The organism is Rhizobium sp. AN80A, assembly GCF_030053015.1.
GTDB classification, from domain to species: domain Bacteria; phylum Pseudomonadota; class Alphaproteobacteria; order Rhizobiales; family Rhizobiaceae; genus Rhizobium; species Rhizobium metallidurans.
The window spans coordinates 570122-627792 of sequence record NZ_JASJPX010000002.1; the positions used below are offsets into that span (position 1 = coordinate 570122).

A 57671-nucleotide genomic window follows, 5' to 3' on the forward strand; every position below is an offset into this window, starting at 1 on the left:
CGCGGGCAGAATTGCCATGAGTTCGGCTTCAGTGAAACCAGTCGCGCGATCATCCAACATCGTTGCTCTCCCTTGTCGGATGAACATCCCTTGCGGGCAGTCGTTCCATCGACACGACGTTTCGTCTCCGACCGTACAGACAGGCACGCATTGTTGGTGATTTCGAGCGGTCATCGCGGGGTTGCCGGAGACACCGCCACGGCTTATTCGCGAGGCGACGATCTTCCAGCCAAGTCAGGGGTTTGATCGCCCCTCGCGCATCGCCTCGCAGATTTTCAATAGCAGGGGGAGCTTGGATAGCTGATCCAAATCGACAGACAGCTTTGGCTTCCAGTTCGGGTAACTGTCGCTCGTGCCGGGAATGTTGGTTGGGCGCTTTTCGTCAGTCATGTCGGCCAACCGAACAGCGGCGAGCATCGAGGAGGTCTTGGCGATGAATTCGTGCGCGCTCACGACCAATTCCTCCAACTTTTTGTCGTTGGTGGTCACCGCTGGCGGATCAGCGGGCGGGTGCGTGCCGGTAATGTCCAGCGCGTTCTTGAGATCCTCCCGTTCGTGACGCCGCTCCTCGACATGGGCTTTCGTCACATCCGGGGGGACGATCCCGTGTCGCAGTCGCGCTTGAATATCGGCGCCACGCCACCAGCCAGCCAACGTTTGATGATCATGGGTCGAAATGCACGCGATAGACAGCCGAGGATAGGCGTCGGCGGGCTTGAAGCCGTGCTCTCCACGCTCGTAGGACAAAATTCGGTAGGATAAAACTCCAGCCGCGGCCAGATCTTCCCGAAGGCCGTCGGGGAGCACCCCAAGATCTTCCCCGATGACGATACACCGAAACCTTTTGGAGGTCTCGGCCAGAATTCGCAGCAGTTCATCTCGCGGATAGTCGACGTAAGCGCCCTGATCCGGCGTGCATTCGATCGGCACGAGAAACAGACGTCGGAGCGCCGCGGCGTGATCGATCCTGATGGCTCCCGCGTAGCGCATCGCCGAGGACAGCATGCGCCGAAAAGGCGCCTCGCCTCCTGACGCCATGGCGGCGGGATGAAAGGCCGCCAGATGCCAATCCTGTCCTTGCGTCGCGAACGGGTCAGGGGGGCTTCCGATGGTCGCGTCGGAGATGTAGGCGTCGCGCTCACCCCAGGTGGCCGACCCATCGATCGCCTCGCCGACAGCCAGATCGAGATAGAGGCCAATCCGGAGACCCTCTTGGCGCGCGGCCCGCGCGGCAGTCATCAGTTGCCGATGCGCATGCCATTGCAGCCACATGTGAAAGTCGATTGTTTCGGCGTGTTCCTTGGCGAAAACGGCAGCCTCGGAGCTGGTGGCGCGCTGGTAATGGACCGGCCATGATTTCCATCCCGTACCCCGTCCGAGCCCGCCCATGTGGGACGACAGGGTTTCAAACATGGCGTGCCGTCGAAGACTTTCACCTCCGTCCTCGACGAAAGCGTCGAACTCCCGCCATTCATCCGCCAACTCGCCCCTCGCCGCCTGGAATTTTTTCCATAGATCACGCAACACCTTGATCTTCGTCTCGGCGACGCCGACATAGTCCACGAGGTCGGTTCGTCTTAGCGACTCCAACCTCGCGTCCAGTTCTGGGCTGCTTTCAAAACCCGTTATCTTGTCGGCCGCTATGTACAACGGATTGAGCATTTGCCGGTTCGATGGTTCATAGGGACTGCATCGATCCGGGTCGGCCAGGAACGGCGCATGCAGTGGATTAAGGCCGACGAAGTCAGCACCCTGGGAAGCAGCGATCGTGATCATTTGAACAAGATCGTCGAAGTCGCCCATGCCCCAGTTGCGCGCCGAGCGAAGCTCATAGAGCTGCAGGCTGATCCCCCAGACCCGCTTTCCCTCGAGAAAGCCGGGCAGAAACGACTTGGGAACGATCTTTTCCACCACTTGCCTTGGTGTGGGCTTGGGGGCGGTTTGGCGGGCGGGGTCGGTCTCGACCCCTAACGCGGCCAGAATTTTTCGCTTGGTGGCGTCCGTGATCGGCACCTCCACATTCTCCGGGCTCGGCCTTGTAAGGCTGATCCCGTGTTCTCGCGCAAGCTGGTCAAGATTCGGTTCCATTATTTTTCTTTCTGGAATACGCTCTCGCATCTCAATTGGCCGCCGGACTAATGTTGGCTGTCACGGCCCATGGCCCGAAAATCTCGTCGGTGGCCGCACCACGCGAGAAAATGACTTCGCCAGAGGGTGGTGATGGCGGTGTTCCTGTCTTATCCGAAAGGTTCGCGAGCAGACGTAGCGTTGACCCATTGTTCAGCACCCACTCGGCAACGGTCATGCTCCCATGTCGGTGGTGCCTTCCCACCCCGCCACCGGTCCCCTTGAGCAAGGGAACAATCCGTTGATGCCGCAGCGTGAGAAGTGACCGATAAAGCGCGAGCATTTCCAGCGCTTGTGGTTCGGCGAGCCTGGACCAGTCGAGCCTGGCCATTTCGAACGTCGACATCGCGGTCGGATCGAGAAGCTCATCGGTGTCGAAGCCGGGAAGACGAGACAGCTCCTTTCGGCGTCCCTCCCTCACCTTTCCGTTCAATTCTTCATTGAAATCACAAAAATATGGAAACGGCTCGCGCGCGCCCCATTCCTCGCCCATGAACAGCATAGGGATCTGTGGCGACAACAAATAGAGCGTCGCGATGGCCTTGAGCCGGTCGAGCGGCCGGTATGTGATCATGCGGTCGCCGAGCGCCCGATTCCCAATCTGATCATGATTTTGAATGAAGGAAACGAAGGCGGTCGGTGGTAGGTCGCGTGTCGGCTTGCCGCGATTTCCGCCACGATATGGCATATGTTCGCCTTGAAACACGAAACCCTGCGCGAGCGCCCGCCCGAGCTTGTCAGGCTCATCGGCATAATCCTGATAGTAGCCGAACGTTTCGCCTGTCGCCGCGATGTGCAGCACATGGTGCATATCGTCGTTCCACTGAGCGGTGAATAAGGTGGCGCGTCCAGTCTCGTCGCGCTTTAGGAGATCGCTGTCGTTGTCTTCGTTCTCGACGACGAGGTGAACATGCCGTTTGTCGGCCGCCCACCGAACACGGCGCGCAAGCTCGTGCAAAAGATGTTCCTCGCTGTCGTCCTTGATGGCGTGCACGGCGTCAAGACGCAAACCGTCAAGGCGAAATTCCGTAATCCAGAAAATCGCGTTCTGAATCATGAATTCCCGAACGGCGGCCGAAGCCTCGCCGTCATAATTAAGACCGTTACCCCAGGGCGTCTTGTGATGTTCGGTGAAAAGCGGCGCGTAATTGGGAAGATAGTTCCCGTCCGGCCCGAAGTGGTTGTAGACGACATCCATGAAGATGCAAATGCCGCGTTGGTGAGCGGCATCCACCAGCGCCATCAAATCCTCCGGGCGGCCATAGGTGGCGTCGGGGGCATAGGGGAGGACGCCGTCATAGCCCCAGTTGCAGCGGCCAGGGAAGTCACTGACAGGCATGATTTGAATGGCGGTAACACCAAGGCTCGCCAGATGGTCCAGTCTTTCGATAGCGGCTCGGAACGTCCCCTGCGCGGTGAACGAGCCGATATGGGCCTCGTACAGAACGACTTCCTCCCAAGGCCGGCCCGGCCATGAATTCGTGTTCCATCGGTGGGCCTTCAGGTCGACGAGTTCACTTGGGCCGTGAACGTCGTGGGGCTGATGGCGCGAGGCGGGATCGGGGACCGCCGTTCCGTCCGGTAAAATGAACCTGTAGAGGTCACCGGGTCCCACTTCAGCCACGCGGCATCGATGCCAACCGTCATCATCCCGCTCCATTCGCCAGGGCTCACGGCCGTCGACGCTCAAGAGAACCTTATCCATGAAGGGGGCCCAAAGCCGAAACTCGACGCCGTCGTCAAGAAACCGAGGGCCAAAGGAATAATCCATCACGACATCACCTCGTTATCCAAATACATGTTGAAACCGACGCGGCACTCCCGCCCGACGTTCGACCAAGGTGGGCGACCGGACGTGCCGAGATCCTTGAGACCCGAAAAGACGATCACGTCCTCACCGTCCTTGCCCGGCCGTGGCGCCGGTTCTTGACGGGTGACCGGCCTTCGGGCGACCGACGCGTCTCTCGGCTCCTTCGCTTTCCGCGTGCTCGTGCGAAATGTCCGCATGAAGCTGGATGGCTTGGCGCACACATCCCGGTCGCGCGCGAGTGCTCCGACCTTCAACCCTTCAGCGGCACGTGCCAACGCCGCGCCCTCCCAATCGCCAGGCCGGCTCCGGTGACAAGCGCTGCTGGTGGCGTCATTTCTAGCCTCCAATAATGTAGATGGTCGTCAGGAACCCGTGACATTGATCCGGGTTCCCCGGCCGGGGGCGTTGGCTGGATGAACAAGACCTGATCCGTGATGCGACTGGAGCCGTTGGCGCGGCAGGATTGCGTTGAATGGACGGGCAAGCCCGGTTCCAAGTCGCGGGCCAGCGGCGATTGGAAAGTCAGCGCTTGGAATCCTCCGCGTTGCTGTCATGCAAGTACCTTGGCCACCACGGCGGCCTCCACGAATGCCCGTCGAGCGAGCTCCGGGCTGCCGTGGCGGGCGATGGCGTCCACGCAACGGCGCTTGGCGATCGCGTATTCCGGGTAAGTATTGGATGGCCAGCGGCGAAGAAGCTCCGAGAGTGCCGCGTCGGGCCCGTCTATCCGTTCGCGGAACCCTGTTCCTATCCTCACGAAAACGGGCGTCTCCCAGGTAACGTGGAAGTCCACGTCAATAATCCTTTCCATGAGGGGCTCCTTTCTTGACATCTTTGCCGACAAACCACGCCCGGGCCGCCAAGTTCCTCCACCGGTCGGTTCGTGCGCTAACGGACACGAGCCATCCGGTTGGGAACCCGTGGCGAAAGCCAGGGTTGGGTGGGTGCAACCAAAACACATGGAGATCGAAAATGTTCTATACTGACGGGAAACTGCAATTCCCCGTGCGCGTTGAGACGCCCGACCCGCAATTCGCGCGAGCCTTGCAGCAGGCGATCGGCGGGGTTGAGGGAGAAATTCGCGTCGCCATGCAGTACTTTTTCCAGGCCTGTGGAGCCCGTGGCAATCCAAAGTTCCGCGACCTCTTGATGAACACGGCCGCGGAGGAGCTGGGACATATAGAGATGCTGGCGACCGCCGTCGCGCTCAATTTGGAAGGGGCGCCGGTCTCGGTCAAGGACGAGGTCGCGGCGGACCCGGTGGCGAGCGCGGTGCTCGGCGGCCTCAACATGAAGAACCTGCTGTCGGCTGGGCTTTCCGCGATGCCCGTCGATTCCGACGGCGTCCCGTTCGATATGTCGCACATCTACGCCAGCGGGAACATCGCGGCCGACATGACCGCGAACGTCGCGGCGGAATCCACTGGGCGGGTACTAGCGGTGCGTCTCTTCAATCTGACAAACGACGCGGGCATGAAGGAAATGCTTTCCTACCTCATCGCGCGCGACACGATGCACCAGAACCAGTGGTTGGCCGCGCTCGAGGAGCTTGGTGGTCCCACCGGCGTTTTTCCAATCCCCAACAGCTTTCCCCAAGAAAAGGAACTTCAGGAATTCAGCTACACCTATCTCGGCTTTCAAGCCGACGGCAGCGCCCCGGCCACGGGTCGGTGGTCGGAAGGGCCATCGGTCGATGGCAAGGGAACGTACTCGATGCGATCTCTATCGCCGATGGGCGAGACACCCAATCTTGGATCCGCGAAGCCGAACAGCGGCGCGCAAGCCGAGCAACTTTGATAAAATGGCGGGCTTCGGCCCGCCTCGCCGGATGAGCGATGAAGGATATTTTCCAGCCTTTCTGTCTGCCTGACCGCGCTACCCGCCGCGACTTCCGATGACGCGCGCGAAGCAGGAATTCGCGCGAAAGGTCATCACGTCAAATCTGCTCGAGATGGATGCGGCGAAAGTCGAAGTCGCCAGGGGCGAGCGAACGATGCCACGTTCGCCCAGGATATGCCGCGGAACCACGGCCAAGCAGCGACGCCGCTCTCGGAAGCCGCCAGGAGCGATGCTGTGACCGTCGCGCGATCGCTCGACTTGGAGCATGGAAAAACTCGACGCGTTACGAGCGAGCGACGCCGCTAATCTGGACCTGGCGTGTCTCTCGACGCAAATGATCGCTCATCAGCAGACATTCGAAATGTTCGAGGCGTATCAGAGGGACGGTCCGGAGACGGTTCCTTGAGGAACTCGCCATGCGATGATGCCGGACCCGCGCATGCATTTAGCTCGTGTCCAGGGATTAGCCAACACATAGAGATACTCACGACGTGTCGGCTCGCGCTGTTTGAGCCACCTTTGGGATTTAGTCATGAGGTAATAGTCGCGCGACTTGCCACGGGATTTTTTGCTTCCGCGCTCGTCAACTCCTATTCCTTGATGAACATGAGCGTGGATAACGGCGGCAAATCGGCTTCGATCGAGAATGAACGACCGTGAGCGGGTACGGGTTGGCCCGTGGCATCGCGAGCGTCCATTCCCGATCCACCATAGACCACATCGTCCGTGCTCAGTATCCTACGCCACAAGCCATCCAAGGGCACGCCTATCCTGTAGGCGTGGCGAGGCACGGGAGTAAAGTTCGATACAACGAGGCAAGCGCTGCTCCGCGTCTTATCGTACCGGACCATGGCCAGGACGGATCGCTCGGAATCGTCGGCGACCGCCCACTCGAACCCATCCGAATTCAGATCGCCGTGCTGAAGGCTCGGAAAATGCGAATATACCCGATTCAGGTCCCTTACCAATCGCTGGAGCCCTCGATGACGAGGATCGTCGAGCAGATCCCATTCGACCGAACCCTCGTGGTTCCATTCACTTCGCTGGCCAATCTCGCAACCCATGAACAGCAGCTTTTTGCCTGGATGGCCCCACATGAAAGCGAACAGCGCTCTTAGATTAGCGAGTTTGCCCCATTCGTCGCCCGGCATCTTTCCCAGCATCGAGCCTTTTCCGTGCACCACCTCGTCATGGGAAAACGGCAACACGAACCGCTCGTCATATGCGTAGATCATGCCGAACGTCATGGAACCGTGGTGGTATTTTCGATAGACCGGATCATCCGACATGTAGTGAAGAGTGTCATGCATCCACCCCATGTTCCATTTCATGTCGAAACCCAGGCCTCCGTGGGCGGGCGATCCCGTCACTTTCGGAAAGGCGGTGGATTCCTCGGCAATCATCAACACGTTGGGATGGCGTTCGTGAACGACGCTGTTGAGGTGCTTGAAAAACTCGATCGCTTCCAGGTTCTCTCGACCACCAAACCGGTTGGGGATCCACTCCCCTTCAGGGCGGCTGTAGTCCCGATAAAGCATCGAGGCCACCGCGTCGACGCGCAGACCATCGACATGATACCGTTCCAACCACTCGAGAGCGCTGGCGATCAGGAAGTTTTTCACCTCGGATCGTCCAAGATTGTATATCAGTGTGTTCCAGTCCCGGTGATACCCTTCCCGTGGGTCCTCGTGCTCGTACAGGGCGGTACCGTCGAAGCGGGCCAGTCCCCATACGTCGCTTGGGAAATGGGCCGGAACCCAGTCCAAGATAACGCCAATGTCGCTCTCATGGCATCGGTTGACGAAATATCCAAAGTCCTCGGGCGTGCCGTATCTTCCCGTGGGCGCGAAAAGTCCCAAGGGTTGATATCCCCACGATCCGCCGAACGGATACTCCATGATCGGCATGAGCTCGATATGGGTGAACCCCATCTCCTTGACATACGGCACCAGTCGTTGCGAAAGCTCGAACCAGTCGAGCGACCTTCCGCCGTCGGACATCTCCCTCAGCCAAGACCCTGGATGAACCTCGTAGATCGAGATCGGCCGATCCATGACATCCGTCGTCGCGCGTTTCTCCATCCATGAAGCGTCGCGCCACCTGACAGGTTCCGGCGATGCGACCACGGAAGCGGTGGAAGGGGCGGCCTCGGCACTGCGTGCTACTGGATCGGCTTTCTGGGCTAGCAGGTTGCCGTGACTGTCGACAATCTCGAACTTGTAGCGCTCGCCGACGGTCAAGCCAGGAATGAAGAGTTCCCAAACCCCTGCTTCACGCCTTAGTCTCATTGGATGTCTGCGACCGTCCCAACTGTTGAAATCCCCCACGACGGAGACCCTGCGCGCGTTCGGCGCCCAAACGGCGAAGCGAACGCCCTCGACGCCGTCGACGACAAGCGGGTTGGCGCCAAGCGCCGACGAAAGGCGGTAATGAGTGCCCTGCGATATCAAATGCAGATCGAGATCACCCAATAGCGGTGCGAAGCTATAGGGATCCTCCGTCTCTTGTGAGCCTTGAGGCCAGATAATCCTCAGCCTGTATGATGCTCCGCCCTCCAGGGCCGCCTCGAACAATCCGCCGGCGTCAACCAGCAACGACACCGCCAAGACCGATCCGTCGCCACGATCAAGCAATTCGACCCCTAGCGCTCCAGGAGCAAAGGTACGGATTTTTAACTCGCCGTCCAGCGCCGGGTGAGGTCCTAGAACCGCGAAGGGGTCGCCGTGCCTGCCCTCGACGATCGCGGCGAGTTCGCCTGGATCTAGATCCGATGTCATCACCACCTCGGTCTCCATCATGCGCGATCTCCCCGCGAAGGTGAAACGATTTTCGAAAATCCAAACAGTGGTATTGGCAGCCATTTTGGTCGATTGCGCGCTTCGTAGGCGATTTCATAGGCTGCCTTTTCCAGGAGGAAAATGTCGAGAAGCTCGCCGACTGTTTTCGGATCGCTCGGCAGCTCCGGTGACGCCGAAAGGGCTCGGGTATAGTTTTCAAGGAACGCTTTCTCGGCGGAGCCTCCGAACCGACTGATGACTAGCCGCCGACGCTCGTCGTGATGATCGGACACCGCGTCGTTCTCCAGGGTCGCCGTCGCCACGAGGTAGTCGAGCGAACGCAGCAGGCCCGCCGCGTCCCGCAGTGGGCTTGTCTTGGCGCGACGTTCGGCGAGATTTCGCGCTGGTTCGCCCTCGAAGTCGATGATGACAGCGTCGCCCTCCGACACCAGGATCTGCCCGAGATGGAAATCGCCGTGCGCGCGTGTCAACAACGTTGCCGCGGATTTCTCCGAACGCTGGGCGGCAAGCTCGAGAATCTGCTCCTTGCGAGAGAGTAAGTCGCGAACGCCTTCGTCGACCGCGTCATCGCCAGTGTCGCCCAGTTCCCGCAATTTCGAGAAAGCGTACGCGATCTCACCGGTGACCGCTGTCTTGATGGTATCGACGTCAGTCGACGAGGCGTGTCGTGGCGCGAACGATTGGTCATCGGTCGGTTTGGCCAGGAGCACGTGCAGCTCACCAAGGCGTTGGCCAATCATGGCAACGAAATTGAGGAGCGGGTCTAGCTGGTCGTCGGCAAGATCCAGGCCGGCTTCCGTGGTCGCCACCTCGTCCGCGATCCGCCTCAGATTGGCCAGCATCCAGTTCCACGCGTCGCCTTGATTGCGGATCGCGCCTTGAACCACGACGAGGGTCGACCGTCGACCTTCTCCATCGGTGCGAGCGACCTCGCCAAGAAGGGGCGCGGTATGTTCATAGCCTTGCTCTGTAAGAAAGCGGGTCATCTCGACTTCGGGGTGAATACCCTCGAACACGTGCCTGATGAGCTTGATCATCGCGACGTCGCCCATGATAAGCGAACTATTGGACTGTTCGGCCGAAAGCCACCTGATTTCCATTTCGTCGGTGATCTCGAGGCGGTCAAGATGCTCGGTGCCAATATATTCGATCGTACCGGAACGACCGGTAATCATCGATCTGTTTTTCAGGCCCTCGATTATCCCTCGCCCCATGGATTCCACGGTAAAGCCGTCCGTCAGAAATCCGACACGCCGCCCCTGTCTAATCCTTGCCAAGGCAAGCTGCTGGCCAAGGATGTTGGTCGTTGCGTCGTCCCATTCCACGGCGAGTGGAAGTTGATAGCTCTCGACGTGATCAGGTAGGACGGCTTCCAGCTCGCCGAGCACGACGCCATCGGCGAAGGGGATCGGGGTGGCTGAAACCAGCCTTGCCGATTGAAGCGATTGGTCCTTGGCGCCAAACCAACGCCGTCTGGATAGATATGCTGGAAGGATGTCGCCGCTCAAAACCCGTTCGTGCCGGGGTTCGTCCACGAGCTCCGTGAGGCTTCGGCGTATGACGACCGTGTGAAAATCTGGAAGTTGCTCGGGCGGAGCGGTGCGCCACGCTGGACCGTCCGATTGATCGGTGAGTTGAAACCAGAAAAAGCCATATGGCGGCAGCGTCAGAAGATAGGTGAGCTGTCCAATCGGCGGGAAAGGCGACATGCCCGTCATTTCGACGGGCACTCTTCCCTCGAAGGTCGAGAGGTCGAGCTCGACGGCTTGGGGTACTCTCGACAGATTGGCGACGCACAGGATCACCTCGCCCGCGTATTCACGAAGATAGGCAAGGATGCGCCTGTTGTCCGGCGTCAGAAATCGGAGCGATCCCCTACCGAAGGCGGGGTGCCGGCCGCGCAGCGCCAGCATGCGCCGGGTCCAGTTCAACAACGAGTGCGCGTCGGAGGTCTGGGATTCGACGTTGAGGGCCTCGTAACCGTATTGAGCGTCCGATACTGGCGGAAGGACCAGGCGCGCGGGATTGGCCTTGGAAAAACCGCCATTGCGATCGGGAGACCACTGCATCGGCGTGCGGACGCCGTCACGATCGCCGAGATAGATGTTGTCACCCATCCCGATCTCGTCGCCGTAGTAAAGCACGGGCGTGCCGGGCATCGATAGCAGAAGCGCGTTCATCAGCTCGATCCGTCTGCGATCGCGCTCCATCAGAGGCGCCAGGCGCCGACGGATCCGAGATTTATGCGTGCCCTCTTGTCGGACGCGTAGGTGTCCCAGAGGTAATCGCGTTCCGCGTCCGTCACCATCTCGAGCGTCAATTCGTCATGATTTCTGAGGAAGATCGCCCACTGGCAGGTGTCGGGGATATCCGGCGTTTGCCGCATGATGTCCGTGATCGGGAAACGATCTTCCTTGGCGATGGCCATGTACATGCGCGGCATGAGAGGGAAATGGAACGCCATGTGACACTCGTCGCCCTCTCCGAAATACTCGCGGGTATCCTCGGGCCACTGGTTTGCCTCGGCGAGTAACATGACGCCGGGATGGGTCTCGTCGAGAGCTGCTCGGATGCGCTTCAGGATCGCGTGCGTTTCAGGTAGGTTCTCGTTGTTGGTCCCCTCGCGCTCGACCAGGTAGGGAATGGCATCCAAACGAAAACCGTCTATGCCGGTCTCAAGCCAAAAGCGCATCACTGACAAGAGTTCCTCCATCACGAGAGGATTGTCGAAATTCAGGTCGGGCTGGTGCGAATAGAAGCGGTGCCAATAGTACGCACCGGCCGTCTGATCCCACGTCCAGTTGGACTTTTCGGTATCCAGGAAAATGATGCGGGTCTCGGGAAACTTTTGGTCATTGTCCGACCAGACATAGAAATCGCGCTCCGGACTATCCGGAGGCGCTAGCCTCGCCCTTTGAAACCATGGATGTTGGTCGGAGGTGTGGTTTATGACCAGCTCCATGATCACTCGAATATTGCGTTGATGGGCCGCTGAGACGAATTTGCGGAAATCATCGATCGTCCCGTAATCGGAACTGACGCTGCCGTAGTCCGCGATGTCGTAACCATCGTCTCGTCTGGGTGAGGGAAAGAACGGCAGGAGCCATATGGCGGTCGCACCCAACGCCGCGATGTGATCGAGCTTCTCGAAAAGGCCTTGGAAATCGCCTATTCCGTCACCGTTGGCGTCGTAAAAGGACTTTATATGCAGTTGATAGATGATGGCGTCCTTGTACCACGAAGTGACGTCCGCGGTCTGCGTGGCGCTTGCGCCTATTGACACGTCGTCCATATCAAATCTCTCCTGTTTCGACGCGCCAGATGGCGAACGGCAAATGCGATGGATCGAGCCTGAGCGTCCGCCACTTCCCCGTTAGCGAGAACCGGCCGCCGCTGACCAAGTCTTCCACGTCGATCGTTCCACCGTCGTCCTTGCCCGATTTCCATAGGGGAATTTCAACAGTGCTTTCCTCCACGCCATGCGGGTTCAGGCAGATCCCGATAAGGAGAACGTTATGGCGGCCGGGCGCGGCTTTTTCGAAGAAGATCACATTTGGATTTGATGAGCTGAGAAGCGTGAGCCCAAGATGGGAATGGAGCGCGGAATTATCTCGTCGGATCCGGTTCAACATCGTTATTTCCGCCTTGATGTTGCCGGGGCGGTCATAGTCCCAGGCGCGGATCTCGTATTTCTCGCTGTCGGCGTATTCCTTGCGCTTGACGTCTGGTCGGCCCTCGCAAAGCTCAAATCCGTTGTAAACGCCCCACAGACCGGAAAGCGTGGCGGCCAGGGCGGCGCGAATGACAAACGCTGGCCGCGGGGCGTCTTGGAGAAAGTCCGGATTGATGTCGTGCGTGTTGACGAAAAAGTGGGGCCGAAAGTATTCCCGTGCCTCGGTCTGAGTGATCTCGAGCATGTACTGCTCGAGCTCCCACCGGCTGTCGCGCCATGTAAAATAGGTATACGACTGCGAAAAGCCCACTTTAGCCAGCCGATACATCACCTTGGGTCTGGTGAACGCTTCCGAAAGAAACACAACGTCGGGATGTCGGGCGCGAATGTCACCGATCAGCCATTCCCAGAAGGGAAACGGCTTTGTATGCGGGTTGTCCACGCGAAAGAGCTTGACGCCCTCGTTGACCCATAGTTGGACGATATCTCTCAACTCCTCCCAAAGCGCTGGCAAAGCGTCTCGCGCGTAGAAGTCGACGTTGACAATGTCCTCGTATTTTTTTGGCGGGTTTTCGGCGTAACGGATCGTCCCATCCGGCCGCCATTCAAACCAGCCCGGGTGCTCCTTGAGCCAAGGGTGGTCTGGTGACGCCTGAATTGCAAGATCCAACGCCAGTTCCAGACCCTCCTGCCTGGTCGCCGCGATCAACCGTCGAAAGGAATCGAACCCGCCAAGCCGAGGATGGATCGCATCATGCCCGCCATCCGCCGAGCCAATCGCGTAGGGGCTCCCCGGATCATCTGGCGCGGCCAAAAGACTGTTGTTTCGACCTTTCCGGTTCGTGCTTCCGATCGGATGGATCGGTGGAAAATAAAGGACATCAAATCCCATCGCGCGGATCGCGGGTAATCGAGCGATGACGTCGTCAAAAGTGCCGTGCCGGTTCACGTCTCCACTTTGCGATCGCGGAAACACCTGGTACCAGCTAGCAAACGATGCCTCCACGCGTTCCGCATCTATCAACGAAGGCGTTGACCGCACCCGGAATAATCGCGCGCCGGCTTCAAGCATCAGATCCGATAGACGAGATGACAAAAGCAGCCGCGTCTTCTCGGTCGCGTCCGCGTCATCGAGACTAGCAACGATCCCGAGAAGCCTTTCGCGCAGCGCGGGGTCGCTCGTCCCACCAGTCATCGCGGCGGTGGCTTTACCGACCAGGGTCTCTCCCTCGATCAGTTCCAGGGTGAGATCGAGACCGGCCTGCGCTTTCTTGGAGAGCTCATGGCGATATATGGCGAATGGATTCTTCCAGGCTTCAACGCAAAATTCAAACCGGCCAATCCTGTCCAGTCGAAACGCGCCGACCCATCGATCGTTGCCATCAAGCGCCAACGGTGCCCCCCGCCACGCATCATCGTCCACCGCTCGATACAGCAGGGCCGCCTCTATTCGATCGTGACCGTCGGCGAAAATGTCGGCTTGAACGGAGACCAAATCGCCGACGACCCGCTTGGCGGGAAAACGTCCGCCTTCGACCCTAGGCTCAATGTTTTCTATCGCGATCTGTGCTGATTGGTCTGTTGCCTTCCCCGGCGAGGTAACGATCTCATTCGCGATCACGGCGCTCGCGGCCGCGGGAGCAACGCGACATCGCCGGGCGAAAGCACGCCGCTCGTGGCTTCTTGATCGGGAAAGAATGGCGGGGCGGCCGCCGATATGATGTCAATGGGGTACGAGGAAGGATTGCGAAGATCGCGGTTAATGGCGAGCAATTCCACATGCTTCGCCACGCGAAGATCCGCAGCGTCCGAGAGGGTGATGACGGTCACTCGAGCGGAAGTTTCATGGGCGAAAGGCGCGACCGTTTTTCGCGATGCCATCACCTCGTTGGCGTCTCTAACCGCGGCGGAAATATCGAACCCGCCGCTTGAACGCATCATACGCACGTTTTGGCCCGCGCCTCGGGTCGCGTCTTGTGGCAAGACGGCGCCGAATTCGAATCCCATGGGGATCATGATGCCGTCGCCAAGTCTCGCGGAGAGCCAGAGCGAGCGAAGGGACTTGCGCTGGCGTATCTCTTGGCTATCGGTTCCATGCGCGAGCCTGGTCGCGAACGGTGCTTCGGGAAAGGCGACTTGCATGCCAAGTCGCTGTTGCAAACGGTGTTCCTCTAGAAACCAGCCATCGCGCATGTTCCACCACGCGAGCGAGGAGAACACACCGTCGAAGCCAAGGTCCCGTAACTTTCCGCGAAAGGCGAAATCGGTGCCGGGCGTGTAAACCAGCCGCAACGACTGAGCCGTGCCCGTTGCCGATCGAGCAACGCGATGAAGATCCGCGTCGCTCAATGCATCAAGGCCCATGTAGCGAAATCCGGAGACGCCAAGAGAAGATAGCCGCGACACAACGTCGTTGAGGCCGTCTATATCGGGCGCTTTAACCGAATGCCGCCAAGGCGCGGATGGCGAACGTCGCGGATCGAGCGAACCCGGGCCATCGCCGAGGCTTGATCCGCTCGCGGTGAACGCGACATCCATCATGAGAGCGACGCCCCGCGATCTTGCGGCTTCACACAAAAACGCGGCGCTTTCTTCAACCCCACCCGTAAATCGTAACGCCGGATCGATGGAGTCGTAGTCGACGGAAGCAAAAATGCTTCCTCCCGGATCATGCCTTTGAAAAAATGGACCCGTCAGTACCGCGTTGAAGTTCAATGAGGCGGCATGATCGAACATGGCGAGCCAGCTCATCTCGTCGGGCAGGTCGAGTGGATTGACATAATATATGCGGGGTCTCGAGCTTTCGGCGCGGCTCGGAGGTATCATCGGTGGTGTCTCCACGAGCGGGCGCGTTCAGCGCCAGGTTCCTTGACCAGAGCCATCGAAACTTCCAGACGATGTTCTTGTTCCTGGGGGAGGTTTGGAATTGTCGCGCTCGAAGCGATTCATGGCCTCGCCAAGGCGGTGCGCCCGACAATCGAGGCGAGTGCCCGGGTCGGTTCGACGTGAAGGGTGATTTGCGATGGAAGTGTTCCCGGCCAGGACGAGGCGAGCGTCAAGAGCCGATCCCGCGACGGAGCCCATGCCGTGTGGAAAGACAACAAGTTGGTCGGGGCGGACATTGTTCTTTTGCTGATGGCACTTGGCGACCTAACGATGTTGACCCGAACAAAGAAGTCGGCCGCGAAGCTGGGTGAGGGCCGCGAGACGTCGACCGCGGAGCAGCTGAAGGCTTGGCGACCAGGCTGGCCCGCCGCTTTCCGCCTCTTTACCGAAGCGGTCGGAGCAATTCTCACGTCGCGAATGCCGCCCATTTTTCGGGGGCTTGCACCTGAAGAGAGCCCGCGTCTAGTTGCGGCACAGGCTCTGGGCGTTTCACCAGGTAATGACTTCACGCTTCTCGATCGATTGGGCGGCGACGTTGCCGGAGCGCTTCAGTTGCTGCCGGAAGGTGAGTTGCCGCCTGTCTTTTCGCCCGCCTTCGAGGTGTTTGCACGCGTTCGCTAGGACTCGGACCCTGCGCGCCGCGTGCCTCGTCAGGATAAAGTGTCAGCGGTGGTGCTCATCCACGCGCGATGCCGTTCTTCATCTTGTCGCGCCTGCATGAAGAAGGCCTTGGAGGCGGGGATCGCATCCTCGTGTCGGGCCGCCCGCTCATAAGCCGTGACTGTATCGTCTTCATTGGTCTTCATCGCCTTGAGGATCGCGGTATCGCCAATGAGACCGGCGAGCGCGATTTTACCGGTGGTGAGCATCTGCTTCATATCGCCCTTGGTCGGGGCCTCGATCCCGAGCTCGCGAGCCATCGTGCTCAGCACGCGCAGATGTTCAACGTGGTCCTCCTTGAACCTGGCGATCTGAGTGCTGAATTCTCGATTATCGAGACGCTCGATGCAAGAATCGTAGGCGGCGATCGCATCGTGCTCGAGGTAGATCAGATCCTTTACCAATTCCTCGATACTTGACTCGTGTCCGACCATCGTGACCATCATGCTCTCCTTGTACGTTGGACAATTATGGGGAACGGCGTTCGTTGACCGATGTTCCCGCGATTACGCGACTGTCGTGCGCCGTACAAACGCGGAGGGCGAAGTCACCATGGCTGGCTGACCAACATGCGGTGAGATCTTGTCCCATTGGGTCAGGGACAATGTCGATGGCGCGTAAATGTCTGTCGCTGATCGGCCACCACGTTCACTGTTGGACGCATCGTTCGCGCTTTGCATGACCGTAGACGCCTTTCCCGGGGCGATTGCCGATGATCAATATCGCGAACTTCTCTCAGCCTCTCTTCCCGGCTTGCTCGCCGCGTTGTCGCTCTTCCAGGTCTCCATTTTCAGCCTTCCATTGGTGCCAGGGCCCGATCCCTTGAAATCCAGTGTGAACTTGAGGAACCTGAGCGGGTGACCGTCTGGATAGCCAAGACTGGGCTTGACGGTACTTGCACGAGGCGTGGACGCCGACGGTTATTCCGAGCCGATGCATAGACGGCGCCTGTCAAGACGAAAGCAAGGGGTCGGCCGCGCCTCGAACGTCCGCGACCTCGACGTAGGGAAGCCAGTCAGGATTACCCTTCTCATTCGGCCGGTTAACCCAGATGCCGCGAAAACCTAGCGCGTAGCGGGCTTTCATATCCCAATACATGCCCATGGCCACATGGACAGTCTCGTCCGCGGTCACCCCGATGGCGCGATAGGCATGCTCGAGGAACTTTCTCGAGGGCTTGTAGGCTTGCGCCTGTTGCGCGGTGATAACGTGATCGAATGGGAGGCCGATGCGTTCGACCATGGGGGCGATCAGGTCGTCATCGGAATTCGTCAAGATGGCTAGCTTGTAGCGTTCACCGAGCCGCCGCAGCGCGTCTGGAACGTCCGGGTGCGGTCCATCGTCCTAGGCGAGTTTGCGATACGCTCGAGATCATCATTGTCCAGCTCCACGTGATGCGTTCGGAACGCCGCGAGAAAGCCGGACCGCGGAATATCCTCGTTAGGCCGATGAGGCTTCGCCGCCGTCGTTCGCCTTGCTTCCCTTGAAAAGCTTCGAGGATCTGTCCGGCGTCGACATCCGTTCGATCACCGGCTGCTAGCGTCCTACCCTTCGTCCAGGAGCACTTCGTACCACCGCACGAGAGCCCCGTAGCAATCAAACGTGATGACCTTGGGAGCAGGGCCGATAAATGACGGTTCAGGCGCGTGGTTCAGGTCTGGTGGAACCTGTTCAAGGGAACCGTTTTCCACGGCCATGTCGGCGGTCGCTTCGACGAGATCGAACGACTGCTCCTCGCCCGCCAGTCGTTCGTCCGCTCGCTTTGCGAGCCGCGTATCATGGCTTGTCCGCGGCCACGTGCTCGGCAAGCTCGCCCTTGCTGATGAAGGTGTCCGTCGCTCCCGCCTCGTGATCAGGGTGCGAAACCTCGATTTCGATTTCCTCCGGAAGCTCGAGTGCTTGTTCAGCGTTCATCAAGCCAAGGGGAATTCGATCACCATCCGATGTGACAGCTACCTCGACGATTTTGGAAAGCTTATCCAAGTCCATCTCCTTCGATGTGACAGTTTCAAAAACCAAACCGGCGGAGGATCCGATCAGCGCAGCGCCATCTCGTCCGCTGCCCTTGGACCTTGGCAAACCCGCCGTGTCCCGCCATGAGGCTGGTAGGTGTTGTCTTCAGGCCTATAGGACCGGTAACGCGATGCGCACCAAGTCGCCACGCGCTCCCCCACGGAGGACGATCGCGCGGCTTGGCCTTTCGAGTATTTCGAGACGGGCGCGGTGGTTTCAAGCGGCGGCGAACAGGTTCTGACCTCGCCGCTAAACGAGCGGTAGGAATTCGTCGCGGGATTGAACGAACGATATCGGCTGGCGCACCAATTGAGATGGTCCGCCGACAAGGGCACAGCGCTGGCCGCACGAGACATCGAAGCCGCGACTTCCTGTTCCTCCGGCGCCGTTGTCCCGGCGGTCCGAACAGGTGCCGAGGCGTATGTCGAAAGAACGGCGGGTATCCGCTCGAAGGTTTGGGCGGACCGATCGATCTTGACCGGCGCCGAGGTCCACAAATCCGACCCCTCCATTGTCATCGACGCCGACCTGTCCGAGCCTTCTACGACTGAAGTGACGGACGCTATTCCAAGCGACGCGCCAACCGCGCAGGCCAGTCCGCAAGCGAGAGATGTGATGGTCTTCATGACGTTTTCCAGATGCCAAATTGTTCCGGTGGAGGAAACGCGAAAGAAGACAAACCGTTCAATCGAGTTTGAAATCGTCAAGAAGCGGTCGATCGCGGATAGCGCGAGCTGGCAAACGTTGGCCGGCTCCCGGCCCGCGACGAAGCACTGGCGTTTCGCGGTGTCGTTGTTTGATCTCCTTCGCGCATTACAACGCACGGGCTGATGACAAGAACGGGCCGAGCGATCCTAGCGCCCATCCCTGGGGCATCGGCGGTCCACTTATGTCATCGATGCGGAAGGCTCCGCGCGACATTAGAGCCCGACATGGATGCCTGCCTCTTCCCTCGGACCGCGCCGGCGCGTTTCGGTTGGCTAGCCATTCTTCTCGCGCGCGCCGAGTGGGCGGTTCGAGCGCCCGAGACCCGCTGGCCGGCACGCCGCCGTTGTCCGCGCGCCCGCGAGCCCAAGGGGAGCGTCGTGGGAAACTCCGTTCGTCCATGTTCCGCGAGGAGAACTGTCTTCACATATTGCCCGCGATCCTCTCATGCGGCATGATTGGTGGTATGCTGAACCTTTTTGATCCAGACAATTTCATCGTGCGCGCCGAGGTTCGTATCCTCGACATCGAACCCGAGATCAGCCGTGTTCTCGAGCTGCCGATCAGCCTCAACCTCGCTCAACTGCACGAAGTGCTGCAGGCTGCGTTCGGATGGACTGATAGTCATCTGCATCAGTTCAATATCGGCGGCCTGATTTATGGCGCGCCGGAGTTCGATGAGGATGGTCTGTCCGACAACACGACCTTCGAGGCCACCGAAGTGAGGATGACTGATTTTCATTTTCCCCATGGCGGCAACGAGGACGCGCTGACCTTCCTCTACGAGTATGACTTCGGAGACGGTTGGCGCCACCTCCTTCGCTTGATCCGCGTTCCTCGCGAGGAGGGTGTGAAATATCCCCGCTGCATCGCCGGTAAACGCTCCGGACCTCCAGAGGATGTGGGCGGAACTTCTGGTTATGCCGACTTCCTTGAAGCCTGGCTCGATCCCGAGCACGAGGAACACAAGGATATGCGACGATGGGTCGGTCGCAAATTCCATCCGGAAGCCTGTAATCTCGATGATATCAATAAAGCGATCGTCAAAGCGATGCGTCGATCAAGGGAGGCTATCGCTTCCGTCGAGAAGAGCGTTATTGATCCAGCCAGCGATCAACCAAAAGGTCGAGATACCGGGCTGAAATAGCAATCATCATGGTTTCCCGGCTGAAGGGTCCTTGACGCATAAATGCGTGGGTCCGCTCAGCTTCGTCGCCAGGCGCGTGCCACGCGATCCAGATCAGCACGGGGCATTGGCGACAAAAACATATCGTTAGCCGGGGTAAAACGCCGCGCGCCACCACGTTCGCGTCACCGAGGGCTGGCATATTTGGAGAAGAGGTAATCGTAGCGGCGCGCGGTCGACCGCGCCCAGATCTGGGCTCCGCCAAGGACGATCCGGCGTGACCGTTGATCATGCCGTCGTCGAAGCGGAAACCTGAGCGGATTTAGAGCGGAGGGCCCGAGGCCGAGGATGCCCCGGGCGCTACGTGGAAGGAAGCCTTGCCGCGCATAACCGGGGAGATTTCATGACGGAAGACACACTCGTGACATTCAATGCTGGCTCGTCCTCCTTGAAGATCGGCGTCTTCGAAATGGCGTCGGGCGTGGCGCGTTCAGCGGGGCGGGCGAAGATCGACCTCGAGACCGGCCCTCCCCGGCTGTCTGGCAAGATTGGCGGCCTGGCCTTCGAACGGGAACTTGTTGGCGATCCAAAAGCCGACCTGGGTGATGTCGTCGCGCAGGTGATCGATCATCTGCATGCCGTCTTACCGGGCAAGATCATTGCCGCGGGGCATCGCGTCGTCCATGGCGGCATGACGTTCGACGCTCCGGTTCTGCTTGGTGATCAAGTCGTCACTGACATTGAAGGCTTGATACCGTTCGCGCCACTCCACCAGCCCGCTGCCTTGGGGGTGATCCGCGCCGTGAGGGACAGCCATCCCGCGATCGCGCAAACAGCCTCGTTCGATACGGCCTTCCATGCCTCGCAGAGCGATCTCGTCCGCCGCCTCGCGATCCCGCGGGCGATGCACGACGAAGGCGTTAGGCGATACGGGTTTCACGGCCTTTCCTATGCCTACATCGCCCGCGCGATCGCGCGGATTGATCCGCGAGCCGCGGCGGGTCGCGTCGTGGCATGCCATTTGGGAAGCGGGGCCAGCATTTGCGGCATGATCGGTGGCCGGAGCGTCGATGTCAGCATGGGGTTCTCGGCTCTTGACGGAATTCCGATGGCGACGCGGCCCGGCTGGATTGATCCCGGCGCCTTGCTCCATCTCATGCGAAAAGGCATGATCCAGCCGGAGCGGCTGGAGCGGTTCCTCTACCATGAATGTGGCTTGCTCGGTGTCTCGGGCATCAGCGGCGACACGCGGGTTCTACTCAAGGACCCAAGTCGCGAGGCTGCCGAGGCCATCGACCTTTTCTGCCTGCGTGTGGCGGGCGAGATATCGCGGCAGGTGGCCACGCTCGGCGGACTCGACGCCGTGGTTTTCACCGCAGGGATCGGCGAGAACCAACCCGACATCCGCGGCCGGATCGCGGCGCGGCTGGGCTGGCTGGGCCTTGACTTGGACGACGGCCGCAATGAAGCTAACGACCAGATCATCAGCACGGCGAAGAGCCGGATCACGGTTTTCGTCATCCCCACCGACGAGGAACAGGTCATCGCGAGCGAGGCCCTTTCCGTCGTCTCGCGTCATAGGCTGTGAAGGAGAAGATCGTGAACGATGTCGCCATGAATGTCATCGATGATGCCGAACTTGCCCTGATCGACCGTTATTGGCGGGCAGCCAACTATCTATCGGTCGGGCAGATCTACCTCATGGACAACCCGCTCCTGCGCGAACCGCTGAAGGCGGAACACATCAAACCGCGACTTCTCGGTCACTGGGGCACGACACCCGGGCTGAACTTCATCTACGCGCACCTCAATCGGGTCATCAGGAAGCGCGACCTCGACATTCTGTACGTTTGCGGCCCGGGTCACGGCGGCCCGGGCATGGTTGCGAACACCTATCTCGAGGGCACCTACAGCGAGGTCTACCCAGACATCCCCGAAAGCACGGAAGGTCTGCGGAAGCTGTTCAAGCAGTTCTCCTTCCCCGGCGGCATTCCAAGTCACGTCGCGCCGGAGACACCTGGCTCGATCCACGAGGGCGGCGAACTCGGCTACGCCCTGGTGCATGCCTTCGGAGCGGTATTCGACAATCCGAACCTGATCGCTGCCTGCGTTGTCGGTGATGGTGAAGCGGAAACCGGTCCACTCGCCGCTGCTTGGCACTCGACGAAGTTCCTCAATCCGTCCCGCGACGGCGTCGTGCTGCCAATCCTTCATCTCAATGGCTACAAGATCGCCAACCCCACGATCCTCGCCCGGAGCAGCGACGAAGATCTCACCAGTCTATTTCGAGGTTACGGGTATGAGCCAATCTTCATCGAGGGTGAGGATCCTCATGTCATGCACCGGAAGATGGCGGAGATAATGGAGTATGTCTTCGAAAGGATCCGCGAACTCAAGGACGAGGCTCGCGCCAACGCATCCTCGCCAGGCGTTCCCCGCTGGCCGATGATCGTCCTGAGAAGTCCTAAGGGATGGACGGGCCCGAAGGAGGTCGATGGTAAGAAAGTCGAGGGCTTTTGGCGCGCGCATCAAGTTCCGGTCGCCAATTGCCGGGGCGACGACGGGCATCGAGGGATTCTCGAGGAATGGATGCGGTCGTACGACCCCGACGATCTCTTCGACCACGAAGGACGGATGAAGGAGGAGCTTCGCGCCCTGGCTCCCACGGGAACGAAGAGGATGGGGGCAACGCCGTTCGCCAATGGGGGCCTGCTTCGCAAGGAATTGCTGGCGCGACCCATCAAGGATTTCGCCGTCGAGATTGGCGAGCGCGGCTCTCAACAGGTCCAGACCACGGAGATCTTCGGACATTACCTCAGGGAGGTCGTCAAGCTCAATGCCGGCAACAAGAACTTCCGCGTCTTTGGTCCCGACGAGACCGAAAGCAATCGCCTGGGAAGCGTCTTCGATGAGACACAGCGGGTGTGGATGCAGGCCATCGAGGATTATGACGTGCATCTGTCACGCGATGGCCGGGTGATGGAGGTGTTGTCCGAACATCTTTGCCAGGGGTGGCTGGAAGGCTATCTGCTAACGGGACGACACGGCCTCTTTTCCTGTTACGAGGCTTTCATCCATATTATTGACTCCATGTTCAACCAGCACGCCAAGTGGCTGAAGGTCACACGCGAACTGGAATGGCGGGCGCCGATCTCCTCGCTGAACTACCTTTTGACATCGCACGTGTGGCGGCAGGATCACAATGGTTTCTCACATCAGGATCCGGGCTTCGTTGATCTCGTCGCCAACAAGAAGGCGGACATCGTCCGCATCTATCTGCCGCCGGACGCCAACACGCTCCTGTGGGTCGGCGACCACTGCCTGAAGACCTATGACCGCATCAACGTGATTGTCGCGGGCAAGCAGCCGGAGCCACAATGGCTTTCCATCGAGGAAGCCGAGGCCCATTGCAAGGCAGGCGCCAGCGTCTGGGACTGGGCGAGCTACGAGGAAAACACGATCGCGCCGGATGTGGTCATGGCCTGCGCCGGTGACGTGCCGACGATGGAGACGTTGGCGGCGGTGATGTTGCTGCACGAAGCGATACCTGACCTCAAGATCCGCACCGTCAATGTCGTGGACCTACTCGCGCTGCAAGATCCCGAACAGCACCCCCATGGCATCGATAACGCGGCGTTCGACCGCATCTTCACCAAGGACAAGCCCGTCGTTTTCGCCTACCACGGCTATCCATATCTCATACATCGGCTGACCTATCGCCGGACGAACCACCAGAACTTCCACGTGCGCGGTTTTATCGAGGAAGGCACCACGACGACGCCGTTCGACATGACGGTGCTGAACGAGCTGGACAGGTTCCATCTGGCGCTCGGGGCGATAGCCCGCGTGCCGGGGCTGGCGGAGAAGGTGCCGGATGTCGCGAACCGCCTACGGGAGAAGCTCGCGGAACATCGTGCCCACGTCGAACGGTATGGAGAGGATATGCCGGAGATCAGGAATTGGCGATGGAAGCGCTGACGAGGAACTCGGCGCGATCCAGCATCAACCGGCCACAAGAGCGAACCGGCAATGCAGAGGGGAATAGGTTCAGGTGTCTCTGCGCGCCGAGGCAGCGCGCACCGAAAGGCCTTTCGCGGACAGCGGGAAGCCGCGTTTCACCCCTGTGCCCGCCATGGCGGTCCAGCTCCCTGAAGATTGTCGGGCACGACGTTGACCAGCTTCTCGCGACGCGCGACGTTGCCAGAGCGGATTTGAGCCACATCGTCATAACTGGACCTCACATCGATGGGTCGTCACGCCGATGTTATCTTCTCGTCGCATCAGGGCGATGGCCCTCTCGACGCAAGGCTATCGCCTCCAACGGAGCTTTCAAGGTGATCGCGCTGACAACGGTAGCGCGATCTTCTTGGACGGGTCGGTCGAAACGCTCATCCGAAGCCACTCGCTTGTCATCAGCGAGCGAGAACGGTGATAACACCGCAATAGCTCATCGCCGTCAAAAGCAGAAGCGACGCGGATGCCGCGAGAATGACGCGCCCGCCCGCGCTGGCGACGGTGCGAATGTTCACCGAAAGACCGAGCGCCGCCATTGCAAGGACGGTCAACGCGCTCGATAGCGTTAGCAAGAATGGGATGATCGCGGCTGGTATGAGCCCCATCGAACGAGCGATCACCACAATGATGAAGCCTATGATGAACCACGGAACGAGACCCCGTTGCGAATGGGCGCAATCACCGCGGTCCTTCTGAAGAATTCCAAGGACGAAGATGACCGGCCCCAACATCAGGACGCGCAGCAGCTTGATGAGCGTCCCGGTTTGCACCGCGACTAGGCCCGCGGGCGCGGCTGCCGCAAGAACTTGCGGCACGGCGTAGACCGTCAAGCCGGCCAAGGCGCCGTATTGCGTTACCGTCATGCCCGCATAGAGATAAACTAGCGGAAGGATGAGCACCGAGGCGACGCCCAGAACCGCGGTAAAGGCCAGCGCGGCGGCAACTTCGTCCGAATCCGCTTCGATCACCGGAGCAACCGCAACGATCGCGGAATTGCCACAGATCGAGTTTCCGCAGGCGATCAACAGGGCAAGCCGGCTCGACAATCCGCAAAAGCGGGCAACGAGAAAGCTGGCGCAGATCGAGATGACAACGATCGCCACCACGCAGACGACCAGCGTCGCACCGGCGCTTCGTAGCGTTCCCAAACTCAAGGAAGCGCCCAGAAGCACGATCGCGATCTCGAGCAATGTCTTGGAGCTGAAACCGATGCCCGGCTGCCATGATGTTTTGCCGGGTAAAGCCGTTCGCGTGATGATCCCGATCACGATCGCAAAGACCAGTGCTTCGAGAAGCCCGACCCCGAATACGACATGTTCCAGTCGCTCGAACAGATAGGCGGCCGCAGCCACCGCGATGCAGGCAAGCAAGCCGGGAACGATCTGGCGACCATGGTTGTAACAGTTATGGAGGGTCATCGGGCACCTGGAATTCTAATGATTGCTTGACAGATTTTTCAGCTAATCGCGTCGACTTCCATCGAATATTCTTCTACATTTCATTCGACAAAATAGAATGATTTCCCATGACCTTTGAACAGCTTGCAATTTTCGTCGCGGTGGCGGAACGCGAACATCTGACCAAGGCGGCGGCCTCGATCAATCTCACGCCATCGGCTGTCAGCACCGCGATCAAGAATCTCGAGCACCACTATGGCGTCGAGCTTTTTCACCGCGTCGGCCGCCGCATCGAGCTGACGGAATCGGGACGGATCTTCCTCGGCGAAGCGAAGTCATTGCTCTCGAGAGCGCGCGCGGCCGAGCTCGTGCTCAGCGAACTCGGCGGAATGCGGCGCGGAGCGTTGAGTGTGTTCGCCAGCCAGACGATCGCCAGCTATTGGCTCCCTTCCCGCCTCATGCGGTTCCACGCGTCACACCCGGGCATTGACCTCACTCTGACGATTGGCAACACCCGAACGGTCGCCGACGCGGTCATTTCCGGCGAGGCTGATGTCGGCTTCGTGGAAGGCGACATCGACGAGCCGGCGCTCGCGGCCTCGGTCGTCGCGCAAGACGAACTGGTGGTGGTCGTTAGTGCGTCGCATCCTTGGGCGCGCGGCGGAACACCACCGAACGACGAGCTTGTCGCCGCACCTTGGGTGATGCGCGAGATTGGCTCGGGGACCCGTTCCGTATTCGAGGACGCGCTTGTCGAGATGGGTATAAAGGTCGGGGATTTGACGATCGCGATGGTGCTGCCATCCAACGAGGCGATCTTGTCGGCACTCGAGGACAGCCTGTGCGCCGCCTCCGTTTCCCGTCTCGCCGCTCAGCAACACATCGAGGCCGGCAAACTGATCGAGGTCGATTTTTGCCGGCCGGTCCGTGAATTTCGCCTTCTGAACCACAAGGAGCGGCACAACAGCAGGGCCGCCTCGACTTTGATCGAGATGTGCCGCGTCAAAAAGCTCTAGCTGCCGCTCAAAGCTCAGCCAGCGCCGCGAAGGTCGCGGCGAACGATGCGTCGGCGCGATAAAAGACCGGCGGCTCACCGACCGGCGCGGCAATACTGATTTCCTGACCGCCGGCATACGCCTCGCCGCTCCATACGTGTATCCAGTCAACGCCGTTTGGCAGATAGAGCAATCGTTCTTGCTGTCCGGCTTGCCAGACAGGCGCGACAAGCAGTTCCTTGCCATAAAGGTAGCTGTCCTGGATCGCATAGGTGTCGCGGTCGTCTTCATGATGCAGGAAGAGTGGTCTCTGCACCGGAAGGCCTGTTTCCTCGGCGGCTGCCGACAGTGTGCGGAGATAGGGTGCCAGATGCACGTAGAGGCGCGTCATGCGCGCGAAATGCGCCAACACTTGTGGATCCTGGTCAATCTGGACGTTGTCACGGGGCCGATTTCCCTCATGCGTGCGCATGACCGAGGTGAAGACCGACATCTCCGCCCAACGCATCAACAGTTCAGGGGTCCGTACGTTTCCGAACAAGCTGGTGTACCCCCCGATATCGGAGTGATGGTATGCGTTGCCGAGCAATCCTGACGATAGTGCCGCCGAGATGACGGTCACGAGACCGTCATGGCGCGAAAAGTCAACCGATTGGTCTCCCCCCCATAGCAAAGGGCAATGCGCTTGGACGCCGGTGAAGCCTGCCCGCATGAAGAACAGCGCTTCACCAGTCATTCCACGCGAGGCGACGGCATTGGCATTGACCTCGGCCCAAAGGGTCGGCCACGCATTGTGCATCAGCTTGGCGTCGATGCCATTGTCCAGATTGACATCGATCGGCAGGTATTCGCCAAAATCCGCCATCCAGCCGGATAGACCGAAATCCAGCATCTTCTTGCCGATGACCTCTTCCGCAAACCATTCGGCCGCTTCCGGATTGGTGAAATCGACGACGCCGCAATCGAACTCGCCGAAATCGACCAGGGCTGTCGCGCCTTCCGCGGTCTTGGCAAAATAACCGGCACGTTCAGCCTCCGGGAAGAGCGGACCATCAACGCATAGGTAGGGGTTCACATAGCCCAGAAAGCGGATGCCCGCGTCATTCAGCTCGGCGATCTTCTGGCGTAGACCCGGATAGCGCTCCTCGTTAGCCTGCCAGTCCCAAAACAGTCTTGCGCCGAAGGAGGTCTGCCTAAGCCCGACCCAGTCCTCACACCAGAGGCCGGAGACCTGTACGCCGGCGTCCCGCATCGCCTGCAGCCTGGCGAAGGAGTTGACACCGTCTTTCAGGCCAATGATCGCACCCTTATAGACCCACTCGGGTAGGCGCGGCTGGCGGCCGAAGCGCTGGGAAAGCTGGCGGACGAGCTCTACGAAACTGGGCGCCGCGAAGAGCTCGATCCGTTCGGGGATCGCCCAGGCCTCGATCTCGTGGAAGCTCTTGTGGCGGAAGTCGAAGACCGAATAGGCGGTCGTCTCCACATGCAGTGCGTAGCGTGCCGACGAGACATAGGTCGGCTGCGGGTAGTTGGTATTGAAGTAGTCGCCGCCGGCGCGATCCTTGATGTTGGACTTGAAGGTAATCTCGCTGGTCTTGTCGCGGCCGACGCCCGGCTCGGACGTCCAGAGCGGAAAACGCCTGCCGCGCATGTCGAAATAAGACATCTGCTCGCCGCCACCCCAGACATGCTCGTCATGGTCGGCGGCGACCCGCATCCAGAAGCGGTTGATCAGCGGATCGAGGGCTTGGATTTCGATGGCGCTGTCGGTGAGGGTCAGGACGAGGCGTGGCGGCTGGCCAGCGCGTTCCGACAAGGCGATCCGGCGCCCGTCGATCTCGGCATGCGCCAATCTGCTGCGCTCGATCACATAGTCCTCGATGTCGAAATTGCCGCGATACATGTCCATGCGCTCTTCGCCAATGCCAACGAAAATCGCGGGTGCGCTGCTCGTGTGGTTGAGAACGACGCGCCCGTCGAGGGACACGGTGAAGCCCGAAGCAGTCGCCTCGAGCACGATGCGTTCTCCGGTCCCGCTCGCGTGCCTGAGTTCAGTCGGCGCCGGACGTTCGAGTGTTGAATCGGTAAACATATGATGTCGCTGCATTGCTGTGGCGTGGCTCATCCCTTGATGCCTCCCGAGGTCAGGCCGGACACGACACGCTCCTGGAAGATGACGATCAGGATTGCCACCGGCACGATGCCGACGACGAGCGCGGACGAGATGACCGGCCAGGGAAAGGCGAACTCGCCCTGATAGAGCTGGATACCGACAGGGAGGGTACGGAGCGACGGATTGGAGTTGAATGACAATGCCAGCAGGAACTCGTCCCAGGCGTTGACGAAGGCGAGGATGCCCGCGGTGAAGACGCCGGGCGCGCAAAGGGGAACGACGACCTTGAAAAGGGCGCCAAGCCGGGTGCAGCCGTCGATCATCGCCGCATTTTCGAGATCGCGCGGGATGCCCTCGAAGAAAGAGATCAGCATCAGCGTGCAGATCGGCAGGGACAGCACCGTATAGGGTAGGATCAGTGCAACCCACGTGTTCAAGAGATTGAGCGAGCGCATGATCTCGAAAAGCGGTACGAGCAGGGTCACCAGTGGGAAGGTGGAGACGGCGACAATCAGCGCCAGGATCAGTCCACGGAAACGCAGGTTGAGCCGCGCCAACGCGTATGCGGCTAGAACAGATATGAAGAGCGTGAGCAGCGTCGACAGCAGCGCCACCATGAAGCTGTTGAACAGGAACAGATGCAGCGGCTGGTCGGAGAAAGCCTGCATGTAGTTTGCGAGCGTGGCTTGATGCGGCAGCCAGGTGATCGGTTTCAGCGTCAGTTCGCTCTCCGTCTTCAGCGACGTGAACAAGATCCACAGTGCCGGGAACAGCCCGTTGACGAGCAGGATCGCGGCGGCAATGAAGCGCAGAGGTTTACCGGTCAGGAACGACGCGGGGCTGGGAACGACGACGGCGCTCATGACCTATTCCTTTGTCCTGATGATGCGGAGATAGACCGCGGTGACGACCATCGACAGCGCGAACATGACAACGGCGAGCGCCGATCCGTAGCCGAGGTCGAGGAACGACACGGTGTTCTGGTGGATGTACATGGCAAGCGTCGCCGTCGACGTACCCGGACCACCGCCCGTCATCATGAATGGGATATCGAAAGTCTGCAGCGCGGTAATGGTGCGGAAAATCAGAGCGACGACGATCGAGGGCTTGAGCAGCGGCAGGGTGATCTCGAAGAACTGTCGGATACGCCCTGCCCCATCGACATCGGCCGCCTCATAGAGAGAACGTGGAATGGTCTGAAGGCCAGCAAGGATCATCAGCGCCATGAAGGACGACGTCTTCCACACGATCGTCAGGCAGATTGCGGCGAAAGCCCAGTTCGGGGAATTGAACCAGATGATACTGCCGAAGCCGAGACGCGTGAGCACATCGTTCACTACACCGTATTCCGAGTGGAAGAACCACGCGAAGATCAGACCCGCGAAGGACAGCGGCAGCGCCCAGGGGATGAGCAGCGACAACCGCACCGGCCATTGCATGGCAAAGGGCAGATTGGCGAGAAGCGCAAGTCCGAGGCCGACCAACAGGGCGCCGGGTACCGTGATGATGGTGATCAGCACCGTGTTCCACAGCGTCTGCCAGAACACCGGATCGTCAATCATCGCGCGGTAATTATCGATGCCGACGAACTCCGCCGGCAAGCCGGAAGTTAGCGACAGGTTGAAGAAGCTGGTGTAAACCAGCCGCCCAACGGGATAGACGATGATCAGCGACAGCAGGATGGCTGCGGGCGCCAGCAAGAGAACGGCCAGCGCGCGGTCGCTCAGGTCGAGCCATTTGCTCCACCGCGGCAATTGCTCTTCATCCGCGTCAGTGAGCGGCATGATTGATATACTCACGGCGAGCGCTCCTGCTGTGCGTGTTCATGTCATATCCCTTTCTGTCCGGGCGCGGTCAGCGCGACTGCAACGCTGAAACACGATGCACCGCAGGTCAGCGCATGGTGCGCAAAGGCGGATTATCGCAAGATCCGCTTCAGCCGCGCTTCGATCTGCGAAGCGCCTTCTTCCGGCGTGCTGACACCGGCCAGCACGGCATTGATGGTGGTGCGGATCGTCTCGCTGACCTCGTTGTAGCGAGGGGTGACAGGGCGGGCCTTCGCGGTTTCAACCACCGGCAGAGCGCTGGCGAACCACGGCGCCGCCTTGGTGACGTCGGCATCCTTGTAGAGATCGGCATAGGTCGGCAACAGCGCGCCATTGACCGCCATGAACTTCGAGACTTCAGGGCTGGACAGGAACTCGACAAGCTTCCTTGCCTCTTCCTGATGCGTGGAGTAGGCGGACACGCCGAACTCCCAACCGCCCAGGCAGCTTGCTTGCTCGCCGCCGGTCACTGACGGAAGCGTGGCAACATCGACCTTGCCGACAACGGCCGAATCCTTGCCCTGGAAGCTGGACCAGCCATAGGACCAGTTGATGGCGAACACGACGTTGCCAGCCTGGAATTCCTTGCGAGTGTCATCGGTCGCCACTTCGGAAATGTTCTTCTTGGCGACGCCGTCATCGACGAAGCTCTTCCACAGCGCCAGCGACTTGACCGCGGCATCGTGATCGAAAGTCAGCTTGCCGTTCTCGACGAGCGTCTTGCCCTGGCTCCAGTAAGGCAGGAGGAAAGTGCAGACCGCGCCCTCGATCGCCTTGCCCTGGAATGACAGGCCCTGAAGATCTGGACGCCCTTCACCCTGGGTGATTTTCTTGGCCGCTGCCGTCAATTCATCCCACGTCTTTGGGGGCTGGATGCCGTACTTGTCGAGCAGATCCTTGCGATAGTAGAGGAACATCGCATCGGCGAATGCCGGGATGGCGACCACCTTGCCATCGACGGTATTTGCTTCCGTGTAGGTCGGCAGGAACTTCGACATATCCTTGTCGGAGAAGTCGCTGGTCCAGCCGGCCTTGGCATATTGAGCCGGCCGGATGACATCGAGCATCAGGACGTCGAGATTAGTGTCCTTGGCCGACATAACGGTGTTCAGGTACTGAGCCTGAGCCTCCGACGTGTTGCCGCCAGCCTCGATGGTGACCTTCACCCCTGGCGTCTTGGCTTCGTATTGGTCGAATACCTTGCGCCATACATCGGGATGATGCTGGCTCGACACGAAGATCTTGAGTTCCGTGTCGGCGAAAGCCGGAACGGCCGAGCCCAGAATGCTGGCGCAAAGCGCCAAGCCGATAAGTGGCCTGCTGATCATTTTTTCCTCCCAGTGATCATAAGCGCGGACCTCAATCCTCCGCCGCGCAAAGAGCTTCAGGCGATCGCGCGCTGCGTCGCGGCGTCGAACAGATGAATCCTTGAAGGGTTGACGCCGATCCTGATTTCCTCGCCGGCCTGCGTGCGAACATCAGGCGGCATACGTGCGGTCAAGACGTCGCCGCCCAACTGGAAATGGACCAGTGTGTCGGAGCCGAGCGGCTCGACGACCTGAACCTTCACGGCCAGTTGGACATCGGATACCGCGACCGGCGTGAAATGCTCGGGCCGAATGCCGACGATCACTTCCCGGCCTTCGTCCAGCGTCCCCTGACCTGAACGGACCGCGGCACATGGCAGCTGGTTGCCGTCGGCGAAGACGAGACGGTCGCCCTTGATCGCGGCTTTTGCGAAATTCATCGCCGGAGAACCAACGAAGCCACCGACGAAGACGCTGTTCGGCCGGTTGTAGACTTCATCGGGTGTGCCGACCTGCTCGATATCGCCGCCGCGCAGAATGACGATGCGGTCCGCCAGCGTCATCGCCTCCACCTGATCGTGCGTGACGTAGATGATGGTCGTGCCGATCTGCTGATGCAGACGCTTGATCTCGGTGCGCACCTGTCCGCGAAGTTTGGCATCGAGGTTCGACAGCGGCTCGTCGAACAGAAACACCTGCGGGCGGCGCACGATCGCGCGGCCCATGGCGACACGCTGACGCTGACCACCGGACAATTGCCCCGGCCGGCGATCCAGAAGATGCGAGATGCCGAGGATTTCCGCCGCCTCGTCGATGCGTCGGTTGGAATCGGCAATGTTCGTTCCGCGCACCTTGAGGCTGAAGCCCAGGTTCTCGCGCACGGTCTTGTGCGGATAAAGCGCGTAATCCTGGAAGACCATGGCAATGTCGCGTTCTCGCGGCGGCAGCGCGTTGACGACCCGATCTCCGATACGGATTTCTCCGCCGGAAATGGTCTCGAGCCCGGCCACCATGCGCAGTGTCGTCGATTTTCCGCAGCCGGACGGACCAACGAAAACGACGAACTCGCCATCGGCGATCTCCAGATCGATACCCTTGACGATGCGCAGAGCGCCGTAACTTTTGTCAAGCTTCCTCAGACTTACCGACGCCATGCGTTCCTCCTCCAACCTTGACCAAAATCAAACCAAGGCCACCTCTTGGCAGCGATCATACCGACCGCGATAAGGAAATCAATAGTGTATCAATTTTATTTATGTCGATTAATTTACAACCTAACCTATTGAATTTTAGAGCATCCATTGTTTATGCGGAAATTGCATTTCGTCAGTTTTTCCCAAGCCCTTGGCGGAGCAGGATAATGTCCGACCTTAGCGAAGCCGGCTGACGTAACGTGCCAGTTCATGATCATACCACGTATGCGAGAGCTCGGCCGTCGCACCGTCCTGTGCCTGGCTCATACGCACGACATGGGGTACCGAACTACCCGGTTTCTGCCCAAAGGCCTCGGGCGACCATTCGGGAACGGCACTCATCCCGATCTGATCCTCGGCGCGCGCTATCCACAGTCCGAGCCTGGTCCTGTAGTAGAGATAAAGAGATTCCGACAATTCCTCCGCGGTGACCGTTTCCACATAGGATCCGTCGAGCCAAATCTCCTCCACGGCCACCACCTTGCCGGACAGACGGCGCAAACGACGGATGCGATGCCCTTCGCTCGAGGCGCCGAACGTCGGCAAATACTCGGGTTTTTTCAGTCGGCATACATCCAGTACCTCGGCGGTCGGAAGCCCGCCGCCGCCGACCAGTTCAAGTCGGAACATGGCGTAGACGCTCTTGGGATCGCTGATCGCCCTGATGTAATTGCCCGAGCCTTGAACGCGCTCCAGAAGGCCGCGGCTTTGCAATTCCGCCAGGGTCTTGCGCAACGTTCCAACGGCGATGCCAAGGTTGGCGGCCATCTCGCGCTCGGGGGCAAGCTTCTCGCCATCGATCAACCGCCCCGCCGCGATATCACGAACCAGAAGCTCGGCGATCTGGAGATACATGGGCAGGCTGCCGCGGGCGTTCTTCATTTGCAGGCTTTCCTTGGGCGCGAGACAAAAAATTGATACACCATTGATTTACTAAAAACCTGATGATATTCAAGTGTCATTCGGCAGCTGAGGAGGAATTTCATGACCGTTGTACCGATAACATCAGGCGATCTCGATGCCGCCGAAGTATCATGGTTTTCCGCGCTGTGCTCCGACGATTACGCATATCTCGGCGTTCCTGACGACACTTTGCGCTCGAGCTGGGCGCATTGCTCGTCAATCGTCCAGAAGACGGAAGCACTTGGCTTCCGCAACATCCTGTGCCCCTCGTCCTACCAGGTTGGCCAGGACACACTTAGCTTCGTTGCTGGTTGCGCGCCGATCACGGAGAGGATCAACTTTCTCGCGGCGATCCGCTGCGGCGAAATGCAGCCAATCATGCTGGCTAGAACTGTGGCCACGCTCGACCATATGCTGAAGGGTCGGCTGACGCTAAACGTCATCAGCTCCGACTTCCCTGGCGAGGTCGCCGACAGTGCCTACCGCTATCGCCGCAGCCACGAGGTGGTTGAGATCCTGCGCCAGGCCTGGACGCGCGACACGATCGACCACGACGGAGAAATCTACCAGTTCAAGGGCGTCTCCACTGAACCGGCGAGGCCATATCAACAGAACGGCGGGCCGCTGCTTTATTTCGGCGGCTATTCGCCTGACGCGCTTGAACTGTGCGGCGCCCAGTGCGATGTTTATCTGATGTGGCCCGAGGTCAAGGAGCAGCTTGCCGAGCGCATGCGCGCCGTCCATGCCCGGGCCGAGGCCCATGGCCGCACGCTCGATTACGGCCTGCGCATTCATATGATTGTCCGTGACACCGAAGCCGAAGCCCGCGAGTACGCTGAGCATCTGGTGTCAAAGCTTGATGACGAGTATGGCCAGCTGATCCGCAACCGCGCCCATGACAGCATTTCGCTCGGGGTTTCCCACCAGGCGCGGGCCCGCGAACTCGCCGACAAGTTCGGCTATGTCGAACCCAACATCTGGACCGGGGTCGGCCGCGCGCGTTCTGGCTGCGGCGCCGCTTTGGTGGGGTCCACCGATCAGGTGCTGACCGCACTCGAAGACTATCAGAAAATGGGCATCCGTGCCTTCATCTTCTCGGGCTATCCGCATCTCGACGAGGCCGAGCATTTCGGCACGAAGGTTCTGCCGCAGATGAAGACCTGCTCTCTGCCGGAAGTGCGAGGCAGGGTTCCCGCCGAGACCCCAGCCACTCCGCTTGGAAATGGAAAGCGCCACTGATGGAACGCATCGAACTGAACGCCGACGTTTCGCTGAGCCGGCTCGTCTATGGAATGTGGCGCATCGGCGATGACGCCGACACTTCGCCGGCGCATGTGCGGGCGAAGGTCGAGGCGTGCCTCGCCCAGGGCATAACCACTCTCGATCAGGCCGATATATACGGCGGCTACACCGCGGAAGCTATTCTTGGTGGTGCGTTTCGGGCGTCACCCGGCCTGCGCGACAAGCTGGAGATCGTTACCAAATGCGGCATCGTGGCGCCCGCTGGCCGGCATGCCGCCTCGCGCGTCAAGCACTACGATACCAGCGCCGCCCATATCAGGGCCTCGGTCGAGGCGTCCCTGCGCGACATGGCGACGGACCGGATTGATCTCCTCCTTATCCATCGCCCGGACCCATTCATGGACGCGGACGAAACCGGCGCGACGCTCGATGCACTCGTGAAATCGGGCAAGGTGAAAGCGGTCGGCGTTTCCAATTTCCGGCCCTGGGATTTCGCACTGCTGCAATCGTCGATGAGCACCCCTTTGGTGACCAACCAGATCGAGCTCAGCCTCTCCGCCACCGACGCCTTTACCAACGGCGATCTCGCCTTCCTGCGGGAGCGCAAGCGGCCGGTCATGGCCTGGTCGCCGCTGGGTGGCGGTTCTCTGTTGACCCGGGGTGGTGCGCTCGCCACGAGACTTTCCAAGATCGCGGCCGAACAGGGTGTCGATGTCGCCGCGGTCGCGGTCGCGTGGCTGCTGGCGCACCCGGCTTCGATCCTACCGGTGCTGGGGACCAACAACTTGCGGCGGATCGCGGCAATCTCCGACGCGAATAAAGTGTCAATCGATCGCCAGACCTGGTTCGAGCTCTATTCACTTGCCAATGGACATGAGGTGCCGTGATGACAATCGTCGAAACCGCGAGATCCTTCGAAGAGCATGTGTTCATACCTGATGCCGAGACCACGCGCAGCTACCGCAACGCGCTCGGCGCTTTCCCAACGGGCGTGACCGTTGTGACCGCGAACACCGATGCCGGTCCAATTGGCATGACGGTAAACAGCTTCGCATCGGTCTCACTCGACCCACCGCTGGTGCTCTGGTCGCCAGCCAAGAGTTCGTCGCGCCACGCACTCTTCACGTCCGCCGGACATTTTTCCATTCACGTCCTGAGCGCGGAGCAAACAGCGCTTAGCAGCCGCTTTACGCGGGGCGGCCAAGGCTTCGCGGATCTAGGATGGGAGCATAACGTGGAAGGCGCTCCCATCATCCCTGGAACGCTTGCCCGGTTCGAGTGCGAGCAGCAGTCTGTCTATGATGCTGGCGATCACTCACTGGTCATTGGGCGGGTATTGCGGGTCGGGCTGCGGGATGGCGAGCCGCTTTGCTTCGCACGCGGTGGTTTCGGCCGGTTCGAGCGTCATGCCTAAGAGCTTGATCGGACAAGGCCCGAGGCAAGTTTCATTTCGCCGTGGTATCTGTCGCCCATCACGCGCGGTTTCCAGTTTCGCTCGCTGAGTTACGGGCGGGCAAGCGTGGGCCGCTGTACCAATGTCAAGCCGGACACGATCCGGCGGTTTTTCGCGGGCGGCGGAAAAGCCTTCAGCTCTATCCCATGGGAGATGAGAAGCCCGCCGCCTAACATCTGAAAATTCCGCCGTTATCGATTGCGGTGCGCACCATGGCGGGGTATGGATTCTGCATCGGACCCGAGGGCAAGGGAACTGCATGTCACCATTGAGTAGCGGTTCCAGTGAATTGCAGCCGGGCTCCGTTTCGCGCGCGTCACTCGCGATCATTGGCCTGATGTTCATGGCGCTGCTCTCCGTCCTAGGTTTATGGCTCGGTTCAAGCTACCAGGCGACCGTGAAACGCGCTGACGCCCAGGTAACCGCTGCTTCGAAAATCGTTGCCGCTAACGCGGTCTGGCTCAATTCGCTTGCTCGCGAGACACTACACCGCATAGACGATTCCCTGGGGTCGAACGTGCTCTCCGCAGATGCGGAACGGGTCCACGATCTCAACGCGGCCGTCGCGGACCTCCCGCCGCAGGTGACGGCATACGTGGTCGGCGCCGACGGTCTCACGCTGTTTTCCAACAACCCCAGGACACAAGCGATGGACGTGTCCGATCGCGACTACTTCACACGGCTGAGGAATGGCGCGGACGAATACACATCGGACTTGATCGTCAGTCGCTTGACCGACCGCCAGATTTTCGTCGTCAGCCGGCGGCTCGAACGGAATGGAAACTTTGCTGGTATCGCCGCTATTGCCTTTAACGCGGATGTACTCAGGCCAATCTGGGATGCTGTCGATATCGGACCAAATTCGACGGTGAGCTTGATCAGGCGCGACGGCAAGCTCATCGCGCGCCACCCAGAGCCCCCGGGTCCGGTCGACATGGGTGGGTACGTGCTCTTTACTGACTACATGAGGAAGGCGACTGCTGGTGTCTATCGCTCCTATTCGCCTGTTGACGCCCAAGACCGACTGGTTGGCTACCGTATCATAGAGCGAACACCATTCGTCGCCATCGCGTCGGCCGACATTGGCGTCCTCATGCAACCATTCTGGGACGATGCGAAGATCGCTGCCCTTTTGATATTTTTCGCGGTTATCGGCGCGATCGCGGCCGCGCTCTGGATCCAAAAACTAATCAGAGTAGATGGGTTGCACACTCGTCAGCTCGCGCAAGCGCTGGCAGCGAACCAAACACTGATGCGCGAGATACATCACCGGGTCAAAAACAATTTGCAGACGGTCATGGCACTGCTTCGCCTGGAGGGGTTCGAGCCCGACGTGGTGCGAAGGCTCAATGAGCGTATCTCCGCGATGTCGGCCGTGCATGAACAGATGTATGGCTTCGATCAGTTTAGTGGAGTATCCGCGGTCGAGTTCATCCCGTCCTTCGTGAGCACGCTCGTAAACGTTCATGGGCAGTCCGTGACTGTTTCGTTTGATGTCGAGAACGTGACGATCGCGCCCGACCGAGCCACGCCCTTCGCCCTGCTCGTCAATGAGTTGATCGCGAACAGCATGAAATACGCCTTCGCCGGCCGAGAGGCGGGGTCCATCCGTGTCGGTCTTCGATCCGGGGCCGAGGGTTTCGCCGAACTCTCCGTCGTTGACGACGGGATCGGCTTTGATGGAGACACGGATCCGCCCGGCATGGGCACACGCTTGATCAAGGCTTTCGTTCAACAGCTGGGTGGTGAGTTTCGTTTCGTGAAAGACAATGGAACGAAATTCACGGCGGTGTTGAAGATCGCCGATTGAGCACACCGAAGCGTCCTCCCCACGTCCGTGAGCCACTTTCATTTTGGACACGGCGCGTCGCGCCAACATCCGGCGTTGTCGGGTGAAAGGCCCGTGCGTCGACCCGTTTCCCCATACACGGATCAAAACCACGGGAACTTTCCTCAAGCTCCGGATTTGTCAGACGAACCAAGAGGAGGTCCAAGCATGTTCGTCCGAGACGTTATGACAAGGCAGGTAATGACCGCGGCGCCCGATGCCAGCATCAGGCAGGTTGCGCGGGTGATGTCACAAATCGATTCTGGCGCGGTCCCCATCGTCAACGACAAGGTTCTCGGTATCGTGACTGATCGCGACATCGTAGTGAGGGCGGTGGCCGAGGGGCTCGATCTTGACGGCCCGGTGTCGGAGATCATGACCTCGGGAGTTGAGAGCTGTCTTGAGGATGACGACCTGCGCGAAGCTTCTCGCGGAATGTCTGAGCTGCAGATGCGCCGTCTGTTGGTCTTCGACCGGGCGGGCAATGTATGTGGCATACTTTCGCTCGGGGATATGGCGGTTCTTGATGAGGAACTAGCGGGCGTTACGTTGGAAGAGATTTCGGACGACGAGGACCCGAGATAAGCCGTCGTGTCCCAACGATGTTCGCGACGTGAAGGCCCGTTGTTAACCTCCTGAAAACCCAGTAAGTCGCTGGTCTTTCCACGACCTTCAACCTCTTCACGCCTCGGAGATTCTTGAAAAGCGAACTTGCCGGTCGACCCCGCCTGGCCGCGGTGTGATCTCGGATGCCGAGGGCGCTGACCGAATGATGTGATGTGCACGCGCTTTGGGTTTGGGTCCAAGTCGTATCACTCGGCCAGCCCACGAACTATCGGCCAAGCATGCAAATATCGCAATACTTGCATGTATGTTCGTACGTTACCGCGCTGATGATCCAGCCACCGCGCAAGCTTGATCAGTCACTGATCGATTTGGCGACCAAGCGTGCAGTCGAAGAGATGATTTCAGCGACCACCTTGCGATCGCCTCGCCTATTTCGCGAGCCAGTGCAAAACTCACTTGGTTCCCAAGCGCCGAACCGCGCCAGGGTCTTTCAGCGAAGCCTCACGAGCCGGCGGACATACGGAGCTAGCATTTTCCAGATCGAACGCCATTTATCGTGAAATCGAGGATTTGGAGAGAAGGACGTCATGCGGGACATACAAAGTGACGAGGCCGACCTTAACGCCTCGATCATCGAAATCGAAGCTGTTGAATTTGATCCAGGATCCCCGGGCTGGGCAGCGTTGTACGCCCGGCTTGCTGGTGGCAGCACCTTGAGACTGGAATTTGACGCAAAGGCGTTTGTCACGCTGGAGACCGCCATTAGCGCGGCGCAAAAGCAGATGACCGAGGACCAGGGAGTGCAGTGACGCCCGCAATGAGGGTGTTTATCGCCTTCCGGACGCTTCTCGCGGACCATGCTCAAGAGGAGCCGCGGGCGTGGTCCATGCCGGCGGCTGGCGACCGGCGCTTGCCATCGGCTCGGCTACCAGCGCGCCGATCTCGCCCAGCACTGGATATTCCCTTGAAGAAGCGGGCGACCATCCGTCCGCTGGCGCTCGCGGGGATCGTCTTTGGGTCTGGCCGGTCATCGCGCTGTCCCTCTTTTCGTTGTTGAGGATAATGGTAGCAAGCGCGATGGACTGCTGATCCGCCGTTTTGCCGAGGGTCAGAGGAGAGCATTGGAAGCGTCAGAGGAAGAAGAACTCGTATGCGATCGTCGAGCCATTGTGCGGCCTTTTCACCCGCTGGATTGCCCTCGTCGTTGATCGCAACGCTCTCGACCTGCGGGACGCGGCATGTCTCAGACGGGATTTCCACTCCCTCCGCGAGAACGTGCCCGCGAGGATGAGCGTGATCCCGTAGCGTGACGCGTAACATCAAGAGCGCGGTTAAGTGCCTCTGCTCCCTGAACCTTGGCAACCGCGATCGCCCGCGACACGAGCGCGGGGCGCTATTGCTGACTAAAGAGCATTGACCAGTAAGACGCGTGGATCAGTATCGCGATCGTCAACGGCCTGGAACCACGCGCGAATTTCGACGTTTCACTGCCATTCCAAGGACACCAACGTCGACTGCTTGTCGGCCGCGAATCAGACGGAAGGAACATCATCGTGGGCATCTTTGACGGCATCAAGCAGGCTATCCTTGGCCAAGCGCACGCTGCCCAACAGCGTGGCGGCGGTGCTTCAGTCCCGATCGGGCGGACGACCGCCGCGACAGCGCAGTGTGGTTCATCGGTGTCCGGGGGCAAGCCAACGCCCGCCCCGGTGTCCACCCAACCCACGACACCACCGTCCGGCCAGATCGCATCCCCAGCTCCTTCCCAGGAACAGGCCTCCGCTGGCGCTTCCTCGACCAGTTCCCCCCGGGCCGTCGACATTGTCCCCATCTTGGATGCCGCGGTGACGAAGTCAGGTCAGAAGCTCGACTGGAAGCGTTCGATCGTTGACCTGATGAAGGCTGTGGGAATGGACGCCAGCCTCGACGAGCGTAAGGAACTCGCGCGCGAACTTAGCTACGCCGGCGATGCGCACGACTCCGCGAGAATGAACACCTTCTTGCACAAGGCGCTGATGAAGAAGCTTTCGGAAAATGGTGGAACGGTTCCGGCTGATCTTCTCGACTAATCACCGATCCCCTCATTTCATCCAGCAGGGCGCGAACAGGTGTGTGTCGCATCCGTCCACTGAAAGGAAAAGACCATGATGAGCGGACCAATGAAAGCGCTTCTAGGCGCTATCGTCATCGCGGGGTACCAGAACCGCGATAAGATCGGGGAATTCATTCGAGGCTTGCAGGGCCCACGGTCGGGGGGTGATTACGCCAGTGGACGGGAACCTGGATCCACCACGTCGCAACCCGCCGGTGGGCAGGGAGGCATCTTCACGGGCCCCGGCGGCCTTGGTGATCTTCTTGGCGGACTGACGACTGGCGGAATTCTAAGCGGTGGCCTCGGCGACCTCCTGAAAACGTTCCAACAGAACGGCCATGAGGATAAGGCGAGGAGCTGGGTCGAAACTGGTCCCAACGCGACCATGGACAACGACCAGCTTTCGGAAGCTCTTGGTCCGGAAGTCATCAACGAACTGTCGGCCAAGACAGGATTGTCGCCGCGAGACATCCTCGACCGCCTTAGCCGCGACCTTCCCACCGCTGTCGATAACCTTACTCCCCATGGCAAGGTGCCGGACGCGGGGGACGAATTCCTAGCTTCCGCCAGCGCGCCAACAAACAGCCCCCAGACGCAAACCTAGTCGAAGAACTCAATAGGAGGAGCCGATATGCCAGACTCGAAATCGCCAGCCGTCCAGTCAATGCTGAATGAGCAAGCCAAGCAGCGCGAGAGCGCCCGCGAGGGTCACCTCGACAAGGGTCTCGAGGATACATTCCCCGCCTCGGACCCGGTATCGGCGACGACCACCTCGATCCCGCGGGTCGCACGGATCCAGATGAAGCAGCTCGCGTCGCCGATGACCCATCCTTCGCGACGCAGGGCGATTATCCCTTGGTCGACGCCGCCCTCGCCGCGACAGGCGAGAAATCGAGCGGCTTCGACCACGATGTTCGGCGTGAGGGACTTGATGGCCTCCGTCGCGATGCTGGCCGCGTGGCGGACTCCATGTCAGAGGTCGCGGAAGGCGGTGTTCACCTGGCGAAGTCGCAAGTCCGCGGGATATGGACAGACGTGGAGGCCAGGATCCGCGATCGCCCCCTCACGGCGGTCGGTATCGTGGCTGCCCTTGCTTATTTGTGGGGTGCGACCCGCTAGTGCGCGTAAGCGGCGCAAGGGAGCCTGGCCGGCGCCCGTCGCCGGGATCCACCCGGGTTCCAAAGGCTGCCGAGATTTGGCCGCCTTTGTCCGCGAGAGGCATTTTATCGGGTGGACGCAGCGAGTGTCCGCCCCACGCTTTCTTGAACGCGGGCGGCGGACCCCGGAGGCGCGGCGGCTGGCATGAAAGCGCGGCCGCCGCGTTAACCCGCCGCAACAAAAACAGTGTGTTCGTTTTCACGGCTGCCCGTCGGCACTCAAGCTCTTCTGTGTCCAGATTGTTAGTGATGTGTCGGGATGACGGATTTGGAAGCAGCGATGCATTCGAGCACGTGGATAAGCTTCTCGAACTCTCGCAGTATGTCGAGAAGATCGGTGGTCTCCATCATGGATATTTCGTCAACCGAGCCGCGGACCGTGAAGATGAGAGTGTCGATCCAAATGTGTTTGTCTGGCGGGACGCCTTGGACTGCCGTTGCGTAATAGGTTTCCAACTGCCCGAGAATCCGTTCGATCAGGCAGTGGCGATGATGTCGATCAAGCAATGGCAGCGCGTGGCAGGCATCGTTGATGTCGGCGGCAAGTGTCATGCTGTCCTCCTGGGCGTTTCCCAGATTTATCACAACAACCGAAACGGCTATTGGGACTTAGGTCCGAGTCTTGTCATCAGTCCGGTTCCGTACGGTGTGGGCCGCGCGCCGCGCCACGTCGCGCGCTTGAGTTCGCGGCAAGCGGCGGCTGGCGGTGCGCGACCATGGTTCAAGTTGCCTATCCGCGCCGTGCCTCAATCAGATGGTGAAGACGCCACGATTATCGGTCCGGCCTGGGTTCAGGTGCCCCTACCCGGCCATGAGCTTATATCGATGGACTTAGGTCCCCCGCCTCTATGTCCCCTCAGCGTTGAGGGCGGCATGTTCGACGATGGTTTCCTCGCGCGAGCTACATCGTGCATCAAGACGGGAAAACAGATGCGCTTCGCCCGACGCCCGGCCCGCCCCAAATACTGGTCCAACCAAAGAGGCTCCGCGCTATGAAACCGTAACCGCGTCCATTCATCGATGGCCCAGCCTCACTTATTGGAATTGCGCGTGACCGAGGGCGTTTGATTTGTCGCATTCCCCGGTTTCATTTCACGGTTGTCCCCCGCCGCCCCTTTTTCTCGCGTCAATGAGAACACGTCCATCGGCTTACTTCCGTTACCGGTATCAGGCGACTCGTCGCGGGAACCCAAGCATCTGACTGAACCGGTCTGGTTGGGGGTTTCCCGTCAGGGCAATTCGACGAGCTCAGCCAGAGCACCGGGATTTATGTCTAGTACGCGCCACGCCTACCCCGAATTTTCATGGGTAAGGAACCACATCACTTTATGAGAGCTCAATGTTTGCTTGCCTTGTGGCGGTCGAAGGCTCGGTGGCCTTGGTTTTCATATTGAACCGGGCCGCGCGGAGACGCGCGGTCTTGGCATGACCAGACAAGTTCAGGTCTGATGACATCCTATACATCGATGTCTCGTGTACCACCAAACATGGTCCAGGGTTGATCGACGTATTCGAGCGACACTTTGAGATGAGGCATGCTTGCGGCTCGTCTAGCATCGTTGCTTTTCAGATCACCGCGCACCATCACCTTGACCGGGAAACCAGGTCGCCATGTCCGTCGTCTCATGCCACCTCTCAACTGCTATTCCGGAACGCTTTCCGGGCGGCTGAGTTCCAGGGGGAGATGTCGAGCGGAAGGTGCGGAACGAACTGCTTGAACGGAGGTTCACATCGCACGGACGAAACGCTCGCCACGGTGCGTTCTAGTGGGTAACGCGGCTGAGAAGGTTTCGGGGAATGCAAAAGACCGCCGGCAAGGCTCGCCAGGTGGAGGCGGACGTTCGACGGGCAAAAGGTTGAGCGAGGAAAACAAAGCTCGACAGTGCATCGCGCCCGCGACGGGACCAGCTGGATGAACCGGTCGCGCGTTTCTAGCGGGCGCCATCCAAAGGAAACGGCGAATGTCGCCTACTTGTATAACTCTTGAAAGATAGGATTTCCAATGTCTCAAGGCGATAATCCGAACACCAATCCCATCCATGCCCTTCTCGCGGAGCTTGGCATTGTTGACCCGATTTCCGTTGCCGATGTCCAGGAGCGGCATGCCGAGATTATCGCGGCCTATCAAGACGGCAAATTGACCGACGCCGCCCTCCGCCACAGTCTAGCGCGAGCTTGCGACGAAACCGTCACTGGAACACTCGATACCGAGCCAGATCAACCCAATCGAAACCTGCGGTAACGGGTCACGCGCGTGCCCAATTAGGTCGACACAAGAGCTCGAAATACATTGGCTCGCAGGTGAGAGAGGTCAGGAACATCCACGGCCTTGTTGGGCGCGATCCAGCGCATCATTGGAATGCTCCGAGCCGTGAGCCCTATCCCGTCATGAGGACTGAAGACGGCCACTGTCGGCTCCCACTGGCTCTGTTTCCTGGCGGGAGATGCCTTGCCTCGCGACGGGCGCGGACCGCACTGGACTGGTTGCCTCTACCACCAACGGGACGGTCACCGGCGTAAAAACGCCTAACGCACCGGCCGGGTGGCGCGATCTTTCACTTCCTCCGCCTTGCCTGGATTTCCTCCGACTTGCCGCGGCGCGTTAGACCCGCGCGCGGCCGGTGCGGCTGTTCATGGTTCGCGCGGTCGGCGCCCGCTGGAACCGGAAAGAGAATACTGGACTACCGCCGACGTCCCGCCACCGCATCGGGAAGCGTCAACACTTGAAACAAAGGACACAAATCGCCAAATCAACAGAGTGGGGACAGCTATATGAAGTGGCCAAATGACGAAGCAAGTTTCCGTTCCAAAAAGTTCACTCGATACGTTGGGCGCCATTGCAAGGTTTCGCCGTCAACATCGTTCCAGCCGGGGCTGGCTGCTGGGTAACAGACAAGTTTCATCGGCGGCGATTGCTCGCTTGGAACAGAAATCCCTGGTCAAGGAGGTCGCCTTCAAAGGCGAGCCAACCCTCATCCTCACCGAGGTCGGTAAGCACCTCCTCGCGGAGCACCCACGGGATTAAGATCGGGGCTTTGAACGCCCCTTTTGAATGGCCCGGTGCTTTCCTGTCGTGAGCCTTGGAGCTTCAGATATACCGTGCCGGAGAACGGACAGTCGATGATCACGTCACAAGAAAAAGCCCACGACGTGGAGGCGTGGGCTTTTCTTCTCCGCTGTTGAGGGTTGGCGGAGGGAACGAGATCCTCGAGTTCAAAAGGTCCGTTCGCGATGATAACTTCGCTTAGCATTGAAGGTTCCCCACCAAATAAATTGGCATTTGTCCGCAGCTTGCTTTCGGTGCGTCGATCGACAAATGGATCGCCCACGCCTAACACAATCCGGGGCAGACCATCTGAGCGGTAGGTATCTTCCACCCAGGAGGGTCGCCCTCGCCCACGATGAATGCTACGGATTGCTCGGCTTTCGCGGTTGCTCCCCAGCAAGCATCTCGTCGATGCTAGCACCTTCGCCACTGTCCCCTGATCTCAATGCTCCCCGAGCTACCTTTAGGTCATCCATCATCTTCTCAGCGAAAGCGACAGCTTCCTCATCATTCAAGGCACTATCGGCGGACATGCGGACGCTAACGAGCTCGTTGCCTTCCCCGTGATACTCGACCGTGATCGTGCCCTCGGTCGTTCTTGCTACGTTTATGCCTAACAGGCGCATCTAAAACTTCCTTGATTTGTCGACGCGACGAATAGATCGCTCGCGCACAGGAAAGCTCTCGATGATAATAAGGTTCCATTGCACACGCCAGGCGATCGGGACGACACGCGCTCAAGTTCAAAGAGCGCATTTCAAGGGATGATCTCCTTGCGAGCCTGTCCTCGACGCCGGCGAGGTTTGTTGACTATGCCTTGTTCGCGCCGAAGGAGCATGAACCCGCCGCAAGCGTTACAGTAGGCAGCCAAAGCGGCGGCCTTGATCGGGATATGGCGGCGCTTAAGGGTGGCGGTCGAGGAGCTGGCTAATTCATCGGCCTGGAGCTTCGTCGTCAGGTTCCGTCGAACGGGAAGCAACTCAGCGCACCCAGCTTACAGCCTTGGGGACCGTTAGTCTGGTTGACGACCCCACAGCCGACACCGCGTACGGATGCCATTGCTGCACTAAACCGCGCAAGGGCTGCTTGGGAGCCTTCGCATGATCTACCTTTGGAGGGTAGCCGTGACCGCGGCGAGAGCATCCTTGAGTTGGGTTTGGCTGTAGGGCTTTGCCAGTTTTAGCAGATTTTCGCCTACGCCCGCGGGGAGTTCGGCGTAGCCTGTAGCAAGTACGATTGGTGTACCGGGACATATCTCCGCGGCTCTCGAGGCGAACTCGATTCCGGTCATGTGTGGCATTGCTTGATCGGTTAGAATGACATCCGGTACAAACCCTTCCAAGAGCATCGCGATCGCGTCCACGCCGGACTGCGCCTCAACGACGGTGTGGCCTAGGTCCTCCAACATGAGGGAAGTGTTCATCAAGACGAGCCCGTCGTCATCGACCGCCAGAATATTCAGTGATCTATCGAGCCTTGTCGGCTCCACGGGGTCCGCTTGCTGAACCGGGACCGCCTGCACTTCAACCGCTTTGGCAATGGGCAACCAGAGTTCGGCGCGCGTCCCCTCGCCTTCATGAGAATGCAGAACGAGCGCCCCGCCCGATTGAGCCATAAGTCCATGGACCATTGGCAGCCCTAACCCGGTTCCCTTGCCAATCCCCTTGGTGGTGAAAAACGGAGTGATGGCTTTTTCAAGTGTCGCCGCGTCCATCCCGGACCCTTCGTCCGCCACGGAAAGGCAGACATATTCGCCGGGCTCCAGGTCGCGAACCTGATCACGTTCCACGAGGCGGCGGCTGGCCTCGATCTTTATCACGCCGCCTTTTGGCATCGCGTCTCGAGCGTTTACAACCAGGTTTAGCACCGCCGCCTCCAACTGGTTTGGATCCGATAGGACCGCGGGCAATGAGAGCGGATATGTCGTGGCGATCTCGATCTGTGGCCCGATCGTCCGCTCTAGCAGAACAGCCATTTCCCTGACGAGTTCAGGAACGTCCACCGCTTCCAGGTTTAGATCCTGCTTTCGAGAGAATGCAAGAAGTCTCTGAGTGAGCGCGGCGCCTCGCTTCGCTCCCTGGATAGCGATATCAATGAGTTCTTCGTTTTCCTGTCCAGCCGCCGCGCGCTTCTTCGCGATTTCAAGACTGCCCAGCACCGCCATTAGGAGATTATTGAAGTCGTGCGCGATGCCGCCCGTGAGTTGGCCGACGGCTTCCATCTTCTGGGCTTGAAACAACTCGCGTTGGGCAAGTTGCAGCGCCTCTTCGGCCTCCCGCTTCTCGGTGACGTCCCTGGTGACCTTGGCGAAGCCGAGAAGCTCTCCACTGTCGTCCCGGATGGCATCGATGATCACACTCGCCCAAAAGCGGCTGCCATCCTTTCGGATCCGCCATCCTTCGTTTTCGAAGCGGCCCTCGGTCGAGGCAATGGCGAGTGCCTTCACCGGCAGCCCCGCGACACGGTCTTCATCGGTGTAGAAGCGGGAAAAATGCTGTCCGATAATCTCCTGGGGTTCATAGCCCTTGATCCGCCGCGCGCCAGGGTTCCAGCTCGAAACCTCGCCATTTGGGGTCAACATGTAGATGGCATAGTCAGTGACGCCTTGCACCAGGAGCCGGAACTGTTCCTCGCTCCGTCTGAGCACCTGTTCAGCCGCCCGTCTCTCGGTAAGATCGCGCGTAATCTTCGCGTAGCCCACCAGCTCGCCATCTTTGTCCCTGATCGCGTCAATAATGACGTGGGCCCAGAACCTTTCTCCATCCTTTCTCACCCGCCAACCCTCGGCTTCGAAACGCCCTTCACGCGCCGCAGTTGCGAGCGCCCGCTTCGGGAGACCGGATGCGCGGTCCTCGTCCGTGTAAAATCGCGAGAAGTGCTCGCCAAGAATTTCGCGCTCCGTATAGCCCTTGAAGCGGCTGGCACCCGTATTCCAACTAATGACTCGGCCATCTGGATCGAGCATGTAGATTGCGTAGTCGACAATCGCGTCGACCAGGGTTCGGTAGCGGCCGTCCAACGTGCCTACTAGGCCGTCGGTAACTTCAGCGATCATTGTATCCCCTTGGACACTAGCTCATGAGGTAACATCTAGGCCTTTCAATCCTTCACGGCGGCAATCGGTGTGAAGCCAAGTCTCTCTCGGCCCAATGCTCGTGCAGATATAGGGCCCCAACGCGCCGATCAGGTCAATCGTCCGTTTCCGTACAAAGCCAGACCGGCACGGCGCCAGGTCCACCTGGGATACGGTTTATCAAGCTAGGCCATGAAGTCGCCAGCTGTCAGGTTGGAAAATGCGCCCGAAGCCGCGCGATGGAGACTTTGATTTTGCTCCTGGACAGCTTCGCCACGGGCTCGGCGTCCCCCACGCCTTGAGCGGTGGGAACCTTCCGTGGCGCGGGAGTTTGTTCCAGCGGGTGTTGTCCGCCGTGTCGTTGCCAAGGGCCGGGACTTGCGCCGTATCATAATGACGACTTCGGTATTGTCACAAGAACACCCGGTGAGTGATCCGGGATCCAGATTCCATTTCAACATTCGATCCGGGAACGTTTTATTGCCTGATGCCGAAGTTATCGAATTTCGGAGCGTTTATTGCGCGGTTACCGCGGCCCTCTACAGCGCGAAGGGTATCCTCGCCCGGTTGAGATGAGAAGCGCTGACTTGGCTCTACAGGGCGGGGCTGGATTTCACATCGCGCGCGGCGAAGCGGCATTCGACCAGATCGTTCGAACAGCCTTCATTCAGATCGCGCGAAGGCATCCTTACAGGCAGTGGCCTTCGACCGAACCACTCATCAAGAAAAGGTCATGCAACCGCCGCGCGTCAGCTGTAACCTCCGAGCGCTCGGCCGCTTGCCTTGATCGTGGATAACCCGTACGCGACGGATTCAGGCGGACTGCTTCAGCACCAGCGTGGAAGTCAGTGACGGCTACGCGAAGGTGGAAACTTGTCATCCGCGCGTTCAGGGTAAAGTGTCCGTCTCGTTTTTCGGATCGCGTCGGCTTCTTGACGCTGCCTGGCGAGCATTATCTTCGTGACTTCAATGAAGGAGGCGCCGTCCTTGTCCGCGACCCGAACGATGCCTCCGTGGCTGAGAAACTCACAGAAGGCCTCGACTGATCGAAGCCGGGTCGTCAGTTCCACGTAATAGTCTTCAAGTTTGGCATCCATCGCTACCTCCTTGAAGAAACTGGTGCGAGAGATCGGCAATGTAACGACAACTCTTGGTGCGAGCAATGCCTTCTCCAATTCCGGCGGTTCGGAAAAAGGTAGGAATGGCAGGCATGGAAGTCATGATCAGGCTCGTGGCAAGGGCCACAAGGCCGTCGGCGACCGTGATATCCGTGATGCCAACCACCGCCAGCATCCTGCTGGAGGTCATGTACCCTCGGCTCCATGGTTGAGAGGGTATGATAGGTCGAAGCAGCGGCGCTCCAGGGAGAACAGCCAGGTGGGACAATGACGTCCCATCCGCCATCGATAGCCGATGTTGCCATAATGGGATCAGGCGGGCTTATGCTCACGCTCGCGCGCCCTGTCATCGACGACATCCTCGACGCATTCCGCCTTCTCCGCCAGCGCTCTGCTCATCTCGCGAAGCTGCTGGTCATCCAGTTTCTCGATGCCGACGAACTTGTTTTGAGCCTGCGATGACAGGATCAGTTCATCCAGCTTCGCCTGCAAGGCCTTGCCATCACGGTTCTGCGAATTCTGGAGGACGAAGACCATGAGGAAGGTGATGATCGTCGTGCTTGTGTTGATCACGAGCTGCCAGTTTTCGCTGTAGTTGAAGATCGGTCCCGTGACGGCCCAAACAAGGACTAAAGTCACAGCCAAGACGAAGGTCGCGGGCTTTCCTGACATGGCCGCGACGGTGGAAGCAAACTTGGAAAAACCCTGGGATATAATGCTGTCGCTCATGGAAACCTCTCTGGTACCCGGCAAATGACAACGCCAACGTCGGTCAGGGGTTCCTGACATGGGACTTCAGTCCGATATCATTTACTTTCGTCCGCTCGGCCCGGTGAAATGCCGAAGCGTGCTCAAGGTCAGTGCGCGACCTTGCGTTTTTTTGCCAGCGAGATTGCCAACGTAATTGCCATTGCGTCCATATCGAACGGCTTCTGAAGGCAGTGGACAGCGGAAAATCGCGTCGGGACCACCTCCCCGTCGGGGTCAGTAATAAATATGAATGGGATCCCATTCGCATTGAGCTTGTCAGCTAGGGAATATACGCGCTCCTCGCCAAGACAAACATCTAGAACGGCGGCATCGATTTCAACTTGCTTGACGGCATCAAGCCCTTCTCGCAGCGAGTGAAAAGGTCCAACCACGTCTGACCCCTGGAATTCGAGCGCGGCACTCACACTTGAAGCCCGCGTGTTGTCTTCCTCGACCACTAGAATCCGTCTGTTCAAAAGGTTCATGAAAAACATGGGGTGCCCCTGCTATGTAGGACATCAGTTCACCTCGAAAGCCGTCGGTCAACATTCACTCGGGAAGAGTAAACTTCTGTTCGCTTTCGTACAAACGGCGGTCGCGCCAAGAAACCGATTTTCGAGCCGCCTTCGGCCAAACACGGTGTTCGGGGAAGTTGAGGATCCATTCGAGTCCGCGGCGGGGCGTTCGCGCTCGCATCGCGGCAACAGCGCGTCGCTTCGATCCATGATTATGGACCGCGTGAACGTGACCGGCCGGTGGATTCCATCAGTGTCCGGGCGCCAACATCGATGGGCTGGCATCTGCCGTGACGACGTCACTGGGAGCGTCTTCGGGTTCGGACCTGCCCGGTGTTTTGATGTCTTGGCGAACCACGCGATGTTCGCACTTGACTGGTAAATCCGCCAAGGTCCGGGCGCCAAGGCTCAGCGTCTCGCGGTCGTATCGCTCAAAGTCTCCACAGCCGCATCAACTCCAGCGGAGCCGACACTCCCGCCGCCAAGACGTAGGGACCGCCTGCTACCCCCGTGCGGTTCCGGGCGGTGAGCTTCACAGGAAGTCCGTGTCCAATCCCGTCGATCGAATAGAACGCGATAGGGTTCTTGCCCTGGGAGCCCCACGTTTGGCGCGTGCCCCATGATTTCTTTTTCTTTCGAGGTCTCAGCTGGTCAATGTCACCAGCCTGCAGCCACTGCTCGAGCATGGCGTCCGCGTTCTTGGGGTTCACCACGGTATCGTCCTTACCCTGCCAGATACTGATCGGCGGGTAGGATTTCTTGTGGTCGAACAGTCCCGCGACGCGGCTCCCCCATCCCGACGAAGGCGGCGTTGCTCCATTGCTCATTGCGCCCATGGCGGAGATGGCGTCGCGCACCGAGCCGACTGGCATTGCAGCCACGAAGGCGGCACCAGCGAACGTTTCGGGGTAGTGGGCGACGAGGGCGCGGCCATCGCTCCACCTGCGGACAAGCCGACGATGAAAATTCGCGAGCGGTCGATGCGATGCTTCTGGCAGGCATGCTCGATCATTTGCTTGATTGACATGAGCTCGCCACGGTCGTGTGCGACAGCGCTCGGTCGAAACCAGTTGAAGCAGCGCTGCGGATTGTTCCGGGTGGTCTGTTCGGGGAAGAGAACCACGAACCCCCTAGCTCTCGCAAGCCGCGTGAACCCACTCGCGGCATCAAAGCTCTCGGGTGTCTGTCGGCATCCATGGAGCACAACGACGAGTGGCGATTTCGGCAGCAAGCCCGCAGGCGCGAAGGACTTCATGAGGAGCCCTCCAGGGTTGCTGTCAAACTTCGACGTTGTCGCGAATGTCGATATCGCGGTCCGCGCGGCTTTGCGTGCTCGCGGCCGAACCTTCACTTCCAACGGCTTGCCGATCTTCCCCGGGGCGCGAAGCAACTTCGATAGCGACCTTGGCAATCGCAACATCAGACGCAAGCCACATTATGGTCGGGACCCATCGTTTGCTCCTTGTGCAGCGCAACATTTGAAATAGGTCAGTGGAGCGTCTTTGCAATCGCCGCGCGCCCCGTGGGTGCGAAAATCGCGTCAACCACCCGTCGCTGGACAACGTTGGATGGTTATGTTTTCAGATTCTCCACCACGATCGCCACCGCCCGCTGAAGTGGAACTGGTGTCTGGCACAATTTCTCGACAATCTCCAAACCGATCTTTGAGCTTAGAAAAGCACGCATTTGAGGGGTCACCGGATCAGCGAAGCCTTCGGCTCCTCCCATGTAGTTAAGAGGAAGACCTTCGAAGAAATATGCAGATGGAACGTTTAGAAAATGCATCATTGCAAACATGGTGGAGGCGCTAACGCGGTTCGTCCCCCGCTCGTATTTCTGGACCTGCTGAAAGGTCACACCAATAGCCGCGCCCAGTTGGCTTTGCGACAGCCTTTTGGCCTTCCTCGCGGTAGCGATTTGCATTCCAACATGAACATCGACGGGATGAGGGCTCCCGTCGTGAGCCGAGCCCATACGAAAGTCGTGCATAGGGTGCTTTTCCAATGTTTCCTCCGTCAAAAATGAATAGGTCGATTGCAATATGTCGCAGATCACCTCGGAACTTCCTAGCTCAAAAGGGGTTTTAAGTCTGTCAGGCTCTCCAAGCTTGCCAGGCTCAGTGACTTGGCCCTGTCCGCGGTGAGGCTAGTTTCATCGGCTGCTCTGATCGAAGGAGACCTGCCTCGATCGTGGAATGGAAGGCCGCATTTTCAAATGGGCTGGAAAGCAAGCTCGGATGTGCGATCGACCATGAACATGGCATCTTTGATATGTATCTACCCCAAGGGCCGATGGTCCTCGGCATTGAGCGTTTAACTCGCCGATCGCTACGATGGAGAACCGATGAATTTGGGTGGGTCGACGTTATCGATATCTTCATCGACGAGACGACGGAATTGAAGGGCCGACCCTTGGCAAGACGTGAGGAAAAGATCTCTCGCTTGCTTTTCCAGGATGCTGATAGCAATCGACCATCACCCCCCGATGCCCCGATTTTCGGGAGATAGTCGCTCGTTTATCACCCCCGCCAGGTGACATAGAGGAGCCAGCATCAAAATGAAGAGCGTCAGCCCAAGCACGGACCGCTCTCTCTTCTTTCTGGAGCCTGCGCTCGCCGGCCCTGATACGGGGTTCGAACTGGACCTCCATCGAATTTCGGAGGCTCTGCTACGACTATTGCGCCGTGAAGAAGGTGAGTAGGACCTTGCCTTTCTCCCCGAGGAGGCAAACAAACCGGTCCGGTTTACCAGTCTGCTGTTTGCGGCTGATGTAAGCCTCTCCTAGGATGACCGTCTTCACAGGCACGTCGCCAACCTTGGTGTCGGCCTTGCTCACAGCGAGACTTTCCATGTCCAGGACGAGATCCGTGATTTCTGGTGAACGCTCTTGTAGCGCCAACAATCCGGTCGATTTGCATGCATCGACCGCCGGATCCGCGGGCGCCTGGCTCTGCGCTTGCGCGCTGCATGAAAGCAAAGCTAATCCGGCGGCGTAAAGTGCTGATCTTGTAATTCTCATGAACCTACCCCTAAGGAGAGCCCGCGACGAGCGCGAGCCCGCGACATCGGTCGATGTCATGCCTTGTCGACGACCTTCTTCACGGCTTCCTTGGCATCACCCTTGGCGACCTGAGCCTTGCCCTTGGCTTCCTGGAGGGTTCCCTTGGCTTGCTCCTCGTGATTGCCGACGGCCTTGCCCGCGGCCTGGCGGACGTTGCCCGCGACCTCGTTTGCCATGCCTTTGATCTTGTCTGACGTGCTTCCCATGGTCGGATCTCCTTGGTTGGGTTTCAAGGAAAAGCGCGACTGGATGTTTCGTTCCACGGCTGGGAGATGGCGCGATGAAAATGGTCATTTGACCGACGGCGCTGGCGGCGATGGGGAGTTGAGCATTTCATGCCGTTTTCCACTTTCGATGATTGTCGCGTTCTTTGGAACTGCAACTCGCGGAGAATCTTACGAGAGTCAGGGTTAGCCGGCTAAAACACACTCTCTGCCAGACCGATCTAATGGACAGCGGCGAGCTTGTATGTGCGGTCGCTCTCGTCTCCCTTGCTGACAGCAAGCGACAGTTTTTCAAAAGCGCATTCGGTCTTCCTGAGCCTTGGAAGACGGAGCCCGAAACGCCGCTGACGCACTCGTTCCGCCAGCACGTGGTCGCAAGGGCCGCCCCCCTGGTTATCGAGGATGCGACGTCGACCCTCTTGTCCGCGACAACCTCGCCGTCCCAGAGCTGAACGTCTGGGCCTACCTCGGCATTCCCCTTGCTGACTAGCGAGGGCGATGTCCTGGATCTCTTCGCGCGATTGACAGTCAGCCGCGCCATTGGTCGCCTCGCGAGCAGGATATCCTAGCGGACTTTGGCAAGCTCGTGGAAGAGCAGATCGCCCTACGCGAGCGGGTGGCGGAGTTCGCGCGGTTGGACACCGCCCTCGACCCAATCATAGTCGATTGAACGTCCGAGCTGCCCCGATGTCGTCCGAGTCTAAGTCTCCTGCTCCAGATCTGAAAATTGGCACAGTTCATTACTAGCGGGCTGGACAAGCGTTATCATTGGCCTAAGTCGCTTCAGCAACGATCCCCGGGACATACGATGACAGTACAAGCTTCCGATAAATACCTGGATATCTTCGTCGGTGACGGAGAAATGGCGCAAATGATGCGCCAGCATGATTGGGAGTCCAGCTCGCTGGGCTCGCCAGATTCATGGCCTGAAGCGCTAAAGGTAGCGCTGCGGTTGCTGTTGACGTCAAAGTTCGAAATGTGGCTTGGTTGGGGGCCTGACATCGCGTTTTTCTATAACGATGCTTACCGGCCAACACTGGGGAACAAGCACCCCAATGCACTGGCTGTGCCGACGAAAATCTTGTGGGCGGAAATCTGGGACGATATCAGGGAGCGGCTGGAAACCGTTTATGGATCTGGTCAAGCCACTTGGGACCGTGCGCTCTTGCTTCTGCTTGAGCGCAACGGCTATTCCGAGGAGACCTATCACACGTTCTCGTACAGCCCTCTGATCGGCGACACTGGTAAGGTGGAAGGCGTTTTCTGCGCCGTGGCCGAGGAGACCAAGCGGGTCATTGGCGAGAGGCGCATCTTGACGATGCGGGCGTTGGCCTCGGAACTCGCCGCCGTCGATACGCGAATTGACGTGATCAGAGCTTCCCATCGCGCTCTAAAGGACAATCTTCAAGACCTGCCGTTCAGTGCGCTTTATCTTTTCGACGAAAGTGGTAACGCAAGACGGGAGTGGGTATGTGGCGCGCTGGATAGCCATCCATTGATGCCGGCGGAAATCGTCGGCAGCGCTGGTTTTTGGGACTTGGAGCGCGCGTGGACGGAGCAGGACGTCGAGCTGGTCAGCTTGACGGGCATTGATGGCATTCCTTCGGGACCTTGGCCCAAGGCACCGAAACAGGCGGCGGTCGTTCCCCTGATTGGACAGGGCGGCGGTAGGCCGAAAGGAATACTGATCGCGGGGCTGAATTTCCATCGCGCGGTCGACGACGAGTATCTCGACTTCCTCAAGCTGATCACGGGGCAGATCGCCTCGCGGCTGGCGAGCACTGAAGCGTTTGAGACGGAACGTCAACGGGCGGCGGCCTTGGCGGAAGCGGCCGAAATGCGTGAACAAGCCGCCGTTGCCCTGGAGCAGCTTAACCAGCAGCTCTCGTCGGAGGTCGAACTTCGCACCGCCGAGCGGGACCGTATGCGAGACCTGTTCCAGCAGGCGCCGAGCTTCATGTGTATCCTGAGTGGACCGGATCACATCTTCGAGCTCGTCAACGACTCCTACCTCCAACTGGTCGGAAACCGTCAACTGCTAGGCTTGAGCGTAAGGGAAGCCTTGCCCGAAGTGGAGGGGCAAGGATTTTTGGACTTGCTGGATGGAGTGTACCTGTCGGGCAAGCCGTATATCGGACGGAACCTAAAGGTGTTTCTGCGGCGCGATGGCGACAGTACGCCCGACGAACGGTTCATCAATCTGATCTACCAGCCGATATTCGATGCTAGCGGCCACGTGGCTGGCATCTTTGTCGACGGCTTTGACGTCACACATCAGAAGCGTGCGGAAGATCAACTTCAGAGCCTCAATCATACGCTTGAGCAACGTGTCGAGCAGCGCACACATGAACTGCGTTCCGCGGTACTCCAGTTGGAAAGGGAAACCGTAGAGCGCGAAACCGCGCAGATGGCTCTGCGGCAGGCGCAAAAAATGGAGGCGCTCGGCAATCTCACCGGAGGCGTCGCGCACGATTTCAACAACCTTCTGCAGGTCGTGAGCGGCAACTTGCAACTCCTGTCCAAAGACATCGGCGGCAACGCTCGGGCTGAACAGCGCCTTGAGAACGCCTTGGCTGGCGTTGCCCGAGGCGCGAAGCTGGCGTCGCAGTTGCTGGCGTTCGGGCGTCGCCAACCGCTCGAGCCCAAGGTCATTGATTGCCGGAAGTTGATCCAGAACATGGACGACATGCTTCGCCGCGCCTTGGGAGAAGAGATCGAGCTCGAAACCGTCGTTTCCGGCGGGTTGTGGAACACGCTGATCGACCCCAGCCAGCTGGAAAACGCCATCCTTAATCTGGCGATAAATGCAAGGGACGCGATGACCGGCCGCGGGCGCCTGACGATCGAAACGGCAAACGCCGTGCTCGATGACGATTACGCTCGCGCTCACGAGGATGTCCGTCCTGGTCAATATGTGCTGGTCGCCGTCACCGACACGGGATCCGGGATACCGGCCGACATCATCGAACATGTGCTTGAGCCATTCTTCAGCACGAAATCCGAAGGCAGGGGCAGCGGGCTCGGGCTGTCGATGGTTTACGGCTTCCTGAAGCAGTCCGGCGGCCACCTCAAGATTTACACCGAGGTCGGCCATGGCACGACAATGAAACTCTATATGCCGCGGACAAACCAGGTCGAGGACGGGCTCGCGAACCTTAATGCCCTTCCAGTGACGGGCGGCACGGAGACCGTGCTTGTCGTTGAAGACGACGACGGGGTGCGGGAGACGTCGGTCGCCCTTCTGACGGATCTCGGATATCGCGTTCTCAAGGCCCATGATGCCCAGTCCGCATTCGCGATCGTCAACAGTGGCATCCCGATCGATCTCCTATTCACCGATGTCGTGATGCCCGGTCCCATGCGCAGCACGGAACTCGCAAGGAAGTGCAAGGCGCTATTTCCTGGCATGGCGGTGCTTTATACTTCTGGTTACACGGAAAACTCGATCGTCCACGGCGGCAGGCTGGACGCCGGCGTCGAGCTACTATCCAAACCCTACACACGGGAGGCGCTTGCCCGCAAAATCCGGCACGTGCTGAACAACGCACGCCAGCACCAGATCGCTGTCGAGCGGCTCGGGAGACAGGAGCAGGCGGCTGATCCCGCCCAAGAGGCAACCCGCACCCATGCCGCACGGGTTCTCGTCGTCGAGGACGAGCCTCTGATCCTGATGTCGACTGTCGATATGGTCAACGAGCTCGGCCACGACGTTCACGAAGCAAGCTCGGCCGAGGATGCCTTGGCGGTGTTGGAGAAACACGGCATCGATATCCTGCTCACGGATGTCGGACTGCCGGGAATGTCAGGGACCGATCTTGCCCGGCACGTTCGGGAGCGCTGGCCTTCCGTGCGCATCGTGTTTGCCAGCGGCGACGATAGCGCTAAGTCAGCGTCCGGTATCGAGGATGCCCTTCAGCTGCCAAAGCCATTTACCATCGACCGCTTGTCCAAAGTCCTGTCGAGTTCTATCGAAAGTGTTTGATCTTTGAATGCGAACCGGCGGATCGACCGACGTAATGGGGCTGCGGTTTCTGACACCGCCTCTTGGTGGAAAAAGCCGCTAAAGCGGGCTTTTCCATTGGAGTGGCGGTAGGGGCAAGGCTTGTCGAGACCCCTCTTGAAGTGTGTTTCGCAACATCGGCCACGCCGGGCCGTGGCCCG

General features: G+C 59.4%; 44 protein-coding genes and 5 pseudogenes (1 of these 49 cut by a window edge). 20 read left to right on the forward strand and 29 right to left on the reverse strand.

What is annotated here, in order from left to right; genetic code table 11:
• The 5 genes from P3R82_RS09155 to P3R82_RS09175 all read right to left on the reverse strand — a co-directional run.
• On the reverse strand, positions 1–60 hold the beginning of the coding sequence (locus P3R82_RS09155; RefSeq protein ID WP_283193704.1) for a sigma-70 family RNA polymerase sigma factor. Its footprint begins 432 nt before the window's first position; the window shows 60 of its 492 coding nt (coding positions 1–60); it begins with the start codon at positions 58–60; its stop codon lies off the left edge, out of view.
• Between the two features lie 174 nt (positions 61–234).
• A complete protein-coding gene (malQ, locus tag P3R82_RS09160; protein WP_112436699.1) occupies positions 235–2088 on the reverse strand; it encodes a 4-alpha-glucanotransferase in 1854 nt (617 codons plus the stop codon).
• Positions 2089–2119: 31 nt separating this feature from the next.
• The gene (gene treZ / locus P3R82_RS09165) at positions 2120–3898 is read right to left on the reverse strand and encodes a malto-oligosyltrehalose trehalohydrolase (protein ID WP_112436698.1); all 1779 of its coding nucleotides are present in this window, start codon (positions 3896–3898) and stop codon (positions 2120–2122) included.
• The gene (locus tag P3R82_RS09170) at positions 3898–4212 is read right to left on the reverse strand and encodes a hypothetical protein (RefSeq protein WP_283193705.1); all 315 of its coding nucleotides are present in this window, start codon (positions 4210–4212) and stop codon (positions 3898–3900) included. The genes treZ and P3R82_RS09170 overlap by 1 nt, the downstream gene beginning before the upstream one ends.
• Positions 4213–4487: 275 nt before the next feature.
• On the reverse strand, positions 4488–4748 hold the full coding sequence (locus tag P3R82_RS09175) for a DUF982 domain-containing protein (protein ID WP_112436703.1): 261 nt from the start codon (positions 4746–4748) through the stop codon (positions 4488–4490).
• Positions 4749–4909: 161 nt separating this feature from the next.
• On the opposite strand from P3R82_RS09175, the gene P3R82_RS09180 reads away from it, so the two are divergent.
• Complete coding sequence (locus P3R82_RS09180; RefSeq protein ID WP_112436697.1) at positions 4910–5734, forward strand: manganese catalase family protein; 825 nt, start codon at positions 4910–4912, stop codon at positions 5732–5734.
• 632 nt (positions 5735–6366) lie between these two features.
• Here the strand turns inward: P3R82_RS09180 and glgB are convergent.
• The 3 genes and pseudogenes from glgB to P3R82_RS09195 form a co-directional block, all read right to left on the reverse strand.
• Entirely contained in the window at positions 6367–8574 is a 2208-nt protein-coding gene (glgB, locus tag P3R82_RS09185; RefSeq protein WP_112436696.1) for a 1,4-alpha-glucan branching protein GlgB, read from the reverse strand.
• A pseudogene (treS, locus tag P3R82_RS09190) lies at positions 8571–11866 on the reverse strand (maltose alpha-D-glucosyltransferase). The gene glgB and the pseudogene treS overlap by 4 nt, the downstream one beginning before the upstream one ends.
• A 1-nt stretch (position 11867) precedes the next feature.
• Positions 11868–15073 (reverse strand): annotated as a pseudogene (locus P3R82_RS09195) (maltotransferase domain-containing protein).
• A 427-nt stretch (positions 15074–15500) separates the two neighbouring features.
• On the opposite strand from P3R82_RS09195, the pseudogene P3R82_RS09200 reads away from it, so the two are divergent.
• Positions 15501–15697 (forward strand): annotated as a pseudogene (locus P3R82_RS09200) (HipA N-terminal domain-containing protein); the annotation flags it as partial.
• An 86-nt stretch (positions 15698–15783) separates the two neighbouring features.
• Here the strand turns inward: P3R82_RS09200 and P3R82_RS09205 are convergent.
• The 3 genes from P3R82_RS09205 to P3R82_RS09215 form a co-directional block, all read right to left on the reverse strand.
• Positions 15784–16236 (reverse strand): DUF2383 domain-containing protein, encoded by a 453-nt coding sequence (locus P3R82_RS09205; RefSeq protein WP_112436692.1) that lies wholly within the window; start codon positions 16234–16236, stop codon positions 15784–15786.
• Positions 16237–16744: 508 nt separating this feature from the next.
• A complete protein-coding gene (locus tag P3R82_RS09210) occupies positions 16745–17068 on the reverse strand; it encodes a hypothetical protein (protein ID WP_283193706.1) in 324 nt (107 codons plus the stop codon).
• 501 nt (positions 17069–17569) lie between these two features.
• Positions 17570–17776: a hypothetical protein gene (locus tag P3R82_RS09215; protein ID WP_283193707.1), complete on the reverse strand. Its 207-nt coding sequence runs from the start codon at positions 17774–17776 to the stop codon at positions 17570–17572.
• Between the two features lie 309 nt (positions 17777–18085).
• Here P3R82_RS09215 and P3R82_RS09220 point away from each other — a divergent pair, with 309 nt between their 5' ends.
• The 4 genes and pseudogenes from P3R82_RS09220 to P3R82_RS09235 all read left to right on the forward strand — a co-directional run bounded on the left by P3R82_RS09220 (position 18086) and on the right by P3R82_RS09235 (position 23615).
• Entirely contained in the window at positions 18086–18637 is a 552-nt protein-coding gene (locus P3R82_RS09220) for a hypothetical protein (protein WP_162724849.1), read from the forward strand.
• Between the two features lie 304 nt (positions 18638–18941).
• Positions 18942–19612 (forward strand): annotated as a pseudogene (locus P3R82_RS09225) (plasmid pRiA4b ORF-3 family protein).
• Between the two features lie 428 nt (positions 19613–20040).
• A complete protein-coding gene (locus P3R82_RS09230) occupies positions 20041–21225 on the forward strand; it encodes an acetate/propionate family kinase (RefSeq protein WP_112950533.1) in 1185 nt (394 codons plus the stop codon).
• A gap of 26 nt (positions 21226–21251) precedes the next feature.
• The gene (locus tag P3R82_RS09235; protein WP_112436288.1) at positions 21252–23615 is read left to right on the forward strand and encodes a phosphoketolase family protein; all 2364 of its coding nucleotides are present in this window, start codon (positions 21252–21254) and stop codon (positions 23613–23615) included.
• 434 nt (positions 23616–24049) lie between these two features.
• On the opposite strand, the gene P3R82_RS09240 is transcribed toward P3R82_RS09235, so the two are convergent.
• Positions 24050–25069, reverse strand: coding sequence for a putative sulfate exporter family transporter (locus P3R82_RS09240; protein ID WP_112436259.1), 1020 nt, complete (start codon positions 25067–25069; stop codon positions 24050–24052).
• A 107-nt stretch (positions 25070–25176) separates the two neighbouring features.
• Here P3R82_RS09240 and P3R82_RS09245 point away from each other — a divergent pair, with 107 nt between their 5' ends.
• The gene (locus P3R82_RS09245; RefSeq protein WP_112950532.1) at positions 25177–26064 is read left to right on the forward strand and encodes a LysR family transcriptional regulator; all 888 of its coding nucleotides are present in this window, start codon (positions 25177–25179) and stop codon (positions 26062–26064) included.
• Positions 26065–26071: 7 nt separating this feature from the next.
• Here P3R82_RS09245 and P3R82_RS09250 read toward each other — a convergent pair whose 3' ends face one another.
• The 6 genes from P3R82_RS09250 to P3R82_RS09275 all read right to left on the reverse strand — a co-directional run bounded on the left by P3R82_RS09250 (position 26072) and on the right by P3R82_RS09275 (position 33364).
• The gene (locus P3R82_RS09250) at positions 26072–28063 is read right to left on the reverse strand and encodes an alpha-glucosidase (protein WP_112436289.1); all 1992 of its coding nucleotides are present in this window, start codon (positions 28061–28063) and stop codon (positions 26072–26074) included.
• 101 nt (positions 28064–28164) lie between these two features.
• Positions 28165–29019: a carbohydrate ABC transporter permease gene (locus P3R82_RS09255; protein ID WP_112436261.1), complete on the reverse strand. Its 855-nt coding sequence runs from the start codon at positions 29017–29019 to the stop codon at positions 28165–28167.
• A 3-nt stretch (positions 29020–29022) separates the two neighbouring features.
• Positions 29023–29940, reverse strand: a complete 918-nt coding sequence (locus P3R82_RS09260; RefSeq protein ID WP_111563989.1) for a sugar ABC transporter permease — start codon at positions 29938–29940, stop codon at positions 29023–29025.
• Between the two features lie 134 nt (positions 29941–30074).
• The gene (locus tag P3R82_RS09265; RefSeq protein ID WP_111563988.1) at positions 30075–31310 is read right to left on the reverse strand and encodes an ABC transporter substrate-binding protein; all 1236 of its coding nucleotides are present in this window, start codon (positions 31308–31310) and stop codon (positions 30075–30077) included.
• A 56-nt stretch (positions 31311–31366) separates the two neighbouring features.
• The gene (gene ugpC, locus P3R82_RS09270; RefSeq protein WP_112436262.1) at positions 31367–32443 is read right to left on the reverse strand and encodes a sn-glycerol-3-phosphate ABC transporter ATP-binding protein UgpC; all 1077 of its coding nucleotides are present in this window, start codon (positions 32441–32443) and stop codon (positions 31367–31369) included.
• 216 nt (positions 32444–32659) lie between these two features.
• Entirely contained in the window at positions 32660–33364 is a 705-nt protein-coding gene (locus tag P3R82_RS09275) for a GntR family transcriptional regulator (RefSeq protein WP_112436263.1), read from the reverse strand.
• Between the two features lie 102 nt (positions 33365–33466).
• On the opposite strand from P3R82_RS09275, the gene P3R82_RS09280 reads away from it, so the two are divergent.
• The 9 genes and pseudogenes from P3R82_RS09280 (at position 33467) to P3R82_RS09320 (ending at position 41686) form a co-directional block, all read left to right on the forward strand.
• The gene (locus tag P3R82_RS09280) at positions 33467–34624 is read left to right on the forward strand and encodes an LLM class flavin-dependent oxidoreductase (protein ID WP_112436264.1); all 1158 of its coding nucleotides are present in this window, start codon (positions 33467–33469) and stop codon (positions 34622–34624) included.
• Entirely contained in the window at positions 34624–35514 is an 891-nt protein-coding gene (locus tag P3R82_RS09285; RefSeq protein WP_112436265.1) for an aldo/keto reductase, read from the forward strand. Before P3R82_RS09280 ends, P3R82_RS09285 begins: the two co-directional genes overlap by 1 nt.
• Positions 35514–36041 (forward strand): flavin reductase family protein, encoded by a 528-nt coding sequence (locus tag P3R82_RS09290; RefSeq protein WP_111563983.1) that lies wholly within the window; start codon positions 35514–35516, stop codon positions 36039–36041. Before P3R82_RS09285 ends, P3R82_RS09290 begins: the two co-directional genes overlap by 1 nt.
• 298 nt (positions 36042–36339) lie before the next feature.
• Positions 36340–37890 (forward strand): histidine kinase dimerization/phosphoacceptor domain -containing protein, encoded by a 1551-nt coding sequence (locus P3R82_RS09295; RefSeq protein WP_283193709.1) that lies wholly within the window; start codon positions 36340–36342, stop codon positions 37888–37890.
• 186 nt (positions 37891–38076) lie between these two features.
• Positions 38077–38493, forward strand: a complete 417-nt coding sequence (locus P3R82_RS09300; RefSeq protein WP_112436267.1) for a CBS domain-containing protein — start codon at positions 38077–38079, stop codon at positions 38491–38493.
• A gap of 569 nt (positions 38494–39062) precedes the next feature.
• Positions 39063–39284, forward strand: coding sequence for a hypothetical protein (locus tag P3R82_RS09305; RefSeq protein ID WP_111563980.1), 222 nt, complete (start codon positions 39063–39065; stop codon positions 39282–39284).
• A gap of 744 nt (positions 39285–40028) precedes the next feature.
• Positions 40029–40544, forward strand: coding sequence for a DUF3597 domain-containing protein (locus P3R82_RS09310; RefSeq protein ID WP_112436268.1), 516 nt, complete (start codon positions 40029–40031; stop codon positions 40542–40544).
• A gap of 75 nt (positions 40545–40619) precedes the next feature.
• Positions 40620–41171: a YidB family protein gene (locus tag P3R82_RS09315; protein WP_112436269.1), complete on the forward strand. Its 552-nt coding sequence runs from the start codon at positions 40620–40622 to the stop codon at positions 41169–41171.
• Between the two features lie 27 nt (positions 41172–41198).
• A pseudogene (locus tag P3R82_RS09320) lies at positions 41199–41686 on the forward strand (hypothetical protein).
• Positions 41687–41967: 281 nt separating this feature from the next.
• Here P3R82_RS09320 and P3R82_RS09325 read toward each other — a convergent pair.
• Positions 41968–42276: a hypothetical protein gene (locus P3R82_RS09325; RefSeq protein WP_111563976.1), complete on the reverse strand. Its 309-nt coding sequence runs from the start codon at positions 42274–42276 to the stop codon at positions 41968–41970.
• A gap of 1450 nt (positions 42277–43726) precedes the next feature.
• Here P3R82_RS09325 and P3R82_RS09330 point away from each other — a divergent pair.
• Both P3R82_RS09330 and P3R82_RS09335 read left to right on the forward strand, forming a co-directional pair.
• Complete coding sequence (locus tag P3R82_RS09330) at positions 43727–43966, forward strand: hypothetical protein (RefSeq protein WP_112436270.1); 240 nt, start codon at positions 43727–43729, stop codon at positions 43964–43966.
• Positions 43967–44509: 543 nt separating this feature from the next.
• Complete coding sequence (locus tag P3R82_RS09335) at positions 44510–44749, forward strand: hypothetical protein (protein WP_111563974.1); 240 nt, start codon at positions 44510–44512, stop codon at positions 44747–44749.
• Positions 44750–45875: 1126 nt separating this feature from the next.
• On the opposite strand, the gene P3R82_RS09340 is transcribed toward P3R82_RS09335, so the two are convergent.
• The 8 genes from P3R82_RS09340 to P3R82_RS09370 form a co-directional block, all read right to left on the reverse strand.
• Complete coding sequence (locus tag P3R82_RS09340; protein WP_112436272.1) at positions 45876–47825, reverse strand: PAS domain-containing sensor histidine kinase; 1950 nt, start codon at positions 47823–47825, stop codon at positions 45876–45878.
• 863 nt (positions 47826–48688) lie between these two features.
• A complete protein-coding gene (locus P3R82_RS09345; protein ID WP_112436290.1) occupies positions 48689–48940 on the reverse strand; it encodes a hypothetical protein in 252 nt (83 codons plus the stop codon).
• On the reverse strand, positions 48924–49151 hold the full coding sequence (locus P3R82_RS09350) for a hypothetical protein (RefSeq protein WP_162718121.1): 228 nt from the start codon (positions 49149–49151) through the stop codon (positions 48924–48926). The genes P3R82_RS09345 and P3R82_RS09350 overlap by 17 nt, the downstream gene beginning before the upstream one ends.
• A gap of 122 nt (positions 49152–49273) precedes the next feature.
• Positions 49274–49690 (reverse strand): low affinity iron permease family protein, encoded by a 417-nt coding sequence (locus P3R82_RS09355; protein ID WP_111563970.1) that lies wholly within the window; start codon positions 49688–49690, stop codon positions 49274–49276.
• 128 nt (positions 49691–49818) lie between these two features.
• A complete protein-coding gene (locus P3R82_RS09360; protein WP_112436273.1) occupies positions 49819–50205 on the reverse strand; it encodes a response regulator in 387 nt (128 codons plus the stop codon).
• A 452-nt stretch (positions 50206–50657) separates the two neighbouring features.
• Positions 50658–51098: an esterase gene (locus P3R82_RS30270; RefSeq protein ID WP_349294066.1), complete on the reverse strand. Its 441-nt coding sequence runs from the start codon at positions 51096–51098 to the stop codon at positions 50658–50660.
• Positions 51050–51646, reverse strand: coding sequence for a PHB depolymerase family esterase (locus tag P3R82_RS30275; protein ID WP_349294054.1), 597 nt, complete (start codon positions 51644–51646; stop codon positions 51050–51052). Before P3R82_RS30275 ends, P3R82_RS30270 begins: the two co-directional genes overlap by 49 nt.
• Positions 51647–51798: 152 nt before the next feature.
• Complete coding sequence (locus P3R82_RS09370; RefSeq protein WP_283193710.1) at positions 51799–52281, reverse strand: helix-turn-helix transcriptional regulator; 483 nt, start codon at positions 52279–52281, stop codon at positions 51799–51801.
• A gap of 134 nt (positions 52282–52415) precedes the next feature.
• Here P3R82_RS09370 and P3R82_RS09375 point away from each other — a divergent pair, with 134 nt between their 5' ends.
• Entirely contained in the window at positions 52416–52733 is a 318-nt protein-coding gene (locus tag P3R82_RS09375; protein ID WP_112436274.1) for a hypothetical protein, read from the forward strand.
• A gap of 166 nt (positions 52734–52899) precedes the next feature.
• Here the strand turns inward: P3R82_RS09375 and P3R82_RS09380 are convergent, their stop codons facing one another.
• A complete protein-coding gene (locus P3R82_RS09380) occupies positions 52900–53244 on the reverse strand; it encodes a hypothetical protein (RefSeq protein ID WP_112950537.1) in 345 nt (114 codons plus the stop codon).
• Between the two features lie 56 nt (positions 53245–53300).
• Positions 53301–53492 carry a CsbD family protein gene (locus P3R82_RS09385; RefSeq protein WP_112436275.1) on the reverse strand — a complete coding sequence of 64 codons (192 nt, stop codon included), beginning with the start codon at positions 53490–53492 and terminating at the stop codon, positions 53301–53303.
• Positions 53493–54372: 880 nt separating this feature from the next.
• Between P3R82_RS09385 and P3R82_RS09390 the strand changes: the two genes are divergently transcribed.
• Positions 54373–57492 carry a response regulator gene (locus tag P3R82_RS09390; protein WP_112950536.1) on the forward strand — a complete coding sequence of 1040 codons (3120 nt, stop codon included), beginning with the start codon at positions 54373–54375 and terminating at the stop codon, positions 57490–57492.
• Positions 57493–57671 lie beyond the last annotated feature (179 nt).

Coding starts and splice junctions, on each gene's coding strand:
- P3R82_RS09305 (WP_111563980.1), top strand. CDS start 39,063: ATGCGGGACATACAAAGTGACGAGGCCGACCTTAACGCCTCGATCATC.
- P3R82_RS09285 (WP_112436265.1), top strand. CDS start 34,624: ATGGAACGCATCGAACTGAACGCCGACGTTTCGCTGAGCCGGCTCGTC.
- P3R82_RS30275 (WP_349294054.1), bottom strand. CDS start 51,646: ATGTTGCGATTGCCAAGGTCGCTATCGAAGTTGCTTCGCGCCCCGGGG.
- P3R82_RS09205 (WP_112436692.1), bottom strand. CDS start 16,236: ATGGTCACGATGGTCGGACACGAGTCAAGTATCGAGGAATTGGTAAAG.
- P3R82_RS30270 (WP_349294066.1), bottom strand. CDS start 51,098: ATGCCAGTCGGCTCGGTGCGCGACGCCATCTCCGCCATGGGCGCAATG.
- P3R82_RS09180 (WP_112436697.1), top strand. CDS start 4,910: ATGTTCTATACTGACGGGAAACTGCAATTCCCCGTGCGCGTTGAGACG.
- P3R82_RS09260 (WP_111563989.1), bottom strand. CDS start 29,940: ATGCCGCTCACTGACGCGGATGAAGAGCAATTGCCGCGGTGGAGCAAA.
- P3R82_RS09230 (WP_112950533.1), top strand. CDS start 20,041: ATGACGGAAGACACACTCGTGACATTCAATGCTGGCTCGTCCTCCTTG.
- P3R82_RS09330 (WP_112436270.1), top strand. CDS start 43,727: ATGTCTCAAGGCGATAATCCGAACACCAATCCCATCCATGCCCTTCTC.
- P3R82_RS09275 (WP_112436263.1), bottom strand. CDS start 33,364: ATGAAGAACGCCCGCGGCAGCCTGCCCATGTATCTCCAGATCGCCGAG.
- malQ (WP_112436699.1), bottom strand. CDS start 2,088: ATGGAACCGAATCTTGACCAGCTTGCGCGAGAACACGGGATCAGCCTT.
- glgB (WP_112436696.1), bottom strand. CDS start 8,574: ATGATGGAGACCGAGGTGGTGATGACATCGGATCTAGATCCAGGCGAA.
- P3R82_RS09355 (WP_111563970.1), bottom strand. CDS start 49,690: ATGAGCGACAGCATTATATCCCAGGGTTTTTCCAAGTTTGCTTCCACC.
- P3R82_RS09345 (WP_112436290.1), bottom strand. CDS start 48,940: ATGGATGCCAAACTTGAAGACTATTACGTGGAACTGACGACCCGGCTT.
- P3R82_RS09325 (WP_111563976.1), bottom strand. CDS start 42,276: ATGACACTTGCCGCCGACATCAACGATGCCTGCCACGCGCTGCCATTG.
- P3R82_RS09235 (WP_112436288.1), top strand. CDS start 21,252: ATGAATGTCATCGATGATGCCGAACTTGCCCTGATCGACCGTTATTGG.
- P3R82_RS09265 (WP_111563988.1), bottom strand. CDS start 31,310: ATGATCAGCAGGCCACTTATCGGCTTGGCGCTTTGCGCCAGCATTCTG.
- P3R82_RS09360 (WP_112436273.1), bottom strand. CDS start 50,205: ATGTTTTTCATGAACCTTTTGAACAGACGGATTCTAGTGGTCGAGGAA.
- P3R82_RS09295 (WP_283193709.1), top strand. CDS start 36,340: ATGTCACCATTGAGTAGCGGTTCCAGTGAATTGCAGCCGGGCTCCGTT.
- treZ (WP_112436698.1), bottom strand. CDS start 3,898: ATGGATTATTCCTTTGGCCCTCGGTTTCTTGACGACGGCGTCGAGTTT.
- P3R82_RS09255 (WP_112436261.1), bottom strand. CDS start 29,019: ATGAGCGCCGTCGTCGTTCCCAGCCCCGCGTCGTTCCTGACCGGTAAA.
- P3R82_RS09335 (WP_111563974.1), top strand. CDS start 44,510: ATGACGAAGCAAGTTTCCGTTCCAAAAAGTTCACTCGATACGTTGGGC.
- P3R82_RS09380 (WP_112950537.1), bottom strand. CDS start 53,244: ATGAGAATTACAAGATCAGCACTTTACGCCGCCGGATTAGCTTTGCTT.
- P3R82_RS09340 (WP_112436272.1), bottom strand. CDS start 47,825: ATGATCGCTGAAGTTACCGACGGCCTAGTAGGCACGTTGGACGGCCGC.
- P3R82_RS09290 (WP_111563983.1), top strand. CDS start 35,514: ATGACAATCGTCGAAACCGCGAGATCCTTCGAAGAGCATGTGTTCATA.
- P3R82_RS09350 (WP_162718121.1), bottom strand. CDS start 49,151: ATGACCTCCAGCAGGATGCTGGCGGTGGTTGGCATCACGGATATCACG.
- P3R82_RS09315 (WP_112436269.1), top strand. CDS start 40,620: ATGATGAGCGGACCAATGAAAGCGCTTCTAGGCGCTATCGTCATCGCG.
- P3R82_RS09385 (WP_112436275.1), bottom strand. CDS start 53,492: ATGGGAAGCACGTCAGACAAGATCAAAGGCATGGCAAACGAGGTCGCG.
- P3R82_RS09175 (WP_112436703.1), bottom strand. CDS start 4,748: ATGGAAAGGATTATTGACGTGGACTTCCACGTTACCTGGGAGACGCCC.
- ugpC (WP_112436262.1), bottom strand. CDS start 32,443: ATGGCGTCGGTAAGTCTGAGGAAGCTTGACAAAAGTTACGGCGCTCTG.
- P3R82_RS09280 (WP_112436264.1), top strand. CDS start 33,467: ATGACCGTTGTACCGATAACATCAGGCGATCTCGATGCCGCCGAAGTA.
- P3R82_RS09300 (WP_112436267.1), top strand. CDS start 38,077: ATGTTCGTCCGAGACGTTATGACAAGGCAGGTAATGACCGCGGCGCCC.
- P3R82_RS09390 (WP_112950536.1), top strand. CDS start 54,373: ATGGCGCAAATGATGCGCCAGCATGATTGGGAGTCCAGCTCGCTGGGC.
- P3R82_RS09245 (WP_112950532.1), top strand. CDS start 25,177: ATGACCTTTGAACAGCTTGCAATTTTCGTCGCGGTGGCGGAACGCGAA.
- P3R82_RS09240 (WP_112436259.1), bottom strand. CDS start 25,069: ATGACCCTCCATAACTGTTACAACCATGGTCGCCAGATCGTTCCCGGC.